This is a genomic window from Aminobacter sp. J41, assembly GCF_000526635.1.
Classification (GTDB): domain Bacteria; phylum Pseudomonadota; class Alphaproteobacteria; order Rhizobiales; family Rhizobiaceae; genus Aerobium.
The window spans coordinates 281,321-323,235 of the sequence record NZ_JAGL01000001.1 but is presented as its reverse complement, the minus strand read 5'-3'; the positions used below and the strand labels follow the sequence as shown (position 1 = coordinate 323,235).

The window sequence follows — 41,915 nt, the reverse complement described above, 5'->3', positions numbered from 1 at the left end:
GCTATGCCACCACCGACCGCAACGGCTACCGGCACTACCGGTCCGACCCGGCAGTGTGCCGCGACTGTCCGCTGCTTGCCTCCTGCACGTCGAATGCCAAGGCGGTTCGCACCATCACCCGGCATGTGTGGGCGGACGCCCGCGAACGGACGGACAGTTACCGCAAGACGGCGTGGGGCAAGGCGATCTACAAGCGACGCAAGGAGACGGTGGAGCGCTCGTTTGCCGACGCCAAACAGCTGCACGGGCACCGTTATGCGCGCTTGCGCGGGCTGATGAAGGTGAGCTGGCAATGTCTGCTGGCGGCGGCCAGCCAGAACATGAAGAAGATCGCGCTGGCGCTCACCCGCCAGCCCCGCCTGGCGGGGGCATGAGGCCCTCTCGCCCCTTCATTATCTTCACTTCGTCAGGCACCGGCAGCGCCCCTGCGCTCGGTCATCCCGCCCCAACGAAAAACCCGCCAAAAAATCGGCGGGTTTGTCAGTGGTCTGAGGGCCACGGATTTCTCCGTGGCCCTTCTTCGTTCGGCTTGCCGGAACGTCAGATGCCCGCGTTCGAGCGGTATTCCGTGCGGGCCTTGGAGACCAGCGGAGCCGGCTGGACGGTCGCGCGGATCTTCACCTGCACGTGGTCCTCGACCTGCAGCTTCGACGACGGCTTGTCCTCGCCCCAGACGAGCGTGACTTCCGTACCCGGCGTTGCAAAAGCCTTGTCGATGACGCCGAGCGAGAGCATGGCGCGCTCGTTGGCCGAGTAGCCGGTCCACGTCGACAGGCCGACGACCTTGCCGTCAACTTCGATACGGTCGAAGTGGAAGGTGTCGTAGAGCGACATCGGCAGGTTGATGAACTTGGCGCCAATGCCCGGCTTGAACATCGAGGCGTAGGCCGCGCCGACGTCGTCGCCGTTCCAGACGAAGGTGACCTTTTCACGCGCCTTGTCGCGGCCCTCGGCAACCATCTTCTCCAGCGCCTCGCGGCCGATGAAGTCATGGTCGAAGGCCACGATGCGGCCGTAGTCGAGGTCGTACGGGGTGAAGTAGTAGTCCTCGATGTTTTCCGAGTAGAAGCTGCCGCCGAGCGGAGCGGTCGTCTCGTAAGCCTTCTCGTCGAGCCATTCGCGATAGGCCTTCATTTTCTCGCCGGTGTAGATCGCCGGCAGCGGACGCGGCAGCCAGCCGGATTCGAGCGCGTTGGTGTGGTAGGCGCGCGCGCCAACCTGGACCATGCCGTGCTTCTCGCCGGCCTCGAGGATGGCAGAGTGCACCGCCTCGCGGTCTTCCCACGGGCCCCAGATCTCGAAGCCCGGCTCGCCCGCCATGCCGTGGCGCAGCGCGCGCACAACCTTGCCGGCAATGTTGAAGCGGGTCATGTAGAAGAACTTCAGCTTCGGCGGCTCCTCACCGGTCACCTCGCGGATGATGTCCATCGCGCCCGGACCCTGGATCTGGTAGCGATAGTTGACCGGGTCGCCCTGGCGAACGGCCGAGCTGTCGTCGCGCCAGACGCGCACGTTGTAGCCGCCGGTTTCGGCGTGGAAGTGCATCCAGTTGATCGACGTCGGAATGCCGACGGCCTGGAACTCGTCCTCCTCGAGGTGGAACAGGATGTTGTCGCCGATGACGTAGCCGTCATGGTTCACGGCCACAAACTGCTTGGCCATGTCGACAGGGAAATGGGCGACGGTGTTGACCGCGAGATCGCTGATCAGCTTCATCGCGTCCGGCCCCTTGATGTTGAGGTCGGCCATGTGGTGGCACTGATCGTAGAGAACAGCGGTGCGGCGCCAGGCCAGCTGCTCGTCGCGCCAGTTGCGGTATTCCTGCGCCACGCGAGGAACGACTGACGGCGGCTGCTGCGATTCCCAAAGCAGCTTCACCGGATTGCCGGCCTTGGCAATCGCCTCCTCCAGATTCTTGACCATGATCTTCCTCCCGGAATGTCTCCAAACACGGGCGGCAGTTTCCATCACGATAGTTATTATGTAAAACATGTTTTGAAGACGACACACCTAAGAAAAACCGGGGAGGCAAATGATCCCGTTCACGATCCGCCAGCTGGAATATTTCGACGCCGTGGCGAGCGAGGGATCGCTGGCTGCCGCGGCAGCGCGCTGCCATGTCAGCGCCTCGGCGCTTGCCCTCGCCCTCGACGAGCTTGAGCACCATCTGGGTGTCCAGCTGTTCGTACGGCGCAAGGGCAAGGGCGTGATCCTGACGCAGGCCGGCTCGCGGCTGCTCTCCCATGCGCGGCTGGTGTTGTCGGGTGTGGATGCGCTCGCGGCAGATGCGGGTCAGAGCGCACAGAGCCTGTCGGGACGCTTCGCGATCGGCTGCTTTTCCTCGCTCGCGCCCTTCTTCCTGCCGGGCATCATGGAGGATTTCCAGAAGATGCATCCGGACCTCGTTCTGGAAATCGAGGAGGCGGATGCGCCGCGGCTCGACGACATGCTGCTGCAGGGCCGCATCGACGTCGCGCTGCTCTACAGCGTCGACGTCTCGACCCAGCTTGCCTTCGATCCACTGCACGAGTTCCGGCCCTACGTGATGGTCGCCGAACACCATCCGCTTGCGCAAAGGGGCGGCGTAAGTCTGAGCGAGCTCGTGGACGAGCCGCTGATCCTGTTCGACCGCCATCCGACCCGGCGCAACACCGAGAACATCTTCGCCGCGCTCGGGCTGAAGCCGCGCGTCGGGCACACGACGACAAATTTCGAGCTGACGCGTTGCCTCGTCGGCCGCGGCCTCGGCTACGGCCTGTTGTTCCAGCGCCCGGCCGGGGCAATCACCTATGACGGCCACCGCGTCGTCATTCTGGAGATCGAGGACGATGTGCCGGGCACGGTGATCGGCCTTGCGCGTCCGGCGGGCGCGCCGCGCACCGCGCGCTACGCCGCGCTGCTCGACTATCTTCTCGCGGATTCCGCGCGGAAGAATCCGAAGGCGCAAAAGCGCCGGATCACAGCCTGACGAGGCCTTCGCTGCATCATGGAGCGAAGCGGCGCTCTGGTCAGTCGTCAGGCCGGCGCTTCGAGATCCTGCCGCGCGGTGGTTTTCAGCAGTTCCTGCCGGAAGCGGGCGATCGCGAATTCGGCGAAGGAGGAAAGCTGCCGCCCCTTGCGCGAGACGACATAGGCCGAGATGTTTGCTGCTTCCGCGAGCGGGCGGCGGGTGATGCCCGGCATGTAGACCTCAGCGACGGAAAACTCGTCGATGACGGCAACGCCGAGCCCATGGCGCACGAAGCTCACCACCGTCTGCGCGAAGCGGCCGCGCATGGCATAGGTCGGCTTCAGCCCCTCCTGCGCGAAAGGCCGTGCCAACGTTGCGCCATATGGGTCGCCGGCGTCGACGCCGACCAGATCCTCCTTCACGAGGTCATGCACCGAGATCACCTTCTTTTTAGCGAGCGGGTGGCTGTCCGGCACGATGGCGACCAGCCGGCCGTCGGCCAGCTTGACGTTCTCAAGCGCAGGGTTCTCCAGCGCCGAGCTCATGATGACGAACTCGCCGCGCTCGAGCAGCAGATAGTCGGTCGTCTCCTCGATCTTGAGGATGTTCATGTCGATGTAGAGGTCGGGGAAGCGCTTGCGGATGTGGCGCGCCGCTCGCGCGGCGATGAACTGGGCGATCGACGGCGCGCAGGCGAAGGTCAGCCGCACGTCGCCGCCCTTGCGCAGCGAAGCGACCGCCGTGTTGAGGTTGTCCATCTGCCGGTGCACCTGGTGCACCATTTCGAAGATCGGGGTTGCCTCGGGCGAGGGCACGAACAGCCCCGCCTTGCGCTCGAACAGGCGAATGCCGAGCAGGTCTTCGGTGTGGCGCACGAGGCGCGAGATGCCGGGCGCGGAGACGTTCAGCAACCGTGCCGCCCCCTGGATCGTTCCCGCCAGCATCACTGCGCGGATGACTTCGACCTGTCGAAGCGTAAGCTCGCTCATTGCCCGTTCCCGAAAGATGAACCGGCTCCGCCCTTAACATCTTGTTACGCGGAACGTCAGAACGATATTTGCCGTTACGCAACGCGCCGGGCAATATCGGCTGCAAGGGATTTTCGGGGGAAGCGATGAAGACGTCGATCGCCACCGTTTCTATCAGCGGAGATTTCCGCGAGAAGCTGGCCGCCATTGCCGCTGCCGGCTTCGACGGTATTGAGATTTTCGAAAATGATTTTCTGGCCTTTGATGGCTCGCCACGCGAGGTGGCGCAGATGGCGGCCGACGAGGGGCTTGCCATTACGCTCTACCAGCCATTCCGCGACTTCGAGGGCTTGCCAGAGCCGCAGCGCTCGCGCGCCTTCGACCGCGCCGAGCGCAAGTTCGACGTGATGGGCGAGCTGGGCACCGACCTGATGCTGGTCTGTTCGTCCGTGTCGCCGATCTCGCTCGGCGGCATCGACCGCGCCGCAGACGATTTTCGTGAGCTCGGCGAGCGGGCGGCAAAGCGCGGCATCCGCATTGGCTACGAGGCGCTGGCCTGGGGCCGCCATGTCAGCGACCACCGTGACGCATGGGAGATCGTGCGCCGCGCCGACCATCCGAACATCGGCCTGATCCTCGACTCCTTCCACACGCTCGCGCGCAAGATCGACCCGAACACGATCCGCTCGATCCCAAAGGACAAGATCTTCTTCGTCCAGCTTGCCGATGCACCGGCGATCGACATGGACCTGCTCTACTGGAGCCGCCACTACCGCAACATGCCGGGGGAGGGCGATCTGGCGGTGGCCGAGTTCATGCGCGCCGTCACTGCCACGGGCTATGACGGCTACATCTCGCTCGAAATCTTCAATGACCAGTTCCGCGGCGGCTCGCCGCGCGCGGTCGCCGATGACGGGCATCGCTCGCTGGTCTGGCTGATGGACCAGGTGCGCCGTGAGGAACCTGCTCTGAAGGTCGACCTGCCGCCGATGCCGGCGCCGGTCGGCGTCGAAGGCGTTGCCTTCATCGAGTTCGCCGCCGACGAGGCGGGCGCGAAGTCGATCGCGCAGCTGCTGACGTCGCTGGGCTTCGCCCATGTCGGCCGCCATGTCTCCAAGGCGGTCGACCACTGGCGCCAGGGCGACATCAACATCCTCGTCAACACCGAGCAAAAGGGCTTTGCCCACTCCTCGTTCCTCGTCCACGGCACCTCGGTTTATGCCCTTTGCCTCAAGGTCGAGGACGCACATGCCGCCGCCGAGCGCGCCTGCGCGCTGGGTGCAGAGCGCTTCGAGCAGGAAGTGCCGCCCGGCGAGCTGCGCATTCCGGCAATCCGCGGCGTCGGCGGCAGCGTCATCTATTTCCTCGATGATAGCGAGCAGCCGTCCCGCATCTGGGACGTCGACTTCCGCCCGGTCGAGGGCACGCCGGCAAATCCCGGCGCCGGCCTCACCCGCGTCGACCATGTCGGTCAGACGATGGAGCAGGGCGACATGCTGTCGTGGCTGCTGTTCTACACCTCGATCTTCCGTACCCGGAAGACGCCGATGGTCGACGTCATCGATCCGGCAGGCGTCGTGCGCAGCCAGGTGATCGAGAGCGAGGATGGCGCCTTCCGTCTCACCCTCAACGGTGCCGAGAATCGCCGCACGCTCGCCGGCCGCTTCATCTCCGAGAGCTTCGGTTCCAGCGTTCAGCATCTCGCTTTCGCGACCGACGACATCTTCGCCACCGCCGCCGCACTCCGCAAGGCAGGCTTTGCCCCGCTGACCCTGTCGCGCAATTACTATGATGACGTTGAAGCCCGCTTCGGCCTCGACCCCGAGCTTGCCGACCGCATCCGCGCCGAAAACATCCTCTATGACCGTGACGAGCACGGCGAGTATTTCCAGCTCTACGCGCCGACTTGGGGTGAGGGACTGATCTTCGAGATCATCGAACGCCGCGACGGCTATGCCGGCTACGGCGCGCCGAACGCACCGTTCCGCATCGCCGCGCAGAAGCGTCATCTGCGCCCGAAGGGCATGCCGACGAAGTAGCAGAGGGAAGGGCGGCGGAGTCCAGTCCGCCGCTTGCCCTAGATTGCCTCGGGCTTGCCGCTCTCGCCTGAGCGGAAGATCGCGTCGATGACCTTCTGGTTACGCACCGACTCCTCCAGCGGGAAGATCCTGCCGCCACGTCCGCGCACCGCCTCGACGAATGCTTCCGCCTCAAGCCGATACTGATTGATGTTGGGGAAGCGGAAAGTCGCGCCGCCGCTGTGGTTCTGGTTGTAGAGCACGACCTTCTGGTCGCCGTAGACGCCGGCGTTGAACGGCGACTCCACCTCGATGAATCCCTTGTCGCCGTGGAACACCATCGACTGCCGTGCCGCCATCTGCGTCGCGACATAGAAGCTGAGGTCGAAGCCCTCGAACTCGGCGCTGACGGTCGAATAGATGTCGGTGCCGAAGGTCGGGTCGCGCTCGACCTTGGCGGTGACCCGCAGCGGCTCCTTCTCTGTCACGAAGCGCGTCGTGACGACCGGATATACGCCGATGTCCGGCAGTGCCCCGCCGCCGAGCTCCGGCCGGTTGCGCATGTTGTTGGGGTCGACATTGTGATAGCTGAACGCGCCTTGCACATGCCGTAGCCGCCCGATTTCACCGGCAGCGACCAGCTCGCGCACTTTGTGCCACTGCGGGTGGTGTACCACCATGTAGGCTTCGCTGACGATGACGCCGCTGCGGTCGCGTGCCTCGATCACGCGGGCGATCTCGTCTGCCTTCAGCGCCAATGGCTTTTCCACCAGCACATGCTTGCCGGCATTGGCTGCCTTCACGGCCCACTCGACGTGGTGGGACGTGGGAAGCGGAATGTAGACGCCGTCGATCTCCGCGCTCTCCAGCATCTCCTCATAGCTGCCGAAGGAGAGCGGCGCGCCGACACTGTCGGCGAGCTCCCGCGCCCGCGCTTCATCGCGGCTGGCGATCGCATGCACGTTGCCATTCGCGGAGGTCTGGATCGCCGGGATGACGAACTCGCGCGCGATCTTGGCCGTCGACAGGATGCCCCATCTAAATATGTTCATCATCTTCTCCTCCCCTCAGCTTTTTCTCGCTTCCCGAACCTTAGCCGATCACGCGGAAGGTTTGCAGATGGCCGTTCGTCGACGCTTTAAGGACGGTGGCGAACACGGCATAAATGCCCGTCCTGTATACGAAATTCGGTTCCGGCTGCATTCTCTCCGGTCGCGGCAGCCTGTGCGGCCATTCCAATGGGCGGAACCGTGAGGTTTTTGCTGGAAGGCCAAGAATGCCCTTCCCCCTCACGCATGGGTATTGTATACATGAACTAGTTATCGGGAGGAGCGGAGACTGATGCCTCGGCGCAGCCATGCTGCAGCCGGGCTTCAGTACCCCGAAACAGGATAGCCACCTGCATCACGGCGTGAGTTGCAGGCAGCATGGAGGAACGGACGCCGGATGAATCAGCTCGCCGGGGCCACGACGAATGGCCAGGAATCGCTTCTGGACATCCAGAATCTCACTTTGTCCCTGCGCGACCAGAACGGCTGGGTAGAAGTTCTTAACAATGTAAGTTTTTCGGTGAAGCCGAGGGAGATCCTCGGCGTCGTCGGTGAGAGTGGCTGCGGCAAGTCCATGACCGCGCTGTCGATCCTGCGCCTGTTGCCGCCGCGCGATTCGCGTCTCGGCGGGCGGATCATGTTCAACGGTCAGAACCTCGTCGACAACACCGAGTCGCAGATGTCCCGCGTGCGCGGCCGGCACATCTCGATGATCTTTCAGGAGCCGATGAGCGCGCTCGATCCGGTGTTCACCGTCGGCCACCAGATCGAGGAAACGCTGATGCGCCACTTCCGCATCAGCAAGAAGGAGGCGCGCGAGCGTGCGGTGGCTGCGCTGGATTCGGTGGGCATTGCCTCGCCGCGGCACGTCGCTGACCGCTATCCGATGAGCCTGTCGGGCGGCATGCGCCAGCGCGTGATGATCGCGATGGCGCTGGTTTGCGAGCCGCAGCTTCTCATCGCCGATGAGCCGACCACAGCGCTGGACGTCACCATTCAGGCGCAGATCATGGACCTGCTGCTCGATCTCGCCGACCGCACCGGCACCGCGATCATGTTCATCACCCACAATCTTGGCCTCGTTGCCCAGAGCTGCCACCGCATGATCACGATGTATGCGGGCCAGGTCGTCGAAAGCGGCAATGTCCGCGAGGTGATCGCCAATCCGCGCCATCCCTATACGGCGGGCCTTCTGTCCTCGATTCCCGACAGCCGCCGCGCGCGCGGGACGCTGCCGTCGATCCCGGGCCGTGTGCCGTCCCTGCGGGCGATGCCACAGGGCTGCCGCTTCGGCCCGCGCTGCAGCCATGCAGTTCCGGCCTGCGAGCAGCCGCAGCGCATCGAACTCGCCGGCCACCGCGAGGTGCGGTGCCATCGTTGGGAAGAACTGCAACTTGAGAGGGTCGGCGCATGACTTCTGCCCTGACCAGCACCCGTCCTGCCGTCACTGTCGATGGCGTGAGCGTCACCTTCGGAAATGCGAAGCGCGGCACTGCGGTCCGCGCCGTCGATGGCGTCAGCTTCAATGTCGAGAAGGGCGAGATCTTTGGCGTCATCGGCGAGTCCGGTTCGGGCAAGTCGACCCTCGGCCGCGCGATGGTCTGCCTGCTCACCCCGAGCGGCGGCACCATCCTGCATGACGACGTCAACCCGTTCACCCTGACGCGCCGCGAGCTCAACCGACATCGCCGCAAGTACCAAATCGTCTCGCAGGACCCGAACGCGGCGTTTGATCCGCGCATGACCATCCTGCAGAGCGTGATGGAACCGCTCAACATCGCGGGTGAGGGCACCCGGGCCGAGCGCCGTGCCCGCGCCTTTGCGATGCTCGATCGCGTCGCGCTGTCGCCGGAGCTTGCCAACCGCTACCCGCACGAGCTGTCGGGCGGCCAGAAGCAGCGCGCCAACATCGCCCGCGCCCTGATGCTCGAGCCGAACGTCATCGTCTGCGACGAGGTGGTCGCCGCGCTCGACGTGTCGATCCAGGCCGACATGCTCAACCTGTTCGACAGGCTGCAGAAAGAACTTGGCCTGACCTACGTCTTCATCAGCCACGACCTGCGCGTCGTCTCGCACATCAGCGACCGCGTCGCGGTGATGTATTTCGGCAAGATCGTCGAGTTCGGCCCCGCCCGCGAAGTGATCGAGACGCCGCTTCATCCCTACACCGAGGCGCTGCGTTCCGCCGAGCCGGAGATCACTGCGCTGGGCGAGGCGCGCAAGCGCATCATCCTGCAGGGCGAAATCCCGAGCGCGATCAATCCGCCGAGCGGCTGCCGTTTCCACACGCGCTGCCCGCGCATGCGCGACATCTGCCGCGCGCAGGAACCCGAACAGCGCGAACTGCTGCCTGGTCGGCATGTGGCCTGCCACTTTGCAGAGGAGATGCTGCGCGAGAGCGCGGCGGAGCATGTTGGTCTTACGGATCGGTCGGTTGTCGCGACTACCACCGCGCCGGGGGTGCTGACCTGACGGCCACGGGGAGATGGCCGGTATTTCTGATGGAGGAGAAGAAAGACGTGACGACCAATTTCTACGGCAGACTGCCGAATCTAACCCGACGCAGCCTGATGGCTGGCACCGCCGCTCTCGGCGGTACGCTTCTTGTGCCGGCAATGGCCCGCGCACAGGCGCCGCAGCCGCGCACCGGCGGCACGCTCCGCGTGGTGATGCCCTACAATCCGGCGTCGCTGGATCCGATCGCGGGCCGCAACAACCCGGACTTCAACGCCCTGTTGATGCTCTACGACGCGCTGATTTCCTTCGATCCGAAGACGCTTGAGCTTCAACCGATGCTGGCGACGTCGTGGGAGTTTGCCGACCCGACCACGCTCGTCGTCAAGCTGCGCGAGGGTGTCGAGTTCCACGACGGCGAGCCGTTCAACGCGGACGCTGTGGTGTTCCACATCGACCGTTGCCGCAACTATGAAAAGTCCAACGTCAAGTCGGACCTGACCGTCGTCGAGAAGTGCGAGGCAACCGGCCCGTACGAAGTCACCTTCAAGCTCAAGTTCCCGGATGCATCGCTCCCGGCAACGCTTGCCGACCGCGCTGGCTGCATCGTCTCGCCGGCATCCGTCAAGGCTGCTGAGGGTGGCAATGTCGACCGCAACCCGGTCGGCACCGGCCCGTTCAAGTTCGTCGAGTGGCAGGACAACACTCTCATCAAGCTCGTTCGCAACACCAACTACTGGGGTGATGCGCCGTACCTCGATGCGATCGAAGCGCGCATCATCAACGAGCACAACACCGCCGTCCGTGCCGTGACCGCGGGCGAGGCCGACATCGCCCTCAACATGAGCGCGCAGCAGATGGCCGTGGCGAAGCGCGACCCGAACGTCGTCGCCGAAGCCACCCCCTCGATGATCTACTACTCGGCCTTCCTCAACTACGGCAAAGGCAGCCCGCTGGCAGACGTGCGCGTGCGCCAGGCGATGAACTGGGCGCTCGACCGGCCGGTGCTTAACCAGGTGCTGTGGGGCGGCCTCGGCGGCGGCAACTGCTCGATGTTCCCGTCGGGCTTCTGGGCCAACGATCCCGAGACCGAGAACTACTACACGCTCGACGTCGACCGTGCGAAGTCGCTGCTCAAGGAAGCCGGATTTGCGAACGGCATCGAGATCGAGACCCACACCTGGGCCGACCAGGCTGCCGTCCAGCGCCAGGAGGTGGTTAGCGCACAGCTCGCCGAGGCTGGAATCCGCCTCAAGGTGACGCCGTCCCAGCCGGCGCAGGCGATGCAGTTCTTCCTCAACGAGAAGAAGGGGCACATGCTGCTGTCGCCGACCGGTGGCAACCCGGATCCGGCAACCGCCTACGACCGCCACTTCGCGGCAACGGCCTACCGCAACGCGGCCAAGCTCGAACTGCCCGGCTACCGTGAACTCGCGGATGCCTCGCTGAACACGTTCGACTTCGCCGCGCGCCAGCAGGTTCTCTACAAGATGCAGCGTTTCGTCCTCGAAAACGCGCTGCACCTGCCGCAGTTCACCTCGGCCGGCATCATCGTGCGTTCGCCGAAGGTGCACAACTTCGACTTCAGCCTTCTGCAGCGTCCACGCTTCCACAAGGTCTGGCTCGAGGCATAAGCCGACCAGCCATCACGATTCGGGGCGGGCAGTTCTGCCCGTCCCGTCTCCACCGGGGACATCCCGGTGCCAGAGCCGCCGGGTGAACCGGCGCGAAACTGCCGATCGACGGAGCAGGATGATGTACGGCATTCCCGGGATGGTCGCACGAAGGCTGGTTCAGCTCGTGCCCGTCATGATCGTGGCCACATTCGTGGTCTTTTCCCTTGTCTACCTGATGCCCGGCGACCCGGCGGTGACGATCGCCGGCGACTACGCCACCGAAGAACGCGTAGAGGAAATCCGCCGCATCTACGGCTTCGACCGGCCGATGCTGGTGCAGTACTTCGCCTGGCTGGGCAATGTCGTGATCGGTGATCTCGGCCGCTCGCTGTTCTCCAACGAGTCGGTTCTCACCCTCATCCTCGCGCGCCTGCCGCACACGATCCTGCTCGTCGTCTACGCGCTCATCGTCGGTGCCGTCATCGGCATTCCGCTTGGCATTCTTGCCGCCACCCGCCAGGGCACGACCCTCGACAAGATCATCACCAGCGTCGCCTCGCTGGGCGTCGCCGTTCCGAACTTCTGGCTCGGCATTCTGCTCGTCACCCTGTTCTCGCTGAACTACCGCTGGTTCCCGGCAACCGGCGCGACTTCCTTCTTCGAGGAGCCCGCCAAGGCGCTCTACTTCGCGACCCTCCCGGCAATTGCGCTGTCCACCGGCGTTGTCGCCGTGCTTGCCCGCCAGGTGCGCAGCGCCCTTCTCGAAGTGCTGGGCTCGCAATATATCCGCACCCTGCGCGCCAAGGGCCTGAGCTCCGGCTCGATCCTCTGGAAGCACGGCCTGCGCAACGTCGCCGCCACCATGCTCACCATCGCCGGCCTGCAGGTGAACCGCCTGTTCTCCAGCGCCGTCATCGTCGAAGCTGTGTTCGCGATTCCCGGCGTCGGCAACCTGATCAGCTATTCCGCGCTCAACAAGGATTTCCCTGTCGTCCAGGGCGTCGCGCTGGTTCTGGTGCTGGTCGTGATCTTCACCAACCTCATCGTGGACGTCCTCAACGCGATCTTTGACCCCCGAGTGGCGGCTTCGACATGACCGATATCTCCATGAACACCGTGACCACGCCGAACCCTGCCACCGCTGCCGCATCCGGCATCCCGCCGCCCACGCGCTTCAGCCTGTGGCGCTGGCTCTGGTCGGACAAGCGCGCGCTCGTCAGCCTCGCCTATATCGTCCTGCTGGTCGCGGCGGCGGTGCTGGCGCCGGTCATCGCGCCTTACGAGCCCAACCAGCAGAACCTGATGGACATGCTGGCGCCGCCGAGCGCCGAGCATTGGCTCGGCACCGATGACCTTGGCCGCGATACGCTGAGCCGCCTGATGCACGGCTCCTACAACGCGCTTTATGCCGCCGGGCTGGCCGTCGGCATCGGCGTCCTGATTGGCGTGCCAATGGGTGTCTTCATTGGTTTCGTTGGTGGCTGGGTCGACGAGGTCGGCAGCCGCATCATCGACGGCGTGCTCGCCTTCCCGCCGATCGTGCTGGCCGTTGCCGTCACCGGCGCGCTGGGCATCGGCCTGACGAATGCGATGATCGCGGTGGGTTTCGCCTTTGCGCCGGTGCTTGCCCGCACCATGCGCGCGCAGACCTTGGTGGTGAAGAACGCACTCTATGTCGAGGCCGCGGTCGGCTTTGGCGCCTCCCGTCTCCACCTCATCGTCCGTCACATCATCCCGAACGCGATCCAGCCGGTCATCGTCGAGATCACGCTGATGCTGGCGGTGGCGCTCCTCGCCGAGGCGGGCCTGAGCTTCCTCTCGCTCGGCGTCCAGCCGCCGGAATCGAGCTGGGGCGGCATGCTTGCCCGCGCCTACCATTATGTCGAGGTCGCGCCCGAGCAGATGTATGCCCCGGGCTTCGCGATCCTCTTCACGGCGCTTGCCTTCAACACGCTCGGCGAGTCGATCCGCGTGCTGCTTGATCCGACGGTCAAGAAGAACTGAGGCGTCGGGCAGACACCATCGCCGCGCGGGCGCAGACGTTCAGGCATGGATCGTCGGCTCAAGGCCGACGATGACGAGACGGAAATGTCGAAATGACCTGAATGACGTCTCAGCTCCGCAGCGGCAGAAACGTCACGTCGAGCCTGGCAGCATTTCAGCCTACGGGGCCCGCAGCGTCGCGCGTCCATCTCAACTTCGTCATCCTCGGGCCTGACCCGAGGATCGATGCCTGAACCGAAAAGGTGAATGGGCATAACCGCGGGCACTGCCCCCGGATCCTCCCCCGCAACGCGGGGGAGGGGAACCATGCGGAGCATGGTGGAGGGGGCTCATGGAGCGGCAACGCTCGCGATCTTCGCTCCGGCAAGAACCGTCCACGGGCAAGGACCAGAGGCGCGCCTGCGATCTTCCGCTCTGTGTCGCCCGCCCACCGACCGACCCGAGCTTCGCCAGCGCCGAAACAAACCCCGGTCCGACACGAAAAAGCCCGGCTTCATCGCCGGGCTCCTCTCTTCTGCCAATCAAGCTTCGTGCAGAACGCGGCGGACGTCTCAGAAACCTGCCACGTCCGCCCGTCTCATCAGGGCAGTGCCCTCACGCGTCCTGCTTCAGCCACACGCGGTGGAAGCGCGGCGAATGCAGGCGGTCGTAGCGGAAGTCCTGCACCTTCTTGTTGCGCACCGACATAGCCGAGGACGTGTAGAGCGGCACGTGCAGCGCCTGCTCGACGACGAACTTCTGCAGCGCCGCGAAGGCCTCCGCACGTTCATCCGGGTCGGCCGACTTCGCAGTCGCGTCCAGCAGCTCGCGGAACTTCGGGTCTTCCGTCTTGCCCGCGTTGAACTGGCCCTTGGCACCGAACAGGCGGTCGTAGGTCTGGCTCGGATCAAGCCAGCCGCCCTGCGGGTTGAGGATCAGCGAGCCCTTGCCTTCCATGTAGAAGTGCTGGTTCACCACCTGCGGCGGCGACGGGGTGATCTTGAGGCGGATGCCCGCCTGCTCGAGCTGGTTGCCGATGAGCTCGATGCGCTGGATCGACGTCTGGTCCGGCCAGCTCCAGGCCTCGATCTCGACGCCGTTCGGATGGCCGGCTTCAGCGAGCAGCGCCTTCGCCTTCTCCGGGTCGTGCTGGTAGTAGTGCGCGGTGTCCTTGTCGACGGCCCAGAAGTCCGACGGGAACATGGTCGATGTGGGCTCGCCGAGGCCGAGCATCAGCACCGTGTTCAGTTCCTCGCGGTTGATCGCATAGTTCATCGCCTGGCGCACGCGCACGTCGTCGAGCGGCGGCTTGGCGAAGTTGAGCATCAGCGTGAAGAAGATCATCGAGGGCTTCGCCTCGGCGACCAGCTCCTCGTTGCGCCGCGCGGTCGCGATCTGCTGAGCCGCCAGATTGAGGGCAAGGTCGGTTTCGCCCGCGCTCACCGTGCGCGCGCCCGTGTTGAGCTCGTTGATGATGCGGAAGTCGATGCCGTCGAGATAGGGCAGGCCCGCCTGCCAGTATTTCGGGTTCTTCTCGACGCGGATCAGGTCGTTGTCGCGCCACTCGACGAACTTGAACGGACCGGTGCCGACCGGATTGCGGTCGACATTGCCGTCTGCCGCCGCCTTGATCGACGCGGGCGAAACGATGCAGCCCGCCCGACCAGTCAGGATCGTCGGCAGCGAATAGTTCTCCTGCTTCAGGCGGATCGTCACCTGGTGCGTGCCGGTCGCCTCGATGCTCTCGACCGAGGCAAGGTCGGACTGCACGTTGGAGCGCGGGTCGCTCATCGAGCGTTCGAGGTTGAACTTCACGGCCTCCGCGTCGAACGGCGTGCCGTCGTGGAACTCCACGCCCTCGACGAGGTTCAGCACCAGCGTCTTGCTGTCGGTGAAGTTCCAGTCCTTCGCCAGCATCGGCTCGAGTTCGAGCGTGTCGGGGTCATAGCCGATCAGCGCGTCGAACAGCGCGTAGAGCGCGTTGAAGTCGGGAATGTTGCGGCCGGTAATCGGGTCGAGCGCAGCCGGATTGTAGGGCATCGCAATGCGCAGGGTGCCGCCCGAAGTTGGCGTGCCCTGCGCGAAGCCGCTTGTCGGCAGCATCATCGATGCACCGAGCGCTGCACCTGCCCCAAGCAGTGCGCGGCGATTAATCGTGAAATGAGAAGAGGACGCCGATGCGTCCCGTGTGTCGCTCATCTATTGAACCTCCCAGATAAGCTTTTGGCTCAGCGGGACGCTCGCCCAGTCCCCCCCCGGGCGCGGCATCCTGCCATCCCTGAACGTATAACAAGGACGTTCCAATGTATACATTATTACGTTAAGTTGTTTGCGCGAGCTTTCCGCCGAGGGGCCTGCTGTGCGATGATCTTCGCGCTGGCCAGGGAGGCGGAACCGGCGGTCCTGCTTGGAGGAGCAGGCTGTGCGGTCAGGCTGGCGGAGGAGGAAATTGCATGAGCGTGTTCGATCGCTCCCGACCCTTTACCTACATCATCGTCGGCGGTGGCACGGCTGGTTGTGTACTGGCCAATCGGCTGTCGGCTGATCCATCCAACGACGTGCTGCTGATCGAAGGCGGCGGCGAGGGCCGCGGCTTCTACGTCGACATGCCGATGGGCCTGGCCTACATGATCGGCCGCCCGCGCTACGACTGGTGCTACAAGAGCGAACCGGAGCCCTACTGCAACGGCCGCTCCTTCGCTCTCCCGCGCGGCAGGATGCTTGGCGGCAGCTCCGCCATCAATGGGCTGATCTACGTGCGCGGACACGCCTACGACTACGACCAGTGGGCGCAGCTGGGGAACCGCGGCTGGTCATGGGAAAGCGTGCTGCCATACTTCCGGCGCTCCGAAGCCTTCCACCGGCCGGCGGAGGCGCATGGCAGCGATGGCGAATGGGCGGTGTCCGACCCCAATGTGCGTTGGGAGGCGCTGCAGGCCTATCGCCAGGCGGCGATCGACCTCGGCATCCCGGCCAATGACGACTACAATGACGGCGACAACGAGGGTGTTGCCTGGTTCGTGGCCACCATCCGCAACGGCCGCCGCCATTCGACGGCGCGCGCCTTTCTCGATCCGGTGCGCAACCGCCGCAATCTCGAAGTGGTCACCGGCGCGCTTGTGGACCGGATCAGCTTCGACGGCAGCCGAGCAAAGGGCGTCGTCTTCCGGCTTGGCGACAGGCAGGTGGAAGTCTCGGCCTCGGTCGAGATTATCCTCGCCGCTGGCGCCTACGGCACGCCGGCGATCCTCGAGCGCTCGGGCGTTGGCGATCCGAGGGTGCTCTCCTCTGCCGGCATCGAGACCCGGCACGAGCTGCCGGGCGTTGGCGAAAACCTTCAGGACCACTGGCACATCCGCGTCCAGCACCGGCTGAAGAACACCAGGACGCTCAACAGCCACGTCAGCTCGCGCTTCGGCAAGATGATGCTCGGCGCGCGCTACCTTGCGACCCGCACCGGCCCGCTCAGCGGCTCGCCCACCCTGCTCGGCGTGTTTGCCAAGACCGATCCGCATGCGCCGGCGCCCGACATCCAGATCCACGTCTCGGGCGCGACCTCGCCCAGCTTCGGTGGCACGCCGCACGATTTCCCGGGCATCACCTCGTCGGTCTGCATCCTGCGGCCAGAGAGCCGCGGCTACTGCCACATCGGCAGCACCAACCCGGCGGAGCAGCCGCGCATCCTGCACAATTATCTGCGCGAGGAGTCTGAGCTCGACATCGCGGTCCGCTCGGTCGAGCTGGTGCGCAAGATCGCAAACGGCGCGGCGATGGCGCGCTTCGAGCCGCAGGAAATCCAGCCGACGGCAGCCGTGCAGTCGCGTGACGAGCTAATCGCCTATGCCCGCGAGAGCGTCTACACGACCTTCCACCCGGTCGGCACCTGCAAGATGGGCCGCGACCGCATGGCCGTCGTTGATGACCGCCTGCGGGTCCACGGGCTCTCGGGCCTGCGCATTGCCGACGCATCGGTGATGCCGACGATCGTCTCCGGCAACACCCAGGCGGCAACCGTCATGATCGCCGAGAAGGCGTCCGAATTCGTCCGTGAGGATGCGATTGAGGTGCAGGCCGCGTGACGCGAAGCCCCCAGCCTGCGCAAGTGTTTTAGTTGTTAAGCATAGGTGAGATGCATACAAAGATGGCCAAGTTTGACACCACCGGGGCGATCGACTGCGACGTCCATCCTCCGTCACCGCGCCGGGCCGACCTGCTGCCGTACCTGGACGATTACTGGAAGGAGATCGTCACGACCCGTGAGGTGGACGTCCTCGAGATGAACTCGTTCCCCGAGCGCACGCTGCCCTACATGCGCCCGGACTGGAAGGTGAACGGCGGCGACCCGCTCGAGGCGATGCAGAAGAACCTGCTGGATCCGCTCAAGCTGGATCTTGCTATCCTCAACGTGGTGTCGGGCGCGCATGCGCTGTTCGATCCGTATCTTTCCGCCGCCATCTGCCGCGCGACCAATGACTGGCTGATCGACAAGTGGCTGAACCGCGACTCGCGCCTGCGCGCTTCGATGCTGGTTCCGTTCCAGAACGTCGAGGCTGCGGTCGAGGAAATCGAGCGCCTCGCCGACGACAAGCGCTTCGTGCAGATCCTGACCCTGTCGGCGACCGAACTGCCGCTAGGCCGGCGCATCTACTGGCCGATCTATGAGGCGGCGGAGAAGCACGGGCTGCAGCTCGGCATCCACGCCGGATCCAACTACCGCAACGCGCCGAGCCACAGCGGCTTCCACTCTTTCCTGATCGAGGACCACCTCGCGCACACGCAGGGCTTTGCGACGCAGATCGCCAGCCTGATCTCGGAAGGTGTCTTCACCAAATATCCGCAGCTCAAGGCGGTTGCGATCGAGTCCGGCGTGACCTGGGTGCCGCCGCTAATGTGGCGCATGTCCAAGGACTGGCGCGGCGCGCGCATCGAGGTGCCATGGGTCAAGGACGCCCCGGCCGACATCATCCGCCGCCATGTGCGCATGACCACGCAGCCGTTCGACCTGCCGGATGACCCGGCCGAGGTGCCGAAGGCGCTCGATCACCTGCTGAGCGACGAGATGCTGCTGTTCTCGTCGGACTACCCGCACTGGAACTTCGAGGGCCTGGATGTATTGCCGGAAGGCATTCCGGATGCGACGCTGGCAAAGCTGCTGCGCGACAACATCCTCGCCGCCTATCCGAGACTTGGAGGCTGACCATGGAATCGTCCGTACTTGAGCGCACCGAAGACAAGGCGGAAACGCTGGGCGTCGTGGACTGTGACGTCCACCCGGCCTTCAGCCGTCCCGACCAGCTCAGCGACTACCTGCCGGAGCGCTGGAAGCAGCATGTGCGAGACTACGCGATCCGCAGCGCCAATCCGCTGCTGGGCACGCTGCCCTATCCGCGCCTGACGCCGGGCAACGGCATGCGCCGTGACTCCTGGCCGCCGGCGGGCGGTCCTCCGGCTTCCGACCTCGATTTCCTGCGCGAGCAGCTGCTCGAGCAGTGCAATATCGAGATCGGCATCCTGCAGCCGCTCGCTGCGGGCAGTGTCGCCTTCAACATGGAGCTGGGTGCAGCCCTCTGCAGCGCCCTGAACGACTGGCAGATCGACAAGTTCGCCGGTCCCGAGCCGCGGCTGCGTGCATCGATCTGCATCCCGCAGGAGGATGCGAAGGAAGCCGTCGCCGAGATCGACAAGCGCGTCACCGACCGCCGTTTCGTGCAGATCGCGATGCCGCCGCGCACCATCGAGCCGGCCGGGCGCAAGCGCTACTGGCCGATCTACGAGGCTGCCGAGCACTACGGCCTGCCGATCGGCCTGCACACCAGCGCGTTCGGCTATCGCCCGAACACGCCGTCTGGCTGGACTTCGTTTTATCTCGAGGAGCACTTCGCTGCCTCGAACAGCCTGCAGACGGTCATGTCCAGCATGATTCTGGAAGGGGTGTTCGAGCAGTTCCCGAAGCTGAAGATCGTTCTCGTCGAGGGCGGCTTCTCGTGGCTGCCGTCGCTGTTCTGGCGCATGGACCGCGAGTGGAAGCGCATGCGCAGCGAAGTCCCGCATGTGAAGCGCAAGCCGTCGGAATATGCGGCCGAGAACTTCTGGTACACGACCCAGCCGATCGAGGAGCCGGAGAAGAACACGCACCTTCTTGACATCCTGCGCTGGATCGGCCCGGACCGGCTGATGTTCTCGACCGACTACCCGCACTGGGACTTTGACGATCCGCGCTATGCCTTCAAGGTCCCGCTGACGCCGGCCGAGAAGAACGCGATCTTCCGTGACAACGCGATGAAGCTGTTCCGACTGCAATGACGAGCGCACAGGCAGAAGTAAAGGCGCGTCCGAAGCGCGAAGCATCGCGCCATGTGGTCGCCCGCGTCGATGAAATTGCCGAGGGCAAGTCGAAACTCGTCAACGTCGAGGGTCGCGCCATCGCGATCTTCAACGTCAAGGGCGAGTATCTGGCGATCGCCAACCGTTGCCCGCATGAGGGCGCGGATCTGTGCCGCGGCAGCGTCGTTCCGCTGATCGAATCCGATACGCCGGGCGTGGTGCGCCTATCGCGCCACGGCGAGCTGGTGCGCTGCCCGTGGCACGGCTGGGAGTTCGACCTTCGCACCGGAAAATCCTGGTGCGATCCGTCGCGCACGCGCGTGAAAAGTTATGACGTGAAGGTGGAGCGCGGTGCGGCACTGGTTGAGGGGCCGTATCAGACCGAGGTCTACAAGATTTCGGTCGAAGACGAGTATCTGGTGCTGGAACTTTAGCCGCGTTCCGGCGTTGGTGATGCAGCCGGGTCTGGCAACGGGCCCGGCTTTTTCACGCCTCTGATGCACACACCAGAGGGCAGCCCCAAAGCCGGTCTCGGGCACTTAAGTAAAATTTTACCTTATCTGCTGTCTCATGAAGCTGAACGCAAGGTAACCGGAACAATTCAACCGGCTGGGACTTTTCGCATTGCAACTACGGAATGGAAAACATGAACCATACGAAGGCAATGACCAGCGGCAAAGGGGGGTTGCCTGAGATGATCCGTAAGGAGCTTGGCGCGGATACGAACCGCCGCTTTCTTGCAAAGTATCAGGATTTCAGGCCAATCACCGAGACGTCAGAGAAGTTCTGCAATCTTCTCAAGCGGCTTGATCTCGCCGAGACCGCTACGCGCAAATCCCGCGATTGACATCGACAGGCGATGGCTGACCGGGTGCGGGTGAACGCGTCCGGTCGCCACGTTTGAAACATTATGCCGCGCTGGCAGCCGACGGGCGAGCCGGACGGGCAGGGCCCTTGCGCTTGGGAGCCGGCAGGAGGCCTTCGCGCTGTGCCTGCTTGCGGGCGAGCTTACGCGCACGGCGCACGGCTTCCGCCTTTTCGCGAACGCGCTTTTCCGACGGCTTTTCATAGGAGCGGCGCGCCTTCATCTCGCGGAAGACGCCTTCGCGCTGCAGCTTCTTCTTCAGAGCGCGCAGCGCCTGGTCGACATTGTTGTCACGTACGATGACCTGCAAAATCAAATCCTACAGTTACGGGTTCGCCCGGCATGTACATCTGACATGGAGGACATGGATTGGATCGCAATCGGCGATCCGGCGGTATGACGCTCGTCACGAATTCAGGGAAGGGATCGGAAAGTGGTCCGGACCCGACAGCGTCTTGGATGAGATGGATATAAACCCGCTGGCCGCGGATGCAACCCTTGGACGGCGAAAAGCCTCAGGCAAGCGCCTTCCGTCGCCAGGAAAATCCCGTTGCGGCAGCCTCGGCGCGCGCTGCCGGTTGGTAACGCTGGGCAATCCCGCCAACCCGGCCTTCCTCCAGCCGCTTCAACGCCGTCTCGTTGCTGACCTCGAACTCGGAAAAGCCGGTGCGCAGCATCAGCGGGATCTGGTCGATGAGGACCTCGCCTGAGGCGCGGATCGCGCCCTTGTAGCCGTGCCGCGTGCGCAGGAGCTGTGCCTTCGAATAGCTGCGCCCGTCGTTGAAGGCCGGGAAGCCGAGCGAAACGAGCGGCAGGGTGGCAAGGAACGGCACAATCGCCGCGATCTGCTCGCCAGGCTCGAGATGAACGCCGAGCCGCGCTGCATTTTCCGTCCGTGTCGTCTCGTCGAGCGCAAGGAACGCTGCGAGCGGCAGGATCACGCCGAGATTGCCGGCAAGCGCCTGCGCATCCTCCGCGCGGATCCACTGGTCGTCGCGAAATCCTTCCTCGGTCCAGAGGCGGATTGCGGGCGCGTCTGTTTCGCTCATCGGGTCGTTTCCTGAAGGTCTTTTGTGGCGAGCGAGCGGTTCAGCCCGCCAAGATGGATGCCGCATTCGGTTTTGGCCTGCCCGGCCCAGCGGCCTGAGCGCGGGTCTTCCCCCGCTCTGGTCGGCTGGGTGCAGGGAAAGCAGCCGATCGAGAAATAGCCGAATGCAACCAGCGGATTCGGGCGCAGTTCATGCTGTTCCATGTAGGCGACCAGCATGTCTGCGTTCCACCCGGCCAGCGGGTTGACGCGCACCCGCGGCTCGACCGTCTCGAACACGGGCATCGCCGCGCGCGTTCCCGCCTGGAAGCGCTTGCGGCCTGTGAACCAGGCACGATAGGGCGCGACGCCCCGCGCCATCGGCTCGACCTTGCGGATCGCGCAGCAGCCCTCGACGTCGTTTTTATGCAGGTCGCCCGTTCGGTCAGCGCTGGCGAGCGCCGCTTCTTCCGGAGAGACGATTACGAGGTTGGTAAGCCCGAGATCGGCGATCAGATCGTCGCGGTAGCGCAGCGTTTCCTCGAAATGCTTTCCGGTATCGAGAAAGACGACCGGCAGGTTGCGGTCAATTGCGGAAATCATGTGCAGCAGGACGGCCGAATCCGCGCCGAACGAGGACACAACCGCCACCTCGTCCGCGCCGAATTCTTCGAGCGTCGCCGCAATGATTGTCTGCGGTTCGGCAGTGCCAAACCGTTCGTTCAGGGCAGCAGCGCGGGTCGCCGCGTCAGGCTGCCCTGGCTTCGGCGCCATAGAGGGCCTCCTTGAACGGCTGGGGCCCGAGCCGGCGATAGGCCTGCAGGAAGGTCTCGGACGGGTCCTGCCGCCAGGCAAGATAGGTCTCGACGATCGTTTCGATCGCCGGCCCGATCTCCTCGGCGCTGAAGCCGCGGCCGACGATCTCGCCGATCGAGGTGTTTTCGTCCGCCGAGCCCCCGAGCGTCACCTGATAGAGCTCGGAGCCCTTCTTCTCGACGCCAAGGATGCCGATGTGGCCGACATGGTGATGGCCGCAGGCGTTGATGCAGCCCGAGATCTTCACCCTCAGCTCACCAATGTTCTCCTGCCGCTCCAGCGAGGCGAAGCGTTGGGAAAGATCCTGCGCGACCGAAATCGAACGCGCGGTGGCAAGCGCGCAGTAGTCGAGGCCGGGGCAGGAAATGATGTCGGTGATGAGACCGGCATTCGGCGTCTCCAGCCCGAACTCGACCAGCCGGTCATATACGGCCTTGAGGTCGGCGCGCGCCACATGGGGCAGGATCAGGTTCTGCTCGTGACTGACGCGGATCTCGTCGAAGGCGTAGCGCTCCGCCAGTTCCGCAACCGCGTCCATCTGCTCGGCGGTGGCGTCGCCCGGCGCCTCCCCGGTGCCCTTGAGCGAGATGGTGACGGCGGCATAATCCGGGTTGCGATGGGTGGTGACGTTGCGCTTCAGCCAGGCCGCCAAGCTGCGGCTGTCGGCCTGCGCCTCGCGCAGCGCCGCATCGCCTTCCGGCCGCGCTGGCAGGGCAGGGGGAGCAAAGTAGGCCTGGATGGCGCGGATGTCGTCTTCCGGCAGTGTCAGTTCGCCATCCTTCAGCGCCTCGAACTCCTGTTCGATCCAGCCGGTCAGCTGCTCTGTGCCGGTCTCGTGGACGAGGATCTTGATGCGCGCCTTGTACTTGTTGTCGCGGCGGCCGTGCAGGTTGTAGACGCGCAGGATCGCCGTCACATAGGCAAGCAGGTCCTTCTCCGGCAGGAAGTCGCGGATCTTCTTGGCGATCATCGGTGTGCGGCCCTGACCGCCGCCGACATAGACCGCAAAGCCGAGTTCACCCGCGTCGTTGCGCTTCAGGTGCAGGCCGATGTCGTGCGTCTGGATCGCTGCGCGGTCGCGCGCAGCGCCCGTCACCGCGATCTTGAACTTGCGCGGCAGGTAGGAAAATTCGGGATGCACCGAAGACCACTGCCGCAGGATCTCGGCATAGGGGCGCGGGTCGGCGACCTCATCGGCCGCCGCGCCGGCGAAGTGATCGGCCGTCACGTTGCGGATGCAGTTGCCGGACGTCTGCAGCGCGTGCATCTCGACCGTCGCCAGCTCATCCAGGATCGCTGGTATGTCCGACAGCGCCGGCCAGTTGAACTGGATGTTCTGGCGCGTGGTAAAATGGCCGTAGCCCTTGTCGTAGGTGCGCGCAATGTGCGCCAGCATCCGCAGCTGCCGGCTGTTCAGCGTCCCGTAGGGGATCGCGACGCGCAGCATATAGGCGTGGAGCTGGAGATAGACGCCGTTCATCAGCCGCAGCGGCTTGAACTGGTCTTCCGTAATCTCGCCCGCCAGCCGGCGCTCGACCTGGTCGCGGAACTCGGCGACGCGCGCCCTTACGAAATCGTGGTCGAACTCATCATACCGGTACATGCGGGCGGTTCCCTGAACTCAGCTTGCACTCAGGCTGCGACGGCGATGAAGCGCTCGGCCTGCTTGCCTAGGTCGCGGCGGTTGGTCGGACCGGCGGCGCGGATGCGCTCGCGCAGGCGCACCGGGCGCACCACGCCGTCGACGAGTTCGACATCGATCAGGTTGACGTCGACGACCTCGTTCTTACAGAGCGCAGCCTTGCCCGCGCGGATCAGCTTTTCCTCGGTTGCCTCGTCGAGCGCGATCTCCGCGCCCTGGATCGTCGGGGTCCATGAATGGTCTGCGGCAAGCCAGACGGCTTCGCCATTGGTAAGGCGGTTCGCAGTCAGAACTTTCATCGCATCGTCCTTTCAAGGTTGCTGTGGGCGCTGTCGCGCCGGGCAATCGGTTCCGAGTTGCGGAAGTTGGCGCCGGCGACGGCATCGCCGATGATCGTCATCACCGGGCCGGTCAGGTCCTCGCGGCTCTCGAGGCCGGGAAGGTCGGCAAGCGTGCCGTGGAACAGGCGGCGGTGGGGCAGGCTCGCATTCTCGACGACGGCAACCGCCGTGTCAGGCGAAAGCCCTGCGTCGGCAAGGTACTGGGCCACTTCGGCCGCGTTGGAGCGCCCCATATAGACGACGACAGTCGCGCCATCGATCGCAAGTTTTGCCCAGTCCGGCAGCGCGCCGCCCTTGAGGTCATGACCGGTGGTGAACACCATCGACGAGGCAACGCCGCGCAGCGTCAGCGGCAGGTCGAAATCGGCGGCGGCGGCAAAGGCAGCGGTCACGCCCGGCACCACCTCGTAGGAGATGCCTGCCTCGCGCAGCGCCGCCATTTCTTCGCCCGCACGGCCGAACACCAGCGGATCGCCGGACTTCAGCCGCACCACGCGCTTGCCCTTGCGGCCGAGCTCGACCAGCAGCTCGTTGATCTCGTTCTGGCTCTTCGAGTGGCAGCCCTTGCGCTTGCCGGCATAAATGCGCTCGGCATCCCGGCGCCCGAGTGCAACGACCGCTTCCGGCACCAGCGCGTCATGCACGATGACGTCCGCTTCCATCAGCAGGCGGTGCGCACGCAGGGTAATCAGGTCTTCGGAGCCCGGACCGGCGCCAACCAGCACAACATGGCCCTTTTCCGGCGCGCCAGAAAGCAGCCGCTCGGCGGCGCGACTGGCTGCCTCGTCGTCCCCGGCGGTGACGGCACGTGCCGGCTCACCTTCGAAGAACGACTTCCAGAAGTCGCGGCGCGCGGCCCCGCGCGGCACGATCCGCTCGACGGCATCGCGCCAGGACGCGGCAAGCTGAGCCAGCCTGCCGAGTGCCGGTGGGAGGATGCGATCGATGCGCGAGCGGATGATCTGGGCAAGCACGGGACCCGCACCCTCGGTGCCGATGGCGATTGCCACCGGCGCGCGGTTGATGAGGGCCGGGGTGAAGAAGTCGCAAAGTTCCGGCCGGTCGACAGCATTGACCGGAATGTTCGCTGCGCGGGCGTCGGCGGCCACGCGCGCGTCGAGTTGCGCCCCGCCGCTGGCAGCAAACACCAGCGCGACGCCGAACAGGTGCGAGGTGCGGTAGCTTTCGCGGATAATCTCGACACCGTTCTCGCCCGCCCATGCTTCCAGCGCCGGTTCCGGATTTTTAGCAACGATCTTGAGCTCCGCTGAGCTCTGGGCGATCAGGCGTGCCTTCGCCAGCGCCTCGTCGCCTTCGCCGACGATGACCACGGCTTCACCTTCAACCCGCATGAAGATCGGGAAGGTGTTGAGCCGTTGAACTTGCGGCAAGGAATTGAGGGCACGAAGGGACATGCCCGAATACTCGCCGTTGCGGAAGAAAATCTGAAGGAACCTTCTCGCGCCACTTCATGAAAGGGGAAATCGCTTTTCTTAGATTCCGCTAAATGCCGAAAAATGAGTGCACGACTTCGCCTAAGTTAAGCCGGAACATCCGGTGGAGGCCGGAGTTCAACTTCGAAAGACCTTCAGCAACGAGAGGAGCGGAACATGCCTGCTATTCGTCTTGAACGCGACGCCTGGGTGGTGGTGGCCGATGGGGAGAAGGCACTTTTCCTGCGCAACGAAGGTGATGTCAGGAAGCCCGACCTTCAGGTGTTCCGCGAGCTGGTCGAGGTCAATCCGCCGACCCGCGAGCAGGGTGCGGCTCAGCCCGGCCGCTTCAGCGGCGGCGCGAGCGCCCACCGCAGCGCGCTGGAGGAAACCGACTGGCAGCGCATCGGCAAGGAGCGTTTTGCCAAGCAGATTTCCGAGCGCCTCTACAAGTCCGCGCATCGCGGCGACTATGACAAGCTGGTGATCGTCGCGCCTCCGCTCGTTCTCGGCGAAATTCGCAAGGAGATGCACAAGGTGGTGGCGGAAAGGCTCATCGGCGAGGTGCCGAAGACCCTTACCAACCACACCATCGAGGGTATCGAGAAGCTCTTGTCGGAAGACTGGTGATCTTCGCCGTCAGACGTGCTGGCCGCCGTTGATGTGGATCTCGGCGCCGGTCACGTAGGACGCCTGCTGCGAGCAGAGGAAGTAGATGATGTCGGCGACTTCGCTGGTCGAACCCAGCCGCCGCATCGGAATCGTCTCAACAATCTTTTCCGTGCCGGGCGACAGGATCGAAGTGTCGATCTCGCCTGGCGCGATCGCGTTGACGCGGATGCCGTGCGGGCCGAAGTCGGCGGCCATCTCGCGCGTCAGCGACGACAGCGCCGCCTTCGACGTCGCATAGGCCGTGCCGGCGAAGGGGTGCACGCGCCCGCCGGCAATGGACGAGACGTTCACCACGGAGCCCTTGGCGTTGGCCAGTTCCTTGAACAGGCCGCGCGCCAGCATGATCGGCGCGAAGAAATTGACCTGGAAGACGTCGCGCCAGACATGCATCGGCGTCTCGATCGAGTTCATGCGCTTGCCGCCCTCGAGCTTTGGCGAGATCGCCGCATTGTTGACGAGCGCGTCGAGCGCGCTGCCGTCCTTCATCAGCCGGTGGCGGATTTCCGCAACCGCCGCGCCGACGTCCTCCGGGTCCGAGAGGTCCACCTTGATGTGGTCCTCGGGACCGGACGGCCAAGGGCAGTTTTCGGCAAACGGCTGGCGCGAGCAGGTGATGACGCGCCAGCCCTCGCGCGAGAAGCGCTTGACGGTTGCGTGTCCGATGCCCCGGCTCGCGCCGGTCAGTACGATCGTTTTCCTGCGAGTCTCTTCAGCCATGTTCGGATCTCCCGCGAGCTATGTAGCCGAGGCGGACCATTTAGGCGAGAGCGGCAAAACGTCAGTTTCCGAGGATGATGTCCATGATCGAGCCGATCCGCCCGCCGCCCTGCGCCGCTGGCTGGACCGAACCGGTGGGTGCGGTGGCAACGTTTCCGCCATCCGACGACTGGCTCAGCACACTCTCGATGTCGGACAGCACCCGGCCGTTCCAGCCGCCCGGCAGCTGTGCCACCGGCACGCCCTCATGCGCGGCGGTCATGAAGTCGTGCCAGGCTTGCGCCGGCAGCTGGCCGCCGGTCAGTCCCTTGGTCGGGCTGCCGTCGTCATTGCCGAGCCACACGCCGGTCGTCAGGTTCGCCGTGAAGCCGACGAACCATGCGTCACGCGAATTCTGCGACGTGCCAGTCTTGCCAGCCGCCGGCCAGCCGAAGGCGGCGCGCTTGGCCGTGCCTTCCTTCACGGCGCCGGCCATCATTGAGTTCATCATGCCAATGATCTCGGCGCGGGCAACGCGCGGGCCCATCGACGCCTTGTGCTCGTAGAGCACCTCGCCCTTCGCCGTCTTGATGCGGCGCACGAAGTGGATTTCAGGGCGGAAGCCGCCATTCGAAAACGGCACATAGGCGGACGTAAGTTCGAGCGGCGTCACTTCCGAGGTGCCGAGCGCGATGGAAAGATTCGGCTCGAGGTTGGACTGGATGCCCATGCGCCAGGCCGTCTCAACGATCGCCGCCGGGCCGACCTGCTGCGCGAGCTGCGCCGCAACCGAGTTCACCGACCGCGCCAGCGCTGTCGAGAGCGGGATCTGGCCGTAGTACTTGTCGTTGAAGTTCTTCGGCGCCCATTTGCCGATCTTGATCGGCGCGTCGTTGACGATCGTGTCCGGGAAGTAACCATTTTCGAGCGCCGCCATGTAGACGAACGGCTTGAAGGCCGAGCCCGGCTGGCGCTTGGCTTCCGAGGCGCGGTCGAATTGGCTGGTCGCGTAGTCGTAGCCGCCGACCATGGCGCGCACGGCACCGCTCGCGTCGATCGAGACCAGCGCGCCCTGGCTCACATTGTGCTTCTTGCCCTCCGCATCGATCACGTTGCGGATCGCGCCTTCGGCAAAGGTCTGCAGCACCAGGTCAACCGTTGTCTCGACGACGATGTCGGTGCGCACTTCGCCGATCAGCTCCGGCAGCTCCTCCATGATCCGGTCGGCGACGTAGTTTTCGGAACCTGTCCAGAAGGCGGGCGCGCGCACGGCTGGCGCGTTCATCGCCAGCTGCAGCTCGGCATCGCCGATCATGTTTTCCTCGCGCATTGCGGCGAGCACCAGCTTGGCGCGCTTTTCCGCCGCTTGCGGGTCGCGCGCGGGCGACAGGCGCGACGGCGCCTTGAGCAGGCCAGCAAGGAGAGCGGCTTCGGAGAGCGAGACGTCACGCGCGGATTTGCTGAAATAGCGCCGCGAGGCAGCCTCGACGCCATAGGAACCCGAGCCGAAATAGACCCGGTTGAGATACATTTCGAGGATCTGGTCCTTGGTGTAGGTGCGCTCCAGCCAGAAGGCCATCAGCACTTCCTGCACCTTGCGCTCGATGGTGCGCTCAGGTTTCAGGAACAGGTTCTTCGCCAGCTGTTGGGTCAGCGTCGATCCGCCCTGGCCAAGCCTGCGGTCAACGATGTTGGACACGAACGCGCGGGCAAGGCCGATGGGGTCGACGCCGAAATGCGAGTAGAACCGGCGATCCTCGATGGCGATCACCGCTTGCGGGATGAACGGCGACATTTCGTGCAGGCCGATTTCCTCGCCGCCGGTCATGCCGCGATTGGCGACCAGCTGGCCGTTCATATCGATGATTCGTACGTTCGGCGGTCGGTCCGGGATCGACCAGGTGGTCGCGGCCGGCATCTTCGCGCCGATATAGGCGACGAGGCCGACGCCCGCGATGCCGGCCCAAAGGCACAGCACCATCGACCAGTAGGCGGCGGTCTTCAGGAAACCGAAGAAGCCGCGCCGTTTCTTGCGGCCGCGTCCGCCCTTGCGCGCCGTTCCCGCCGGTTCGCGGCGGGAAGAAGCCTTTGAACTGCCGGATTTTGACCTGGGCTGCGTTGGCACGACCCGGTCTTCCTCGCTCACGAAGAAGCCGCTTTTCGGTTCATCCGCCCCGAAAGCGTCGAAGCTCGGTTCGATTCGTGCAGGTTTCTTACGGTTGGCCATCCGCCCCGGTATCCAAAACGACCCTAGAGTCGGTCGCACTGGAACCTAATCCGGGCATTTTAATGGGCAGTTAAGCCTGTCCTTGCATACATTGTTCGATATTTGTTGACAGACTGTTGACTGAAAAAATGAAGATGATGTAGAAGGTAGTTCTCAGGCAACGAACCTCGCCGATCCCTTGGGTAAGGCGGGGTTCATTGCGTTTGGGCGGCTGTCATTCCGCCGGGGCAATCCGCAGGATCATCCCGTTGTCCTCGTCCGTCGCCACGTAGATCGCTCCATCCGGTCCCTCCGCCACGTCGCGGATGCGGAAATCGAGATCCTCCAGCAGCCGCTCCTCGTGCGTGACCTTCTCGCCGTCGAGTTCGAGCCGCACCAGCGCTGTCGAGGCGAGGCCGCCGACGAACAGATTGCCCTGCCATTTCGGGAAGGCGTCGCCGCCGTAGAAGATCATGCCCGATGGCGCGATCACCGGCGTCCATTGGTAGATTGGATCTTCCATGCCGGGCGCCGAGGTGCCCTCGCCAATCCGCGGCCCGTAATATTCGCGGCCGAAGGTGACGACCGGCCAGCCATAGTTCGCGCCCGGTCGGATGATGTTGAGCTCGTCGCCGCCGCGCGGCCCGTGCTCGATCTCCCACAGCACGCCGGTTTCCGGATGCAGCGCTGCCGCCTGCGAATTGCGGATGCCGTAGGCGTAGATCTCCGGCAGCGCGTCGCTGCGTCCGACGAACGGGTTGTCGTCAGGCACGCTGCCGTCGGGATTGATGCGCGCGATGGTGCCTAGGTGCGTCGTCAGGTCTTGCGCGTGGTCGCGAAACTGCCGGTCGCTGCGCTCGCCCATCGTCACGTACAGGTGTCCTTCATTGTCGAACACCAGCCGCGAGCCGAAATGCGCGGTGCTCTCCACCTTCGGCTGCTGCGAGAAAATCACCTCGACGTTCTCGAGCGCGGTGCGGTCTTCGCTGAGCCGCCCGCGCGCGACCGCGGTGCTGTTGCCGCCTTCGCCTGCTTCCGCAAAGCTCAGATAGACCAGCCGGTTGCTGCCGAAATCGGGATCGAGCGCAACGTCCAGCAGGCCGCCCTGGCCGCGCGCGTCAACTTGCGGCGTGCCGCTGATCGGCTCGGACTTCGACCCGTCCGCCTTCACGACCCGCAGATTACCCGGCCGCTCGGTGACCAGCATGTCGCCATCGGGGAGGAACGCGATCGCCCACGGATGGTCGAGCCCTTCCGTCACCACCGTGACGAGGATCGCGCCCTTTTCCGTGTCAAACTGGTTTTCCTGTGCGAATGCCGCGCCGCCGGCTCCAACCAGCGCCGCGACTGCGGCCACGCTTGCCTTGAGGATTGATCGAACCATCCCGCTTCCTTCCCTTGTTGGATAGTAGCGAAAGGAAGGAAGCGTGCTATCGATCCGGCGCTCACAAATTTGTGTCCGCCAGGACGTTCGTCCCTCAGGCGGCCTCGACTTCAGCCTTGCCCCCGATCTCCTCGAGCGCCTCGTCGATCGACGGGTAGAACTCGACCAGCGGCTGGCGCACGCCATTGGCGATCAGCAGCCGGCGGACGTTCGCCGACGCGCCGGTGATGATGACGCGCACGTCCTTCTTATGCGCCTTGCGCACCGCGCCCTCGACCACGTTCGCCGCCGTCGAGTCGATCAGCGGCGCGCCGCTGAAGTCGAGGATGAAGTTCCTGCGCTGGTCGGCGATGCGGTCGAGCACGGAGCTCACCATCGACGCGGTGCCGAAGAAGAACGCGCCCGAGATGCGGTAGATGACCGTGTTCGGGTCGTCCGCTTCATGCGGGTCGTAAGGCTTCCTGCGGCCGTTGGTGCTGTCCGGCTTGTCCTCCTCGACCGAGACGGCGGTCGACATGCGGTGGATGAAGAGCAGCGCGCCGAGCACGAAGCCGACGACGATGCCTTCGGTGAGGTCGCGGAAGACCACCAGCAGGAAGGTCACGGCGAGCACCACCGCATCGCCCCAGGAGGACTGCACCAGCGCCTTGATCGCCTCGCGCTCGATCATGTTGAGCGAGACGACGACCAGCACGCCGGCAAGGGCCGCCAGCGGAATGTGCGCGGCAAGCGGTGCCGCCACCAGCATGAAGCAGAGCAGGAACGCCGAGTGCAGCATGCCCGAGATAGGGCCGCGCGCGCCGGCACGCACATTGGTTGCCGTGCGGGCGATGGTGCCGGTGACCGGCACGCCGCCGAACAGCGCCGAGCCGATATTGGCGACGCCCTGCGCCACCAGTTCGCAGTTCGAGCGATGGCGCCGCCCGCTCATGCCGTCGGCCACGACCGCCGACAGCAGCGACTCGATCGCGCCGAGCAGGGCAAAGGCGATCGCGTCGGGCAGCACGGCCTGGATCTTTTCGAGCGAGATCGCCGGGATATGCGGCGCCGGCAGGGTGCGAGGAATGCCGCCGAAGCGCGTGCCGATCGTCTCGACGCCAAGGCCGAGGAGCGGCACTGCCGCCGCCGTGACCGCAACGGCGATCAGCAGGCCCGGCCAGGTCGGCTTCCACTTCTTCAGGCCAAGGATGATGCCGATCGTCGCGATCGCGATGCCGACCGCGGCGGGCGTCACCGTATTGGCCGCGCCCACCAGCGCTTCGAGCTTCGGCAGGAATTCCGCGGGCTCCGGGCCGTCCAGCGTCAGGCCGAACAGGTCGCGCAGCTGGCTCGACAGAATGATGATGCCAATGCCGGCGGTAAAGCCGATCGTCACCGGATAGGGGATGAACTTGATGTAGGTGCCGAGCCTGAGATACCCGATCGCCAGCAGGAAGAAGCCGGCCATGAAAGTCGCGAGCAGCATGCCGTCGAGACCCTGGCGATGCACGCACGAGGCCACCAGCACGATGAAGGCGCCGGCAGGGCCGCCAATCTGGAAGCGGCTGCCGCCCAGCAGCGAGACGAGGAAGCCGCCGACGATGGCGGTGTAAAGGCCCCGGTCGGGCGAGACGCCGGAGGCGATGGCGATCGCCATCGACAGGGGCAGGGCGACGATGGCGACGGTCAGACCCGCCAGCGCGTCGTCGCGGAGGGCGGAAAGGCCGTAGCCCTCGCGCAGCACCGTGACCAGCTTGGGAGTAAACAAATCGCGGAAACTCGCGGCTGGCGTCATTTGTCCTGCGCGACTGTCTTGCGTCATTTTATCGAAGGCTCCTTCAACCGGACGCCGCGTCCTCCGGCGTCGCTCGTCTGGTTCTCGCCGATGAGCTGGATGCCGGCGCGGTCGAGCGCCTCGATCACCTTCATCAGCGTGTCGACATTTGCCCGGACCACCCCGTCGCTCGCTTCCATCCGCTGGATCGTCGGCAGGGACACGCCTGCCATCTCGGCCAGGGTCTTCTGGTCGATCTGGGCAAGGGCCCTCGCGGCGCGCATCTGGGTGGAAGTGATCAAAACAAATGTCCTGCAACTCATTTATGATGTTTCATACATAAGTATGCGCGCTTCACATGTAAAGGGACATGTCCCCATAGCTGCTCCCTCGGAAACGGAAGCGAAACGAATTGCCGCTACGTAATGGTCATGGCTATCGTGATGCGCCCCAGCCAGTCGCTGCGGCTCTGGCAGCAGGTGATGCTGGCGGAGGTGAGGGGAGATTTTCACGACCTGACGATGCGCCAGATGGCGATCCTGCTCACCATCTATCTCGATCCGCCGCCGCACACGGTGCGCTCGCTCGCCGAAAAGCTCAACGTATCGAAGCCGGTCATCACCCGGGCTCTGGACACGATGGGTGCAATGAAGCTTGTCTCGCGTCATCGCGATGAAAAGGACAGGCGCAACGTGCTGATTCGACGTACGGTGGAAGGTGCGCTCTATGTCGAGCGCATCGGCGATGTCATCATCGACAAGGCTGCGGAGCTTCCACTTTGACCTCTCTCGACCGACGACTGAACGCTTTCCGGCCCGACCTTGCCGACGCGCGCCTGAAGGGGCAGGTCGAGGCCAGCCGCTTCGTGGAGGGCCGCCCGATGCAGGTGGCGATACCCGTCCTCGACATCCGCAACGCGCCGCGGCCGGATGCCGGCCAGGACACCCAGCTCCTCCTCGGCGATCGCGTCCGCGTCTTCGAGGAGACCGAAGGCTTCGCCTGGCTGCAGTCGGAGCGCGACGGTTATGTCGGCTATGCCTCCAGCGCCGGCCTTGCCGAGATTTCCGCCGAGCCGACCCATGTCGTCGCCGTCCCGCGAACCTTCTCCTACCGCGAGCCGGACATGAAGAAGCCCGCGACCGGCTGCTATTCGCTCGGCAGCCGCTTTCACGTCGCCGGCACCGCCGAGACCCGCGGCCTCGGATACTGCGTGCTTGCCTCCGGCGAGGCCCTGGTTGCCTCGCATCTGCGCCCGATCGACCACGTATCCAGCGACTTCGTCGCGGTCGCCGCGATGCTCGAACGCACACCCTATCTCTGGGGCGGCACCAGCGCCTTCGGCATTGACTGCTCCGGCCTCGTCCAGCTGTCGATGCGCATGGTGGGCCGCACCGTCCTGCGCGACACCGACATGCAGGCTAGCTCGATCGGCGAGCCCATCGAGATCTGCGACGACCTCAGCGGCCTTCGCCGCGGCGACCTCGTCTTCTGGAAGGGCCACGTCGCCATCTTGGTCGACGAGGAAAACATCATCCACGCCAACGGCCACACCATGTCGGTCGCCCGCGAACCGCTCCGCCAGGCAGTCGACCGCATCGCCTACATTTATGGCAAGCCGACGGGCTTTCGCCGGCCGTAATCTGTTTGCTCCGCTGGTTTGCCGGGGAAGTTCCGGCATGGATCGTCGGCTCGAGGCCGACGATGACGAAGCTGGTACGTATTCGGGCAAACACGACCGTCGCCGAGCCGCGCCGCCGGCGGCGCCGCCCGGACATTTCCTCCTCGTCATCCTCTGCTCAAGGCCGACGATGATGAACCTGGTACGTACTCGTTCAAACACGACTGCCGCAGAGCCGCGCCGCCGCAAAGGTTTTTCGGACACCTCCTCCTCGTCATCCCCGGCCTTGAGCCGGGGATCCAGGCCTGAACGCATCGGCCGCGCGGGGCGGTGCAAACATAGCTGCTGGGCCGTCTCTGAGCGCTGACCGCCGCTGAGACCACAACCATCCCCCAAACGAAAAATCCCTCCCCGTTGCCGGGGAGGGATCTTCATTTTCGCTATCCGCGAGTGGCTTAGGCAGCCAGGTCGCGCAGAACGTACTGCAGGATGCCGCCGTTCTTGTAGTAGTCGAGCTCGTCGAGTGTATCGATGCGGCAGAGCACCGGAACCTCGCGGACGGTACCGTCGGCATAGGTCACCTTGGCCACCATCTTCTGGCGCGGCTTGATGTCCTCGATGCCTTCGATGTCGACAGTCTCGTCGCCCTTCAGGCCAAGCGAAGCCCAGCTCGTGCCCTCTTCGAGGGTGAACGGGATAACGCCCATGCCGACGAGGTTCGAGCGGTGGATGCGCTCGAAGGACTGCGCGATCACGGCGCGGACGCCGAGCAGGTTGGTGCCCTTCGCAGCCCAGTCACGCGACGAGCCGTTGCCGTACTCGACGCCGGCGAAGATGACGAGCGGCACGCCCTCGGCCTTGTAGCGCATGGCGGCGTCGTAGATCGACAGCTCTTCCTTCGACGGATAGTGGATCGTGTAGCCACCTTCCTTGCCGTTTTCGCCGAGCATGTGGTTGCGGATGCGGATGTTGGCGAAGGTGCCGCGCATCATCACCTCATGATTGCCGCGACGCGTGCCGTACTGGTTGAAGTCGGCAACGGCAACGCCGTTATCGGTGAGGTACTTGCCAGCCGGCGAAGCAGCCTTGATCGAACCGGCCGGCGAAATGTGGTCGGTCGTGATCTTGTCGCCGAACAGGCCGAGGATGCGTGCGCCATTGATCGGGGCAACCGCGCCGGCCTGCTTCGGCATGCCGACGAAGTACGGCGGGTTCTGCACGTAGGTCGACTTTGGATCCCACGCATAGGTCTCGCCCGACGGAGCCTGGACCTTCTGCCAGTTCTCGTCGCCCTTGAAGACGTCGGCGTACTTCTTCGCGAAGATGTCGCGGGTCACGTACTGCTCGATGAACTCGTTGATCTCCTGCGAGGTCGGCCAGATGTCCTTCAGGTACACCGGCTGGCCGTCAGCACCCTCGCCGAGCGGCTCGGTGGTCAGGTCCTTGGTGACGGTGCCTGCGAGCGCGTAGGCGACGACGAGCGGCGGCGAAGCGAGGTAGTTCGCCTGGACGTCCGGAGAGACGCGACCCTCGAAGTTGCGGTTGCCCGAGAGCACGGCGCCGGCGATCAGGCCCTTCTCGTTGATGGTCTTCGAGATCGGGGCTGGGAGCGGACCGGAGTTGCCGATGCAGGTGGTGCAGCCGAAGCCGACGAGGTTGAAGCCGATCTGGTCGAGCTCCTTCTGCAGGCCAGCCTTCTCCAGGTACTCGGCAACGACCTGCGAGCCAGGAGCAAGCGAGGTCTTGACCCACGGCTTCTGCTTCAGGCCCACGCGGTTCGCGTTGCGGGCGAGGAGGCCAGCGGCGATCAGCACCGACGGGTTCGAGGTGTTGGTGCACGAGGTGATCGCGGCGATCACGACGTCGCCATGGCCGAGATCGAAGTTCTCGCCCTCAACGGCATAGCGCTTGGCCGTGTCGACCGTCTTCTTGTACTCGTTCTCGAGCGCGACCGCGAAGTTCTTGGCAATGTCCTGCAGCGGAGCGCGGCCTTCCGGACGCTTCGGGCCGGCCATCGACGGAACGACGGTGCCCATGTCGAGCTCGAGCGTGTCGGTGAAGACCGGATCCGGCGTGTCGGCATCGCGCCACATGCCCTGAGCCTTCGAGTAAGCTTCGACGAGCGCGATGCGGTCGGCGGCGCGGCTCGAAGTGGTCAGGTAGCGGATGGTTTCCTTGTCGACCGGGAAGAAGCCGCAGGTCGCGCCGTATTCCGGACCCATGTTGGCGATGGTCGCGCGGTCGGCGAGCGTCATGTTGGACAGGCCCGGGCCGAAGAACTCGACGAACTTGCCGACGACGCCCTTCTTGCGCAGCATCTGGGTGACGGTGAGTACGAGGTCGGTCGCGGTGACGCCTTCCTTCAGGCTGCCGGTCAGGCGGAAGCCGATGACCTCAGGCAGGAGCATGGAGACCGGCTGGCCGAGCATGGCAGCCTCGGCCTCGATGCCGCCGACGCCCCAGCCAAGGACGCCAAGGCCGTTGACCATGGTGGTGTGCGAGTCGGTGCCGACGCAGGTGTCCGGATAGGCGACGGTGACGCCGTCCTCTTCCTTCGTCCAGACGGTCTGGGCGAGGTATTCGAGGTTGACCTGGTGGCAGATGCCGGTGCCGGGCGGCACGACGCGGAAGTTGCGGAACGCCTGCTGGCCCCACTTGAGGAACTTGTAGCGCTCTTCGTTGCGCTGGTACTCGAGTTCCACGTTGCGGGCGAACGACAGCGGGTTGCCGAAGTCATCGACGATGACCGAGTGGTCGATGACGAGGTCGACCGGAACCAGCGGGTTGATCTTCTGCGGATCGCCACCGAGAGCGGCGATGCCGTCGCGCATGGCGGCCAGGTCCACCACTGCCGGAACGCCGGTGAAGTCCTGCATCAGGACGCGAGCCGGACGGTAGGCAATCTCGACCCCGGCGGTACCCTTGTCCACCAGCCAGGCGGCAACGGCCGAGATCGATTCCTTGGTGACGGAGCGGCCGTCTTCGTTGCGAAGCAGGTTCTCCAGCAGAACCTTCATCGAGAAGGGCAGGCGGCTGACGCCTTCCAGGCCGTTCTTCTCGGCTTCGATCAGGCTGAAATAGGTGTACTCCTTGTCGCCCACGGAAAGGGTGCGGCGGCAATTGAAGCTGTCGAGTGAGTTGGACACGTGCGATCCTCAAAAACGTCGTTTGCCGATCGGGTAACGGACGCCTGTGGCATGCTAACACGCGCAAAGGTGCGGGTACGGTCATTTCCGCTGTCCGCTCCCATGCGACCCGGCCGTTCAAGGCGGCGCGCGCGCTGGTTCGGCGCAAATTAGTTTCCGTGCCGACCGCTGGCACGGTTGCCCCGCATATAGAGAAGTTCTTAAAATGATTCTAGTGGATTTGCTGATCCGCAGCGGTTTTGCTGCGTGCCGGAACGAAAGCGGGTGACAATGCGGCTGATCGCCGAAAACCTTTGCGGGGAGCGCGGCGGCGAGCCGGTTTTTTCAGGGATCGACTTCCAGCTGGGCAGCGGCGAGGCCCTCATCGTCACCGGCGCGAACGGCTCCGGCAAGTCGACTTTGCTGCGAATCGTCGCTGGTCTGCTGCCTGCCGCGACAGGGTCGATTCGCCTCGACGGCTGCGATCCGGAAGAATTTCCCTCCGTCGCTTCCGCCACCCACTATCTCGGCCATGGCAACGCGATGAAGACGGCGCTCACGGTCGAGGAGAATTTGCGCTTCTGGCGCGAGTTCAACGGTTCGCCGCACCTTGCCATCGACGAAGCGCTCGACATGGTCGGCCTGCCCCAGGTGGCGAGCCTTCCTTACGGCTATCTTTCGACTGGGCAGAAGCGCCGCATCTCGATTGCCAAGCTTCTGGTCAGCTACCGGCCGGTCTGGCTGCTCGACGAGCCGACCGCCGGCCTCGACAAGGCGTCCGAACACCAGTTTGCGGCGCTGATGCGGGCCCATCTCGAGGACGGCGGCATCATCGTCGCCGCCACCCACATTCCTCTTGGCCTCGAAGGGGTGATGACCCTGCCGATGACGGAGCGCCACTGATGGCGGCGCGGGCCGGACAGAATGTTCTGGCTGACAGGGGCGGTGCGGGTTCGGAAGTCCGTCTTCGAGCGGTGGTTGGGGAGTTCAATGGTGACGCCAACCTGCGCGGCGAGGCGAGAGGGACGAGCCACATCCTCCAACGCGCCGAAGTGAGGGATGCGAGGCTGACCCCCACCCCTAACCCCTCCCCACAAGGGGGAGGGGAACGTTGGCAATCGCCGGCGTCTGGCTTGGTTTCAGGGTCGTGCGTTAGTCGCTCCCCGACGCGCACGGTTCCTTCGCAGGGACAAATTTCCTCGCGGACACGCCTGACGTCTCAGGATAAGCTCCAAAATCCCCGTCCCCCTTGTGGGGAGGGGTTAGGGGTGGGGGTACGTTTCCCTTCCATTGCCGAACCGCTTCCCCGCTTCGGCCGAAGGGGTAGAAATAGGGATTGTCCGCCCCTGTCCCTCACTGAGCTGAAACCGAAGGGCAAGCCGACTTCTGCCGAATTGGGACCGTCGAATTCCACCCCCACCCCTAACCCCTCCCCACAAGGGGGAGGGGAATGTTGGCAATCGCCGGCGTATGGCGTGGTTTCAGCGTCGCGCGACAGTCGCTCCCCGACGCGTGCTGTTATCTCGCAGGGACAAATTTCCTCACGGACACGCCTGACGTCTCACGACAAACTCCAAAATCCCCCTCCCCCTTGTGGGGAGGGGTTAGGGGTGGGGGTAACCTCTCTCGCGACTTCCGCGCCCTTCCGTAACAAGTACTCGCCGCGTGGGGGCTCGCTCCACATCTCCCATGAACCCGAAACAGTCGGTGTTGGTGTGGCTTCCCAACTCGGGTCCCGATCCCACGTGACACCCGCCCCGCGTTCCGTGCTAGAAGCCCTGCCGCACGCCCGTCACTCCATTCACGTCACTGCGGCCCGACCATGCTAGCGCTTTTCATTCGCGATCTTCGCCTTGGCGTTCGCGCCGGTGGCGGGGCGCTGGTCGGCGTCCTGTTCTTCCTTGCCGTTGTGGCGGTGGTGCCGTTCGGCGTCGGCCCTGACCTTAACCTGCTGGCGCGCATCGGCCCGGCGATCCTGTGGATCGGGGCGCTGCTCGCCTCGCTGCTCGGCCTCGACCGGCTGTTCCAGGCCGACCGCGAGGACGGCTCGCTCGACCTTCTGATCCTTGGCGAAAGCCGGCACATGCTGGCGCTGACCGTGCTGGTCAAATGCCTCGCCCACTGGGTCTCGGCCGTGCTGCCGCTGGTAGTCGCCTCGCCGCTTCTCGGCCTCTTCATGAACATGGAGCCGCTCGGCATCGGTGCGACAACCGTGACGCTCCTTGCCGGAACGCCCGCCATCGCCTTTATCGGCGCGGTGGGTGCGGCGGTCGCGGTGGCGCTGCCGCGCGGCGGCCTGCTCGTATCCGTGCTGGTGCTGCCGCTCGCTATCCCGGTTCTCATCTTCGGCGTCTCGGCCGCCTATGGCGCGGTGAACGACCCCGAGCCGTTCCTGCCGCCCTTCCTGATCCTCTCGGCATTGACGATGTTCTTTGCCGTTCTGGGGCCGGTCGCCGCCGCTTTTGCGCTCAAGTCCAACGTCGACTGAGCCTTGACGCGCGAAAACGTCTCACGCGGGTTTGATCTGCGCCAATTGCGCCAGCGTCGGCCGCGGTTTATCTAGCGCGCATGACCGAGACAGCAGCAAGTTCCGGCCGGTGGATGGATCTGGCCAACCCGACGCGGTTCGTCACGCTGGCCGACCGGCTCGTGCCGTGGCTGGCGGTGCTGTCTGCCGTGGTGCTGGCCGTCGGCATCTGGCTCGCCTTTGCCGCGCCCGAGGACTACCAGCAGGGCATCACCGTGCGCATCATGTACATCCACGTGCCGTTCGCGTGGCTGTCGATGATGTGCTACTCGATCATGGCGCTGTCGTCGCTGGGCACGCTGGTGTGGCGCCATCCGCTCGCCGACGTTTCGGTGAAGTCAGCAGCGCCGATCGGCGCCGTCTTCACGCTGCTTGCGCTTGCTACCGGCTCGATCTGGGGCAAGCCGATGTGGGGCACCTGGTGGGTGTGGGACGCCCGCCTGACCTCCGTCTTCGTGCTCTTTCTTATGTATCTCGGCATCATCGCGCTCACCCGCGCGCTGGATGATCCGGGCCGCAGCGCCCGTGCCGCCGCGATCGTCACGCTGGTCGGCTTCGTCAACATTCCGATCATCAAGTTTTCCGTCGAGTGGTGGAACACGCTGCACCAGCCGGCGTCGGTCATCCGCCTCGACGGCCCGACCATCCATCCGTCGATGCTGTGGCCGCTGTTGATCTGCGCGCTCGGCTTCACGCTGCTGTTCTTCACTCTGCATCTGATGGCCATGCGCACCGAGATCTGGCGCCGCCGCGTCTCGTCGATGCGCAAGATCGCTGCTCGGGAGGCCGGCCGATGAGCGCGCACGCTCTTTATGTTCTGTCGGCCTATGGTGTTTCGGCGATCGGCCTTGCCTTCCTCGCCGCCTGGATCCTGATTGACCAGAGGGCTCGCAAACGTGAGCTCGCCGAGCTCGAGGCCGCGGGCGTGCGCCGCCGCTCAACGAAGGCAGCATCATGAGCGAGCAGGTCGAAAATCCGGGCCGCCGCCGCTGGCTGCTCCTTCTGCCGCTGGCGCTGTTCCTGGCGCTTTCCGGCGTGTTCCTCGTCCAGCTGCTGTCCGGCCGCGACAGCTCGGTCATTCCGTCCGCGCTGATCGGCCGCGAGGCGCCGGTGACGTCGCTGCCCGCGCTCGACGGCATCAACCTGCCGGGCTTCGACCCGGCGCAGTTCGCCGGCAAGGTGACGCTGGTCAATGTCTGGGCCTCATGGTGCGCGCCCTGCCGTCAGGAGCATCCGCTGCTGATGCAGCTCGCCGCCGACGGCCGCTTTGATATTGCCGGCCTCAACTACAAGGACCAGCCGGAGAACGCCCGCCGGTTCCTCAATGAGCTGGGCAATCCCTACACGCTGATCGGCACCGACGATTCCGGCCGCGCCGCGATCGAATGGGGCGTCTACGGCGTGCCGGAGACCTTCCTCGTCGGCAAGGATGGGCGCATCGCCTACAAGCATGTCGGCCCGTTTTCCCCCGAGGTCGTGACGCGCGAGCTGATGCCGCAGATCGAGAAGGCGCTTGCCGCCGGCGCCTCGAGCTAGGTCGCAGCGCCCCCCTTCCGCCTCAATGAATTTGTCCTGCCGGCTGGCGTGAAAATGTGATCGCGGCCCCTGCAAAGGCTTGGAACATCATCATCTCTTCCTGTCCGTTTGGTGCGCCGAGGGAGGCCCAAAGGAGAAGAAGATGAAAGCCAAGCTTTTCACCTCGGCTGCGGCAGTTGCTCTGTTTGCGATGGCGGGTTCCGCGTTTGCGCAGCAGGCCGTCGTCGCTGCCTCGGACCTCGACGTCAGGGCAGGGCCCGGATCAGAGCATCAGGTCGTCGGCATCATTGCGGCGGAATCCGAAGCAACCGTCCTCGGCTGCGACCGCGTGAGCGGCTGGTGCGAGGTCGAATCCGGCCAGGTCGCCGGCTGGGTCAACTCCGAATATCTCGATGACCTTGGTCCGGACATCTACATCAACGAAGGTCCGGTCGGCAGCATCCAGAACATCGAGCCTGGCGCGTCGGTCATCAGCTACATCGAGTCCAACCGCTACGATCCGGTGCAGGTCGAAACCGAGATCCGCGTCGGCGAAGTTCTTCCGGGCGACGTCGAGCTGCACGCGATCCCCGACTACGAGTATCGCTACGTGTACGTGAACGACCGGCCGGTGCTGGTCGAGCCGGACACGAGGCGCATCGTCTACATCGTCCGGTAGGCCCCTCAAACTGACGGGCGATGTTGGAGCCGTCGGCTGTTTGCAGCCGGCGTTTTCCATTTTTCTTGACTCCGGTCAGCTTTTCCTGTCTACAGCCTCGAAATTCAGCGACGAGTGACAACTCCGAGCCACCGACCAGGACGGTCTTCGCAGTGAGAAGACAGTGATCCCGGAGGTCAACACCCGGCAGCGCGATGCGCCCCCGGGTGCCCACTGGCTTTGGAGTTTGGCATCCTGCCGCTGAGGTATTACCT

Annotated in this window: 38 protein-coding genes; 22 read left to right on the top strand and 16 right to left on the bottom strand. The window is 64.7% G+C overall.

All coding sequences use genetic code 11. The features are described from left to right. A partial coding sequence (locus L630_RS20895; protein ID WP_034329089.1) for a transposase occupies positions 1-374 on the top strand: 374 nt, incomplete at its 5' end. Between the two features lie 166 nt (positions 375-540). Here the strand turns inward: L630_RS20895 and L630_RS0101525 are convergent. Further along, the gene (locus L630_RS0101525) at positions 541-1,923 is read right to left on the bottom strand and encodes an aminomethyltransferase family protein (RefSeq protein WP_024846526.1); all 1,383 of its coding nucleotides are present in this window, start codon (positions 1,921-1,923) and stop codon (positions 541-543) included. Between the two features lie 109 nt (positions 1,924-2,032). On the opposite strand from L630_RS0101525, the gene L630_RS0101520 reads away from it, so the two are divergent. Continuing rightward, complete coding sequence (locus tag L630_RS0101520) at positions 2,033-2,968, top strand: LysR family transcriptional regulator (protein ID WP_024846525.1); 936 nt, start codon at positions 2,033-2,035, stop codon at positions 2,966-2,968. Between the two features lie 47 nt (positions 2,969-3,015). Here the strand turns inward: L630_RS0101520 and L630_RS0101515 are convergent, their stop codons facing one another. Beyond that, positions 3,016-3,939 carry a LysR family transcriptional regulator gene (locus L630_RS0101515; protein WP_024846524.1) on the bottom strand — a complete coding sequence of 308 codons (924 nt, stop codon included), beginning with the start codon at positions 3,937-3,939 and terminating at the stop codon, positions 3,016-3,018. A gap of 125 nt (positions 3,940-4,064) precedes the next feature. Between L630_RS0101515 and L630_RS0101510 the strand changes: the two genes are divergently transcribed. Then, a complete protein-coding gene (locus L630_RS0101510) occupies positions 4,065-5,957 on the top strand; it encodes a sugar phosphate isomerase/epimerase and 4-hydroxyphenylpyruvate domain-containing protein (RefSeq protein ID WP_024846523.1) in 1,893 nt (630 codons plus the stop codon). A gap of 38 nt (positions 5,958-5,995) precedes the next feature. Here L630_RS0101510 and L630_RS0101505 read toward each other — a convergent pair whose 3' ends face one another. Further along, on the bottom strand, positions 5,996-6,982 hold the full coding sequence (locus L630_RS0101505) for a Gfo/Idh/MocA family oxidoreductase (protein WP_024846522.1): 987 nt from the start codon (positions 6,980-6,982) through the stop codon (positions 5,996-5,998). Positions 6,983-7,382: 400 nt separating this feature from the next. Between L630_RS0101505 and L630_RS0101495 the strand changes: the two genes are divergently transcribed. The 5 genes from L630_RS0101495 to L630_RS0101475 all read left to right on the top strand — a co-directional run bounded on the left by L630_RS0101495 (position 7,383) and on the right by L630_RS0101475 (position 13,059). Continuing rightward, positions 7,383-8,399 (top strand): ABC transporter ATP-binding protein, encoded by a 1,017-nt coding sequence (locus L630_RS0101495; RefSeq protein WP_024846521.1) that lies wholly within the window; start codon positions 7,383-7,385, stop codon positions 8,397-8,399. Then, a complete protein-coding gene (locus L630_RS0101490) occupies positions 8,396-9,457 on the top strand; it encodes an oligopeptide/dipeptide ABC transporter ATP-binding protein (protein ID WP_024846520.1) in 1,062 nt (353 codons plus the stop codon). Before L630_RS0101495 ends, L630_RS0101490 begins: the two co-directional genes overlap by 4 nt. 47 nt (positions 9,458-9,504) lie before the next feature. Continuing rightward, a complete protein-coding gene (locus L630_RS0101485) occupies positions 9,505-11,073 on the top strand; it encodes an ABC transporter substrate-binding protein (RefSeq protein ID WP_084465674.1) in 1,569 nt (522 codons plus the stop codon). A gap of 121 nt (positions 11,074-11,194) precedes the next feature. After that, positions 11,195-12,151: an ABC transporter permease gene (locus tag L630_RS0101480; protein ID WP_348601357.1), complete on the top strand. Its 957-nt coding sequence runs from the start codon at positions 11,195-11,197 to the stop codon at positions 12,149-12,151. Beyond that, positions 12,148-13,059 carry an ABC transporter permease gene (locus L630_RS0101475; RefSeq protein ID WP_024846517.1) on the top strand — a complete coding sequence of 304 codons (912 nt, stop codon included), beginning with the start codon at positions 12,148-12,150 and terminating at the stop codon, positions 13,057-13,059. Before L630_RS0101480 ends, L630_RS0101475 begins: the two co-directional genes overlap by 4 nt. A gap of 594 nt (positions 13,060-13,653) precedes the next feature. Here L630_RS0101475 and L630_RS0101470 read toward each other — a convergent pair. Continuing rightward, complete coding sequence (locus L630_RS0101470; protein WP_024846516.1) at positions 13,654-15,237, bottom strand: ABC transporter substrate-binding protein; 1,584 nt, start codon at positions 15,235-15,237, stop codon at positions 13,654-13,656. A 254-nt stretch (positions 15,238-15,491) separates the two neighbouring features. On the opposite strand from L630_RS0101470, the gene L630_RS0101465 reads away from it, so the two are divergent. From L630_RS0101465 to L630_RS0101445, 5 genes are all read left to right on the top strand, one after another. Then, entirely contained in the window at positions 15,492-17,117 is a 1,626-nt protein-coding gene (locus L630_RS0101465; protein ID WP_024846515.1) for a GMC family oxidoreductase N-terminal domain-containing protein, read from the top strand. 62 nt (positions 17,118-17,179) lie between these two features. Next, on the top strand, positions 17,180-18,235 hold the full coding sequence (locus L630_RS0101460; RefSeq protein WP_024846514.1) for an amidohydrolase family protein: 1,056 nt from the start codon (positions 17,180-17,182) through the stop codon (positions 18,233-18,235). A gap of 2 nt (positions 18,236-18,237) precedes the next feature. Then, entirely contained in the window at positions 18,238-19,341 is a 1,104-nt protein-coding gene (locus L630_RS0101455; protein ID WP_024846513.1) for an amidohydrolase family protein, read from the top strand. Further along, positions 19,338-19,796, top strand: coding sequence for a Rieske (2Fe-2S) protein (locus L630_RS0101450; protein WP_024846512.1), 459 nt, complete (start codon positions 19,338-19,340; stop codon positions 19,794-19,796). The genes L630_RS0101455 and L630_RS0101450 overlap by 4 nt, the downstream gene beginning before the upstream one ends. A gap of 212 nt (positions 19,797-20,008) precedes the next feature. After that, on the top strand, positions 20,009-20,209 hold the full coding sequence (locus tag L630_RS0101445; protein ID WP_034329087.1) for a hypothetical protein: 201 nt from the start codon (positions 20,009-20,011) through the stop codon (positions 20,207-20,209). Between the two features lie 61 nt (positions 20,210-20,270). Here L630_RS0101445 and rpsU read toward each other — a convergent pair whose 3' ends face one another. The 6 genes from rpsU to cysG form a co-directional block, all read right to left on the bottom strand. Next, complete coding sequence (gene rpsU / locus L630_RS0101440) at positions 20,271-20,537, bottom strand: 30S ribosomal protein S21 (RefSeq protein WP_024846510.1); 267 nt, start codon at positions 20,535-20,537, stop codon at positions 20,271-20,273. A gap of 205 nt (positions 20,538-20,742) precedes the next feature. Continuing rightward, positions 20,743-21,276 (bottom strand): DUF934 domain-containing protein, encoded by a 534-nt coding sequence (locus L630_RS0101435; RefSeq protein ID WP_024846509.1) that lies wholly within the window; start codon positions 21,274-21,276, stop codon positions 20,743-20,745. Next, positions 21,273-22,028: a phosphoadenylyl-sulfate reductase gene (locus L630_RS0101430; RefSeq protein WP_024846508.1), complete on the bottom strand. Its 756-nt coding sequence runs from the start codon at positions 22,026-22,028 to the stop codon at positions 21,273-21,275. The genes L630_RS0101435 and L630_RS0101430 overlap by 4 nt, the downstream gene beginning before the upstream one ends. Then, positions 22,003-23,673 (bottom strand): nitrite/sulfite reductase, encoded by a 1,671-nt coding sequence (locus L630_RS0101425; RefSeq protein WP_024846507.1) that lies wholly within the window; start codon positions 23,671-23,673, stop codon positions 22,003-22,005. The genes L630_RS0101430 and L630_RS0101425 overlap by 26 nt, the downstream gene beginning before the upstream one ends. Before the next feature lie 29 nt (positions 23,674-23,702). After that, positions 23,703-24,011, bottom strand: coding sequence for a DUF2849 domain-containing protein (locus tag L630_RS0101420; protein ID WP_024846506.1), 309 nt, complete (start codon positions 24,009-24,011; stop codon positions 23,703-23,705). Further along, complete coding sequence (cysG, locus tag L630_RS0101415) at positions 24,008-25,468, bottom strand: siroheme synthase CysG (RefSeq protein WP_186441629.1); 1,461 nt, start codon at positions 25,466-25,468, stop codon at positions 24,008-24,010. Before cysG ends, L630_RS0101420 begins: the two co-directional genes overlap by 4 nt. Before the next feature lie 195 nt (positions 25,469-25,663). Between cysG and L630_RS0101410 the strand changes: the two genes are divergently transcribed. Beyond that, positions 25,664-26,116 (top strand): host attachment family protein, encoded by a 453-nt coding sequence (locus L630_RS0101410; RefSeq protein ID WP_024846504.1) that lies wholly within the window; start codon positions 25,664-25,666, stop codon positions 26,114-26,116. Between the two features lie 9 nt (positions 26,117-26,125). Here the strand turns inward: L630_RS0101410 and L630_RS0101405 are convergent, their stop codons facing one another. The 5 genes from L630_RS0101405 to L630_RS0101385 all read right to left on the bottom strand — a co-directional run bounded on the left by L630_RS0101405 (position 26,126) and on the right by L630_RS0101385 (position 32,499). Continuing rightward, on the bottom strand, positions 26,126-26,875 hold the full coding sequence (locus L630_RS0101405) for an SDR family oxidoreductase (RefSeq protein WP_024846503.1): 750 nt from the start codon (positions 26,873-26,875) through the stop codon (positions 26,126-26,128). 61 nt (positions 26,876-26,936) lie between these two features. Continuing rightward, positions 26,937-29,081 carry a transglycosylase domain-containing protein gene (locus L630_RS0101400; RefSeq protein ID WP_024846502.1) on the bottom strand — a complete coding sequence of 715 codons (2,145 nt, stop codon included), beginning with the start codon at positions 29,079-29,081 and terminating at the stop codon, positions 26,937-26,939. Positions 29,082-29,295: 214 nt separating this feature from the next. After that, positions 29,296-30,444: a PQQ-dependent sugar dehydrogenase gene (locus tag L630_RS0101395; RefSeq protein ID WP_034329085.1), complete on the bottom strand. Its 1,149-nt coding sequence runs from the start codon at positions 30,442-30,444 to the stop codon at positions 29,296-29,298. 94 nt (positions 30,445-30,538) lie between these two features. Beyond that, positions 30,539-32,245, bottom strand: coding sequence for a SulP family inorganic anion transporter (locus L630_RS0101390; RefSeq protein WP_024846500.1), 1,707 nt, complete (start codon positions 32,243-32,245; stop codon positions 30,539-30,541). Then, positions 32,242-32,499, bottom strand: a complete 258-nt coding sequence (locus tag L630_RS0101385) for a helix-turn-helix transcriptional regulator (protein ID WP_024846499.1) — start codon at positions 32,497-32,499, stop codon at positions 32,242-32,244. Before L630_RS0101385 ends, L630_RS0101390 begins: the two co-directional genes overlap by 4 nt. A gap of 129 nt (positions 32,500-32,628) precedes the next feature. On the opposite strand from L630_RS0101385, the gene L630_RS0101380 reads away from it, so the two are divergent. Both L630_RS0101380 and L630_RS0101375 read left to right on the top strand, forming a co-directional pair. After that, on the top strand, positions 32,629-32,979 hold the full coding sequence (locus L630_RS0101380; RefSeq protein WP_024846498.1) for a MarR family transcriptional regulator: 351 nt from the start codon (positions 32,629-32,631) through the stop codon (positions 32,977-32,979). Further along, complete coding sequence (locus L630_RS0101375) at positions 32,976-33,836, top strand: NlpC/P60 family protein (protein WP_024846497.1); 861 nt, start codon at positions 32,976-32,978, stop codon at positions 33,834-33,836. Before L630_RS0101380 ends, L630_RS0101375 begins: the two co-directional genes overlap by 4 nt. A gap of 434 nt (positions 33,837-34,270) precedes the next feature. On the opposite strand, the gene acnA is transcribed toward L630_RS0101375, so the two are convergent. After that, complete coding sequence (gene acnA, locus L630_RS0101370) at positions 34,271-36,961, bottom strand: aconitate hydratase AcnA (protein WP_024846496.1); 2,691 nt, start codon at positions 36,959-36,961, stop codon at positions 34,271-34,273. A 270-nt stretch (positions 36,962-37,231) separates the two neighbouring features. Here acnA and ccmA point away from each other — a divergent pair, with 270 nt between their 5' ends. The 6 genes from ccmA to L630_RS0101340 all read left to right on the top strand — a co-directional run bounded on the left by ccmA (position 37,232) and on the right by L630_RS0101340 (position 41,661). After that, on the top strand, positions 37,232-37,843 hold the full coding sequence (gene ccmA, locus L630_RS0101365; protein WP_024846495.1) for a heme ABC exporter ATP-binding protein CcmA: 612 nt from the start codon (positions 37,232-37,234) through the stop codon (positions 37,841-37,843). Positions 37,844-38,762: 919 nt separating this feature from the next. Next, positions 38,763-39,428: a heme exporter protein CcmB gene (gene ccmB, locus L630_RS0101360; protein ID WP_024846494.1), complete on the top strand. Its 666-nt coding sequence runs from the start codon at positions 38,763-38,765 to the stop codon at positions 39,426-39,428. A gap of 80 nt (positions 39,429-39,508) precedes the next feature. Continuing rightward, positions 39,509-40,264 carry a heme ABC transporter permease gene (locus L630_RS0101355; RefSeq protein ID WP_024846493.1) on the top strand — a complete coding sequence of 252 codons (756 nt, stop codon included), beginning with the start codon at positions 39,509-39,511 and terminating at the stop codon, positions 40,262-40,264. Then, positions 40,261-40,425 carry a heme exporter protein CcmD gene (gene ccmD, locus L630_RS0101350; protein WP_024846492.1) on the top strand — a complete coding sequence of 55 codons (165 nt, stop codon included), beginning with the start codon at positions 40,261-40,263 and terminating at the stop codon, positions 40,423-40,425. The genes L630_RS0101355 and ccmD overlap by 4 nt, the downstream gene beginning before the upstream one ends. After that, a complete protein-coding gene (locus L630_RS0101345; protein WP_024846491.1) occupies positions 40,422-41,003 on the top strand; it encodes a DsbE family thiol:disulfide interchange protein in 582 nt (193 codons plus the stop codon). The genes ccmD and L630_RS0101345 overlap by 4 nt, the downstream gene beginning before the upstream one ends. 142 nt (positions 41,004-41,145) lie before the next feature. Beyond that, on the top strand, positions 41,146-41,661 hold the full coding sequence (locus L630_RS0101340) for a DUF1236 domain-containing protein (protein WP_024846490.1): 516 nt from the start codon (positions 41,146-41,148) through the stop codon (positions 41,659-41,661). Positions 41,662-41,915 lie beyond the last annotated feature (254 nt).

Bases quoted from the DNA above. Each gene is read 5' to 3' on its own strand.
- ccmB (WP_024846494.1), top strand. From the start codon at position 38,763: ATGCTAGCGCTTTTCATTCGCGATCTTCGCCTTGGCGTTCGCGCCGGT.
- L630_RS0101460 (WP_024846514.1), top strand. From the start codon at position 17,180: ATGGCCAAGTTTGACACCACCGGGGCGATCGACTGCGACGTCCATCCT.
- L630_RS0101455 (WP_024846513.1), top strand. From the start codon at position 18,238: ATGGAATCGTCCGTACTTGAGCGCACCGAAGACAAGGCGGAAACGCTG.
- L630_RS0101430 (WP_024846508.1), bottom strand. From the start codon at position 22,028: ATGGCGCCGAAGCCAGGGCAGCCTGACGCGGCGACCCGCGCTGCTGCC.
- L630_RS0101390 (WP_024846500.1), bottom strand. From the start codon at position 32,245: ATGACGCAAGACAGTCGCGCAGGACAAATGACGCCAGCCGCGAGTTTC.
- L630_RS0101425 (WP_024846507.1), bottom strand. From the start codon at position 23,673: ATGTACCGGTATGATGAGTTCGACCACGATTTCGTAAGGGCGCGCGTC.
- L630_RS0101510 (WP_024846523.1), top strand. From the start codon at position 4,065: ATGAAGACGTCGATCGCCACCGTTTCTATCAGCGGAGATTTCCGCGAG.
- ccmA (WP_024846495.1), top strand. From the start codon at position 37,232: ATGCGGCTGATCGCCGAAAACCTTTGCGGGGAGCGCGGCGGCGAGCCG.
- L630_RS0101400 (WP_024846502.1), bottom strand. From the start codon at position 29,081: ATGGCCAACCGTAAGAAACCTGCACGAATCGAACCGAGCTTCGACGCT.
- cysG (WP_186441629.1), bottom strand. From the start codon at position 25,468: ATGTCCCTTCGTGCCCTCAATTCCTTGCCGCAAGTTCAACGGCTCAAC.
- L630_RS0101405 (WP_024846503.1), bottom strand. From the start codon at position 26,875: ATGGCTGAAGAGACTCGCAGGAAAACGATCGTACTGACCGGCGCGAGC.
- L630_RS0101410 (WP_024846504.1), top strand. From the start codon at position 25,664: ATGCCTGCTATTCGTCTTGAACGCGACGCCTGGGTGGTGGTGGCCGAT.
- ccmD (WP_024846492.1), top strand. From the start codon at position 40,261: ATGAGCGCGCACGCTCTTTATGTTCTGTCGGCCTATGGTGTTTCGGCG.
- L630_RS0101525 (WP_024846526.1), bottom strand. From the start codon at position 1,923: ATGGTCAAGAATCTGGAGGAGGCGATTGCCAAGGCCGGCAATCCGGTG.
- L630_RS0101480 (WP_348601357.1), top strand. From the start codon at position 11,195: ATGTACGGCATTCCCGGGATGGTCGCACGAAGGCTGGTTCAGCTCGTG.
- L630_RS0101345 (WP_024846491.1), top strand. From the start codon at position 40,422: ATGAGCGAGCAGGTCGAAAATCCGGGCCGCCGCCGCTGGCTGCTCCTT.
- L630_RS0101420 (WP_024846506.1), bottom strand. From the start codon at position 24,011: ATGAAAGTTCTGACTGCGAACCGCCTTACCAATGGCGAAGCCGTCTGG.
- L630_RS0101445 (WP_034329087.1), top strand. From the start codon at position 20,009: ATGAACCATACGAAGGCAATGACCAGCGGCAAAGGGGGGTTGCCTGAG.
- L630_RS0101515 (WP_024846524.1), bottom strand. From the start codon at position 3,939: ATGAGCGAGCTTACGCTTCGACAGGTCGAAGTCATCCGCGCAGTGATG.
- L630_RS0101490 (WP_024846520.1), top strand. From the start codon at position 8,396: ATGACTTCTGCCCTGACCAGCACCCGTCCTGCCGTCACTGTCGATGGC.
- L630_RS0101465 (WP_024846515.1), top strand. From the start codon at position 15,492: ATGAGCGTGTTCGATCGCTCCCGACCCTTTACCTACATCATCGTCGGC.
- L630_RS0101395 (WP_034329085.1), bottom strand. From the start codon at position 30,444: ATGGTTCGATCAATCCTCAAGGCAAGCGTGGCCGCAGTCGCGGCGCTG.
- L630_RS0101470 (WP_024846516.1), bottom strand. From the start codon at position 15,237: ATGAGCGACACACGGGACGCATCGGCGTCCTCTTCTCATTTCACGATT.
- L630_RS0101450 (WP_024846512.1), top strand. From the start codon at position 19,338: ATGACGAGCGCACAGGCAGAAGTAAAGGCGCGTCCGAAGCGCGAAGCA.
- L630_RS0101495 (WP_024846521.1), top strand. From the start codon at position 7,383: ATGAATCAGCTCGCCGGGGCCACGACGAATGGCCAGGAATCGCTTCTG.
- L630_RS0101520 (WP_024846525.1), top strand. From the start codon at position 2,033: ATGATCCCGTTCACGATCCGCCAGCTGGAATATTTCGACGCCGTGGCG.
- L630_RS0101355 (WP_024846493.1), top strand. From the start codon at position 39,509: ATGACCGAGACAGCAGCAAGTTCCGGCCGGTGGATGGATCTGGCCAAC.
- L630_RS0101435 (WP_024846509.1), bottom strand. From the start codon at position 21,276: ATGAGCGAAACAGACGCGCCCGCAATCCGCCTCTGGACCGAGGAAGGA.
- L630_RS0101340 (WP_024846490.1), top strand. From the start codon at position 41,146: ATGAAAGCCAAGCTTTTCACCTCGGCTGCGGCAGTTGCTCTGTTTGCG.
- L630_RS0101475 (WP_024846517.1), top strand. From the start codon at position 12,148: ATGACCGATATCTCCATGAACACCGTGACCACGCCGAACCCTGCCACC.
- L630_RS0101380 (WP_024846498.1), top strand. From the start codon at position 32,629: ATGGCTATCGTGATGCGCCCCAGCCAGTCGCTGCGGCTCTGGCAGCAG.